Genomic DNA, 57671 nt, shown 5'->3' on the forward strand with positions numbered 1-57671 from the left:
AGGAGTCTGGACTTGACTCAATTAAAGTATCCTTTCTACAATACTACTTTTTTAGTTCTATTATAAATTTATTAATATATTTCGAATAATCTTTGCCAGTTTTCTTCATTATACTGTCTTTCACTTTATGAAGTAACTTTTCCATCTTCCCATTTTCAGCATATTTTTTTATTAGCTTTTTTATTTTATATTTCATAGTACGATCACCTTCTAACTTATATTCATTTTAAATTAAATTTGTAAATTCAATGCAAGATTCATAATAAGTTTTTGTAAATTAACCACCAACCAATGTGATGCTTGGATGATGTAGATACAATATACTATAAATATCAATGAATATATTGCGTTTAGTGAATATACTAAAATCATTTTAAAAAAACAAATAATTTATGTTAGTTAACTAAGAATCACTTGCTGTCGTCCCTATTGCCGTACTATTTACGAGACCGTAAGATATCATAAACTTTGACACTTGTTCAAATTAAATACTCACAAAAAATTTTGAAACTTAAGTTATTCGCATGTAATATTATAGCTTCCCTTTTTACTATAAAAACAGAGCAAGCACATATGCACTTGCCCTCCAATCAATAGACATAAATATAAGAAAAACTCGTTTCGAACACCTGAAACAAAAATAAGCTCTCAACCATCATAGATGAAAGCTTTTTATTGGAGTTGAAGTTAAATTTAAAAAATAACTTAAACTCGTTTACTCATAATATATTCAATTCCTTAAATACATGAATTGTTTACTTTACTGTTTCTTCAAAATTTCTCAATCATTTTTATAATTCAACTTATATTTCACACCGATAATTAATAAACTATGCTACTATATATAAATTAAACGTTGTCATTCAAAAGTTCTACGTCGATTGAAATAATTTTACTCACATTAATATATCTACCACTATCTTTTAAGTAAAAGTATTCATGCTTTTTAATCGCTTTTTCAAACCTTTTCAAAGCCACTGCTTCACTAATTTGCCAAATATTTTCTACATATTCACGAAACATATTTCCATCGTTCGTTTTTATTTTAAAAACAAAAATTTCGTCCATCTATATTCACCCTGTGTAAGTATTATAAATTAATTATCCAACTAATTACTTAGCATTGCAAATTAGATACTTTATATAATGTTCTCCGTGAATAAAATTCTAAATTTTTCCGGCCATTAATGCTCCTTATGTGTTATTTAAAAAATCGATTTTTTCTGTCGTATTTTAGTATGTATATGTTTTTAACTTCTAAATTTTTCCGTTACATTCATCCAATAATTCCAAATGATATAACGCTTAGAGTAAGCATAAGCCTTTGCCATTGAGTAATTATGTTCCTAACATTCGTCTATGTTGCATCAAAAAATGTATAAACATATAAGTTATTCGTTTGATGTACAATAATCGCATTTGATTTGCATATAACTATAAGTATTTTTACAAATAATAATCATCATTATAACTTTTTGTTATCACCTTTATTTTTTAAGTATAGTACACTTAAGTTATTAATTACTTTTAAGGGGATGTATAAATGAAAAAAGTCTTATTTTTATTATTAGCAAGTTTCTTAGTTTTAGCAGCATGCGGAAATAAAGAAGAAAGCCGATTGGATGATAATAAAAAGTCAGAAAGTAAAAGCAAGAAATCAAATGATGATAAAAAGACAGCTAAGCATAAGAAAAATGAAAATGATAAGAAAGATAATAACAAAGACTATTCTGATAGTGATAATCAAACTTCTAACAATGATAATCACTCACAAAATAATGTTGACCAAAAAGCTAACGTAGATAATCAAAATCAAACTAATAACAATACACAACAAGCCAATTCAGACCAACAGAATCAACAAGCTAATACTAACCAACAACAAACAACTGCTAACCAGCAACAACAAGCTAATGCAAATACGCAACAAAACCAACAAGTACAACAAAACAATCAACAAGCTAACGGTTATGACCCAAACAATCCATATATGAACATGCCTGATCAAGAATGGAGAAAAAATACTGGAGATGGGCTTTCATCTGGTGAAAAGCAAACCATGTATGCAATTGAAAATAATCAATATGAAGTTGAAGACGCAGAACAAAAACTTGCAGCATTTAAATATTATCAAAATAAATATAGTCAATAATATTTAAGGTCTTCCTAGGGCCATATATTCGTAAAATAAGCCCACCTATTTATTTAGGTGGGCTTATTTTATCTCCACAATATCTTTTAAATTCAACAGTTTTTTCATATAAAACTAGTATCTGTGTATATGTGTCTACCTATATATGTAACCCTTTTAGTATTAATATAGCCAATTTCAAAATAATGCAACACATTTATGGATTCGTGATATATATTTTTATATTAATATATCGTTTAAATCATTCAATTTATCATCGATTAGTGAAAGTTTATCTACTTTGTTTTGGTCTTCAACATACTGCTCAAATCTCTCATAGTGTTAAGGCGTATTTTTGAATAGCTGACTTGTGGTATGCGTGAATTAAGATATTCACGTGGTATTTTACGATAGTCAGTTTCATTTTTATATTTATCTGGCATCATAATATCACCTCATAAATATAACAGCACTCTCGTTCGCTTAAGTAAATAAAAAAATAACCACCCAGTGACTAGTGTGGGCGGATTAAATCAAAACGGTACAGTTAGCTTCTTACTACTAAACGAAAGTAAGTCCACTGCACATAATAAAATAAAACATACAACCAAATGATAGTATGCTAGTGTTAAACACTGTTTCCTCATTTATATTATACCATAAAAAATAGGGCAAGCGCATATTGCCTATCCTAAACAATATTATTAGAGAGCACTCTATTAAGGAATGGTAAAACTTATTCTAGTATACTAAAATCATTTTATTACTTATTGGTTTTAGTAAATACTATCAGTTTGGAATTATATTGTAACACTTATGAAAAACCCCATTTTATTTTACGTTATATTGTTATGTTAGTTATATAAATCAAAGGAGGTATTCATTATGAACAATTATGCGAAGTTTACTAGTACTGTATTAGCATCAATATTTACGTTATCTTTAGCAGGTTCACCTATCACACAAGCGAGTAAAGAAAACAGTAATGTCCATCAAAAACAACAATTGAGTATAAATAACATACCAAGTGATGCACAAAATGAAGGAGACCACTACGTTAAATATATTTCAGATCAAGAGTTAAAATCAGAATTAAATAAAAAAGGATATGATACTAGCGGTTTTGAATCAGCTGAAAGTAATAATAGTATCAATACTTATGCCGCTAAAAAAGGCGGAGTAACAAAAGCAGTATATGGTAAAGGCAAAAATTCGGATAAAGTAGACTTATACCTATCACATAGTGCAGCAACAGGTATAATAAAAGCTGGAGGGTCTGGTGCAGCTGGTGCGTTAGGAGCTTTAATAGGCGGTGTATCAGGTGGTTTTACGGGTTCGTTTGCAGGGTATTTAGTTAATGCATTTGGCGGTAATGCAGTTCCTAAAAATGGCATTATAATTAAAGGTAAAGTTGATGGCACTGTAGATAGTGTTGTAAATCAGTAGCAAATGAGGTGTTTTCTATTATTAAAATTTTAATTGTTTTTTTATCAGCCTTATTATCCACGTTGTACACGTTGCTAATTTTAAATTTAGTTACCAATCAGACATTAAGTTCTATCTTAATAGGAATTGGTCTATTTATAATAGTATTTACAATTACTACATTTGGACAAAAGATGAATAATAACAAAAATAAATAAAAAAGGGGGGTTTCAGCCCCCTTTTATTTACTTCATTTTATCCAATAAACTATTTAACATCTGCCTAATTCTTTGTGACTGCACACCAAATATACTCCCAGCCTCTTCAAAATTCACACCATTATTAAGTAATAAGAATAAATTATGTTCTTCTTCAGTCGCCTCATTCTCTATAACAGCATCTATTTCATTATAAAATATACTTTCTTCAATATTATTATTATCTATCTCATGAGTTTCTGCTTGATCGTTAACATTAAAGAAGTCATCAATCCCGACATCTTCATCACATGAAACTCTATTATCTTGTATCTTGTGGTAATTCAATATAAATTCTTTTACCGTTGCTTTATCATACCTCATACATAATCTACTGCCTTTGCAACACGTTTTAATATAACTTCTCTAGCATGTCTTAGTGTTAATTCACTGATCTCTATTACATCAGCTACAACTTCATCTGTGTGCTTCTTATCATCCCACCATATGAGCTTAATAATCTGCTGCACTTTTACATCACTATCGTTATATACTGCTGTAATTCCCTTTACAATCGATTCTAGGTTCATATATTGAAATTCATCCATATCATGTGATTTATTCTTATAAGTATCAACCATGCTATGATAATTACGCAGTTATCTTTCTAGAACAACTCTTAATAAACTTCAAAATTTTCATACATGAAAAAAGCACTCAACCACAATGGTTGAGTGCTCTAATATGGAGACGGCGGGAGTTGATTAAAGTGATTATGTATACATTTTAAAATAGCTATAAGTATTGTCAAATCAACATTTACATTGCATTACTGATTGAGTGTAAAATGTTAAAATTGCAAAAACAACATAAATTTGTGCACTCTAACTAGATTTAATTCTAATTAAAAATACTTTGTATACCATTTTTAAATTTACTATCTAATTAATATCAAGAGTTTTTTTCATATATACCTTAAACTTCTCGTTTTTCCAAAATCCAATACGAATTCCGTCTATTCCTCTAGTAAGCAATACATAATAGATATTTAGAACAAAAATAGTAAATTCAAATTCATTTTCAGGGCTAGAATCATCTTTTGGGAAAACACCATTTACATTATGAAAGTTTTTAGGTTCCCCATACAATTTACCTTTTGAATCCACTTGTAAATCATTACCTATTAACACACCGACTTTATTAAGATCAATTCCTTGAACTGCAAAGACTGACCCTATTTGTTCTTTAGCATCTTCATCAGAAGAATTGATCCAATTTTCTTGCCTAGAATTCCATCTTCTCTTTATATTATCTTCGTGCCAATGTGTAATACTAGGGTCATTACCGTCTGATTGTTTCCATGGTTCGACTAATCCACCTAAAACTCTATTTACATGATTATGATTATAATTCAAATCATCATCCAACCATTCAATTAAGCTTCTTAAAGGTTTTTTTTCAAAATAACCATAGTATGCATCTTCACTATTATCTCTAAATAAATCCCTATCAAAATCAGGATTAAAATTTGTCATATCTAAAAGTCCAGTATCTTTATACAATAAATATTTAATACCATTTATATAATCATCAGAGTTGTAATTTTTACCATCTGGTGCTTGAATTCTAAATTGAGTTTTTAAATATTCTTTTTGAAAATATTTTGTTTCTTCCATAAATTTAGAACGTTGAATGTTCGCAGGCCTAATCCCTTGTAACACATCATACATTAAAATAACTTGCTTTCCAATTTGTTTTATACATTCTAAATGGTTTTCAGCATCTGCAAATTGATTTTGATAAACTTTATTGAAAGTCTGTTGCTGCTTTGAATACCTTCTAGACATTTTATGTGACTCATCTACTATAACCACATCAAACATTTCTTCTTCTCTTAAATAATCATTGATTAGTGATGTTGATGTTTTAATTTTCAGGTTATTATTATTTAGATCATAGACTTTAAAGATTTTCTTAGCCGTATCTTTCCAATTGGGTTGTACTACTATAGCAATTTTCTTATTAGTTTTTTTCAATAATTCAGCAACAATATGTGTTAGTAATACTGTTTTTCCTGTCCCTGCATCTCCGTTTATCACAAAATCTTCGTGTGGTTCATTTACTATTTTTGAAATTAAGTTACCCTGTTCCAATGATAATGTTTTTATAGGACTATATTTTACTAAAACATTAGATTTTAATTTATTAATTGTTGGTGTATTCACCCATAAAGGATATAATTCATTTTCCCAAAAAGGTAATATAACTTCTGTTTCAACTTTTTCTTTCTCCATATAATCAATTACAGCATTCCCATTAGTTAAATTGATCACTTCGTCATCATCATAATTTATTTTTTGATTTTTGGATAAATCAGCTGCAAAATATGTAATTAATTGTTTTTCAACGTCATTTAAAGCAGATAAATGAAAATATTGAGATGTAAGTATTATTACTTTATTAAAATTTGCTTCATTAAATTTTACTTCATTTCCATTAAAATGTTGCTTGTGTCTTTTTAAGAAATGCTTAGTCTGTCCTACATATTTTTTTTTAGGCTTATTACTTATGTATATATAAATTATATTGCCGTTTTCTATTAATTTCTTTTTTTTATTATTCAGTTTATCTAAGTTAGTTATTTGACCATCTACTATATCTAATTCAAATGCATCATACTTTGCCACTTATAATCCCCTTTCTGTACTTTGATTATTTACTAGTTCAAAATTTCCAAATGAGTAATAATATGACCAATAAGTCCATCTCCAGCGAAAATGTCGCTATCATAGAAATTTTGATTTAAATCTATCCAAAATAATTTATTTTTCTCGGGTACTAACTCAATTTCATCTTTTAATATTCCATAATATACTTCAATAAAGACATCTTCTAACCAATAATTTAAATCAATATATCTTATTAAATTTATTTCATCCATAGATATGCCTGTTTCTTCAAACAACTCTCTATAAGCAGCATCTTCACTATTTTCATGACTTTCAATTTTACCACCGACAAAATTATATCTACCTTTATACGGCATTTTGTTTCTATAACAAAATAGCAACTTATTCATATCTTTATTAATAACCATAATCAAATTAAACTTCATAATACTACCTCTAATAAAAATCATAATTATATTTTGTTACTATTACCTTTTTATTAATTGGTTCTAATTTTATACATTGCTACTAAATGATAACATAACTCGACTTATATATAGAAAAAATAAATAACCATAATATTTTCATCTAAAAGCACTCTGACATTCGCTCTCTGCTGCATCGAAAAATGAATAATCATATAACTATACGTTTGATTGCTCATATTCACTTTTTAAAATACTCATGTGAATATCAGTTTCATACTTCCCATTAATAAAAGCTCCTTCTCTCTCTTCACCTTCAATTTTGAACCCTACATTTTCATACGATTTAATAGCTCTTTTATTATAAGCAAGCACCTTTAAATAAATTCTGTGAAGTTTTAATTCATAAAAACCAAAGTTCAATATTGTGTTTGAAACCTTTGTTCCAATTCCTTTATTCCAATATTGAGGATTGAATATACCTATCGCAAACTTCGCTTTATTATTTTCATTGTCTATTGTTAATCTAACTTGTCCAATAAACTTTCCTTCATATTCAATAGCCCATTCATAAGGGTTTGAATTGATCTCAGATACTAATAATTTCGCTTTATCTAATTTCTTTTCTGTACTTGGACTCATACTAGAACCATACATTTTCAGCAATTCTTTATTGAATGGAATTTTAAGATATTCTTTTGCATCCTTATCAAACGCATCTCTTAACTTTATACTTTCATCTACTAGTATTATCTCCTTCATTTTCATCATCCTGTTCATAAAATTTCATATCCGACTTTTCTTCTTTATAATAGTTTAATCTATCTTGTAATGTACCTGTATGTAATTCTATTTTGTGACCGTCTGGATCAGTGAAGTATATTGATTGTTTATCTCTTATATCTCTACTACGTCCTTCTAATATATTCACATTGTTATCTTTTAACCACTGATACCATTCATCAAATGTATTTTCATCAATTGTAAAAGCAATATGCGTATATGAATATTGAATTTCATTTCTAGGTATATCTTTTTCTTCATTAAGCGCTAGCCACAGACCACCTAAAGTGAAATATACTGTTTTATCACTCTCTACTAAAATTTTAGCTTTCAAAATATCTTTATAAAAAATAGTAGATTTCTTAATATCTGATACAGAATAGGTAACGTGGTTTATAGATTGAATCATAAAATAATCTCCTAAACAAATCATTTTACTGAATATTCTAACATAAATTCATATAAAATTATTACAACCTATCAAAAAGATGATTTTGCAAAATTATTATTCCAAATAAATTATAAGTAAATTATTACTAAATATTTTAAATCATAACTTTTTGTTATCAATATTGTTTTTTATGTGTAGTACACTTAAGTTAACAATTTATTTTTTAAGGAGAGTATTCAATGAAAAAAGTCTTATTTTTATTATTAGCAAGTTTACTAGTTTTAGCAGCATGCGGGAATAAGGAAGAAGAAAGTCGTTTAGATGATACGAAGGAAACTAAATCATCGAGTAAAGATAACAAGAAAGACGATAAGAAGTCTAAAGATAGTAAAAAATCAGATGACGATAAAAAAGAAGAATCAGATAAAAAAGATACGTCTAATACTGACGAATCACAACAAGATGATTCACAACAAGCAAGTACAGAACAACAAGCACAAAATGTTGAACAACCACAGACTACTCAAGAACCTGTTCAATCACAAGAACAAGTGAATAATCAAGAACAGCAAACTACACAAACACCTGTAGAATCACAAGAACAGCAAACTACACAAACACCTGTAGAATCACAAGAACAGGCAACTACGGAACAAGAAACACAAAAACAACAAATTGATTTGAATCAATTCCCAGGCGGTGATTTTTCTACCGAAGGTATGTCTGACGATGCTCAAAAACAAATCGAAGAATTAAGTAGACAAAAAGATTTTGAAGGTTTACCACAAGAAGAATACAATGATCGAGTATCTGAAATTATGAATAATGAAATGAATTAAATAGAACAGAATATACAATTCCTTTTATGTTTTATCCGTTAGCCTAATTTTTAAAAATAAACCCACCTATTAATTTAGGTGGGCTTTTGCATATTTTTATAATTTTGATATTATAGCAACAAGAAAAAAATTTAATTCCAAATTCAAAGGAAAGAACGAATTATGAATAATAAAAAAAGAAATGAAAGAATTAAAATAGAAGTTTCTGCTTATGTCACAATGATTGTATTTAGTGCAATTGTAGTAGTAACTACTATTTACTTGCTTAACCATTTAAGTAACCATGAAAATAAATTCCCAATACTTGCTGCAGTATTAACAACAAGTACTCTTATATTTATGAACTTGCCAGAGCCATTATACTACTTAATCGTAAAAATAATTAGAAAGATGGATATAAATAAATATAAAGATGAGTACACATTTGGTCTTATGTACTTAAAACTTACTGGAATAGCTATGTCAATCTTGTGTACATATATTTATTATTTAATTCTAAGTTAGTAAAGTCTTTGAGTTATTGGAATTGGGATTGAACTTATAAAACATATCAAGCTGATTAGATTTATTTTATTCCCACAATATCTTTCAAATCTAATTTAACTATCCCTTTATTTTCGTATAAATGTAGTGTTTGTGTGTGAACATCTACTTTGTGAATGCAACCCTCTTTAGTTTTGATATATCCATCCACAAAATAACGTAATTCAATTTTAGGATCATTGTACATTTTGAATATTAACTTATCGTTTAAATCATTCAATTGGTGGTCGCTTAATGATGGTCTATCAATTTTATTTTGGTCTTGTATGTACTGTTCTAATGTCTCGTATTGTTCGGGTAAGGTCTTGAAAGCTTGCCATTTAACCATGCCCCGCCCTTGTGGTATACGTGAGTTAAGATATTCTCTAGGTATTTTACGATAATCAGTTTCGTATTTATATTCATCTGGTGCGTCTGGATTTATTATTTTCATATTATTACCTCATGAATATAATAGAACACTTGTTCGTATATGTAAATAAAAAAAGAGTTAACTGCAGAAACAGCTAACCCAAAAACAATTATCACAAATACTCTTCTTCTGCTTCATCCATTCTTTCATCAAGATAATTTCCTGCAGTAGCCATCATATCTTTAGTTTTACCGCTATGTTCACCGTAAGTTGCTTCAGCGTCCATTACACCACCTGTTGATGTATCTAAAGGCTCCATTAAGTAGTTTTCTAAATCACCTGTATCATAATTATCCTTAATATAGTCGTCTTTTAAAATAGTTTCTTCATAATAAGATTGGTTATCATAAGCTAATTCTAAAGCTTTTCCATTTTTCCCTTTACTTAATAAACTTGCTAACTCTCTATTGCTGTCTATGTATTTTTCTATTTTACTTTTAGCTACTTTTTCGTCACTTTTAAAGACATTTGAAGCGTTAGTTTGCCCCATGTGAGTTGATAAACTAAATAAAAAAACTATAGCAATAATCAATAACGTAATTGCTTTCTTTCTTTTAGTTGACATTAAATGAACCCAAAAGTATTCATTTAACGTTGAATCTTGATTTTTACTTAAGAACCTTGAAAAAAACTTCATTATGAAACCTCCGAATTAATAATATCATTGAAATTATATCACATTATTTTAATTGTACAACGCTATTTAAAAATGAAAAAACACCCAATCACTAGTGTGGGTGGTTAAAATCAAAATAGATTATATAATTTTAATTTTCGCTGTTACCCAGTCTATATAATCCATAAACAACAGCAACTATAATACAAATTATTACAGCCCATTTTTTATAATCAAAAGGTTTTTCTGATTCATAAGCTTCGATTACATTTCCTTCTTCATCGTACATTTTCAATTCTTTTTTATATGTAGTCCATTTTTCTCTTGCAAAGCTTTCTTCCTTTTTATCTCCTTCATCACGTAAATCAACTGTTACAGTTGACCCATTATCATTTACCACTTCATAATTATATACATCTTTATCATCTTCGCTATACTGATATGTAATGGTATCTTTAGTTATTATGTACTTGTTATTTTTCCCTTCCCATTCTCCTCGTACATCTTTTTTGGCATTATCACACCCAGTCAAAATTGTACTTAAGAGAACAACTAACATTAATATAAAAATATTCTTTTTCATTTTAGCCTCCTTAATATTGCGCAATAGAGCATATTGTTTTTTTAATTGTACTATATATTCACACAAAAAAATAGGGCAAGCACATAAGTGCCTACCCTAGTAAGTTACATATTATAGGCGATAAATTGCTTTAAAAATCTTCAACTAATCAATTTCTAAAATTTCTTTTATATTGAATGAACCACCAAGATTTTCTATAGCTTTTTTTGCTTCAGATTCATTATTAAATATCTTCAAACCAATATCAAAATGTTCTTGACTATTTGGCAGTACTTTTTTTACCATTGCTTCATTAGATAAGTCGCTATCACTTGGAATAAAAATTCCAGTTTCTCTGAGTGATAATTCAAAAAAAGGCTCTTGATTCCCCTCTATCCTTTTATTTAAATTAGCAAAATAGATTTTATATTTAGCCTCATTTTCAATTTTTTCGGAATATAAATAATATGTTCCTATTGTTTCTATTCCATATTCACCATAAGGCTTTTTGAAAAAATTTAATATTTCATTTTTTTTACTCATCGTTTGTTATCCCCTTTTTAATATAATTAAATATATAATACACAACTTATTGAAAAAGTAATAGACAGAACATAAAAGCGAACATAAAATAACCACCCAGTGACATGTGTGGTATTATATCAGTAACATTAAAAAAGAATATGGTGATAATATTTGGAAAATGTTTTATCAATAGCAACAATAATAGCTGGATTAGCTGGTATATTTACAATAATACACCCCTTTATTAAAATTTATTTTGACCATAAACGATATAAAGAATATTTAAACCAGAAAAGTAAATTATTTCAAAAACGAATTATTAAACAAGCAAATAATACATATCAAAATGATGGTCAATATAAAAGAGCTTCAAACCATATAAATGATATAATCAGTGAATTTAATGAATTTTTATATTATGAACTAGAACAAAAAGAAAATATTGGAAAAAGAAAAAAGATTAGAAGACAAATTAAAAAACAAAGATCATTATTATATAAATTAATAAAGAAATATGAAGATGCAAAAAATGGAACAACTCAAATAGAATATATAATTATAAAAAATGAAATCACGAACTATTTCTTAAAGTTTTAAATCTAAATTGATTTTGTATACAAAAAATAAGGGTAAACACATAAGTACTTACCCTTATTATGATCACGTGGTGTACTTATATTGTATCTCCTTTATTTATATTTAATACCTTTTTGTTTACCAGTGATTCTGTCAAATGCACAGAAGAATATAAACTCTCCACTAAATATAGAAGGTAGTCACATATAATACAGTTACATATATCTACTACTTAGGATAATTTGCTCAATAATCCATCAAATATCTGACCAATTCTACCTGAACTCACTGAAAAAACATTGCCTATGTCTTTATACGAATATCCTTCACTTAACAACCAAAATATATAATGCTCTTTATCTGTACCAACTTCTTCTACAATCTCCTCTAGTTCATTATAAAGTATTACATCTTCTATACTATTATTTTCACGAAAGTCAGTTACCACTTGATTATTAAGTTCAAAGAAATCATCAAGGTTATCATTAGATTCGGTTATATCATTGCTTTTCTGTACACTATGATAGTTAAGTATAAATTTCTTTAATGTAGCTTTATCATATTTCATTTAGTTATCACATTCCTTACACTACAGTTGTACTTCTATGGTCTCTAGCACAATTGATTTGGTTACAATGTTTTATTTTATATAAATCTCTTTGCAACTTATCAATCGTCTCAAATGCTTTTATACTCCCATTAGAACGTATATAATCCATTACTTCCTTTTGTTCTTGTTTTGTATATTCACTAACAATATGTTTTAATAAATTCATTCTTTTAACACTATTCATTTTAAAACGTTCTAGATCCTCTTGCTTTTGTATAATCCATATAACTAATTTTTCTATGGGATATGATACTGATATAACACCACTGACTTCATCACACACTGTATGAGATATATTTAAATGATAGCTCTCATCTATTTGTTCTTGAAGATAGTATATCTTTTTATTGATAATAGTCGGATTATATTTTATAAGTATTTCATACTCACTTACTTTAGGTTCATCAAAGTATAATAAAACTGATTTAGCACGCTTTAAAATCATGGCATCCTCCCCATTTAAATAGAAGTCAGACGCTGACACATATGCCAGCGCCCACTGTTTTATTTTGCTCTATCATTAAAATCTGGATACTTCACAACCGACTTACCTTTACCTTTTGCAGACAATAAACCAATTGTTTTATGCCACATGAAAGCACTGTAAAAGCGTTCTGAATCGTAGTATGTTTTATCTCCGTTGATGATAGGTTTAACTAGTTCATTAATTGATTCATAATTGTTTATTTCACCTATATACGTATTATTTAATTCGATTTTTGATTGTAATTCATCGATTTTCATTTTCAGTTTATGATTTTCATCTTCAACACTTTTAACCACTTCATTAGCTTTTTTATCTTCTTTTTCTGTTACTTTTTTCAACTCTTCAATTGAATTAACGCCATTAGGTAAATTTAAAACAACTCGACCATTCACATTAGGATTAGTTGCTTTTTCTCGTCTTAAATCGTCTATTTCATTCACTACATCATCATATTCATTGACAGAAAGATTACCATTCTCTAATTGCTCAAAAAGAGCATTTATTCTATCTTGATACGAATCTTGACTTTGTATGCCTTTATTTTGTTCAAGCATATTTTGAATCACTTCAATGTATACTGGGAATATTTCATTCACGTTAGGTTTTTCGTCATTTTTTGTAGCCATATTTATCTCTCCTTATTTATATCTGTTATATAGTCTTTTTATTTTATTAACTGGATTACTATCTTTCGTTTGATCCATTAAGTCATTTACCATATTTTCAAGAACACTTAATTCACGCAAGACATTAGTTAAATACCTACTTTTATTTCTATCAATTGTATCTAATTGTTTAGTATCATCAATTTCTTGTCTGATTTCTCTAATCTTACTCTTCACTTTTTTCCATTCAAAAATATTTATATTGCTCATTACAACATCTCCTTTGTTTTATTTAATTTATCTTGTTGACCGTATTTATATGTCAGCGCAAGATTATAATGATTTTCTAACCGTAATATTTAAGTTGATTATAGATAATCCGTAGATGATTCATTTGATTCAGTTTGGGTATTTTCTTTAGGTAATAAGTCTGTTAGTTGTTTAATTGCTCGTTGATATGATTGATCACGTGTATTATATAAGCGTGCAATAGGTCTCTCACGTTCATAAGCAGGTACATTTTGAGATTGTTGAAACAAATCGTATTCGCCATTCTCTTGTATGTCCTCCCACATGTAGTTCAACATCACTCTGTTACGTGCTGCTTGCTTGATAAGACCTTGTGCTACCTTTAATTTTTCATTTGGTAAGTCTTTGTATATCTCTAGCAACCGTTTTTCTTCTATAGCAACTAACTTTTCACGTTCTTTACGTTGTTCTTCGTTTAATTTCATTAATCTACTCCTTTTTAAATATAGATGGTGGGAGTATAGGGTTATATGCGTAAATCATTCAAATTCTTTCGGAATCGAGACCACACGCCGTTCTCCCAATCGGGAAATAATCGAGAAATAATTTTAAGGGGGGGTGTTTAACCACCCTACATTCACTTATTTTTCATATCTAAATAGCTTTTGTAATTTATACCTTTTAATACCTTTGCAGATGTTTCGCAATATACTAAATAACGTGCCAACAATTTGCTATAAGTCATAACGCAACATCTCCTAATGTAGTAATGCTTCCAAAGTATTGCCTAGTTTTAATTCAACAGGTAACCAACGTATGTCTGAATAATCAAATGGATTTGACATTAAAGGTAAGTCTAAATACACACCATGCCTTGCATATGTTGTTACATCTGTTCGTTCTAGTTCAAGTTGTTCTGATGTTAATAGATCACCAACTATACTAATCACTTCATTACTCCAACCATGCCACAACACTATATTGTTATTGTCTACATGTACGAATGTAAGCTCACCTTGATATTCAATATGCAATGATTCAAACAGTTCTTCTAAATCAATAAAAGTTACATGGGTATAGTATTTAATATAGTTGATAATATATACTTTCAATTCATCTTTACACATGTCATACTCCCTTATGCTTTGACCTTGTTTACATTGTTCTTCACATGTTTAATAGGTGATACATAACCTACCTCTCTTTCGATGTACTGCATTCTGTTACCTATTCGATACTGATACCAATATGCATTACTACTGCTCATCACATTCAATTCGTTTATGAGGAACTCTATTGTCTTTATATCTGCTCGTAAGAAGATAGTCATATGCCCCACACTTGTATAGTTGAGCTTAAGGTTGTATCCCTTTAACCATGTGGTTAATAGTTCCATGTTTAGTTTAGATTGAAGATATGCCTGACCTTTACTTGATAAGCACCAGTCACATGTGATGAAGTCTATTTCTAAATATTGATACTTTCCATATGTTTGATAGATGTGACAGATAGGCTTGTTGTTAGCCTTTAATTGATTAATATCTATATGATTCAGTCTTTGTTTATTTAAAGTAAATGTTTGTGTTGGTCTCTTGTGTATCATATTCATCATCCTTTATTCCTTTTAATGTAAGTTAGATAGTTCTTCACTCTTGCCATTACCAATTCAAAATTGCCTTGCGTTAAATATAGATATAACAAATCGTTAATATCCTTAAAATAAATTTATCACTGTGAACCATTCAACTCCTACTGCCCCAAGAGTTCAAGCAATAGTTCACACAACAGTTCACGTTGTATTTAAAAAGTGTGAACCGTTTCACTCTTACTCTCCCAATGGATTGAGGGCAATGGTTCACGAAGTTCACGTTTTTTTGAAACATAAGCCCTTATATAAAGATAGATAGAATAAAGTAATAAATAAAATCTGCTTTCTTATATATATATGCATATATTCTTTTTATCGTGAACTTCGTGAACTATCTACTCTAAACCCTTGGTACTATTGACTTCATGCGGTTCACGTTTTTCGTTTTTCACCGTGAACTCATCGTGAACTCCGTGAACTCTAATCATATCCATACGGATTGTGGTATTGACTGAAATCATAATCTAACTGATCTAAAACATCTTTTTTTATCATATAGCCATTGGGCTTTGTTCCTTTATGACTAATGCGTTTGGTACGTCTGCCATCTTTATCAATAATAAGATAATTATTATCGACCCAACCACCTGTGATATTGTTTACTTCGTCACCCAAGAAGTCTTTAACGGTTTGTGTAAGGATACATAAACCTTCTTTTTTATAAATGGCTTTTATATCACCATGTGTAACTCGGTCGTATCCTTCGCCTTCAATGCTATTTCTATTTGCATCCAAGTAATCTAGTAATTCTTCCAGCATTTTTTTAGACTTATCAATATTTTTATTATTCTTCATCATGCTGTTGAAAGCACTATGCGTAATAATGTATGGATCATGTTCGAAACCTTCAATATCATTTAATATTTCACCAGCCACTTGTAATAAAGCAAAACTTCTAGCGATTCTAACCATAACTTCATTACCTTCAGCCTTACCTATAAAAACTTTTTGAGCGCCCTTGAACGATGATTTGTATTTATCCTTATCACTGTTATATTTTTCAATGAATAATTTACCAAGTAATCCATAATTGCTTTCGAATGTTTCGGCTATCTCATTGAAAATATCTTGTGACGTATTAGGAAATGGATTCTCTAACAATGTAATTACACGACCAGCTACGCCACCTTTTTCAGAAATATCTGGTGTTGAAACTTCACCGGTAGATAATAATATGGTGTTCCATTCTTCAAATACATCAATACCTCTTTCTTTAGTAGCTCGCCCTTTTGACTTTCCACCCGAAAATTGGTAAAAAATCTGTGGTAGATCTTTATAGTTTGCTTTTCGAGTATCGTCCATAATTAAAGGGAATGAATTTAAAAATGCTGCCATTCGTTCAACACTGGTTTTTGTAGTGTTCCATTCCATTACTAAATCTTCATGCCAACCCCACACGCTTGCACAAACACGTTCTGTAAAAGTTTTACCTTTTGAAGTTCTAACTGCTTGCTCTATGATAATGGAATCTGTTCCAAATTCTTTAACTAATATTGAACCAACTGAACCATAAAACATCATCATAACCATTGGATTGTCTTTGACATGTTTAAATAATCCATCTATATATTTTTCGATATTTCCTTTACTTCTAAACCCATCAATTATTTTTTGTTTACCTGGGTCAGAATTAAATAATTTAAAATCATTTTTATTATTATCTTCTACATAAGGTGAAATGAATTTTTTACCTATATGTCCTAATCGTGTAGCCACATCAAAATCTTTTATATTGTTCCAACGTCTGTATGCACTAAGGTAATATACAAGAGAAGGCGATTCGTTTTGTGTAATTTCTAGCCCTTTGTTTGCAAGTTCTACTATATTTCTAGCCTGCGTTATATCTCCAGCATTAACACGCAATTTATGTTTACCTTTTTTGTCCTCAAATTCTAATTCGAAATATATATCTCCTGTTTCGATATCTTGATAACGTTCAGTAAGAATAGGTGGCGTACTTGTGATATAAATATCCTCAATCTTATCTTCTTTTTGAACATATTTAGTAATTTTTCGATAATACAACCATTTACCTTTAATTAAATAAGGTTCTGGAATTGTTGGTTTATCTTTATTAATTTCTTGAAAATTTTTAAGTTTATTCATATTTTCAAAAACATCTTCTTGAGTTACTTCCATTTCCTCTATTGTCATATACTGTCCCCCTCTAGTTGCTCATATGCTTTTTGAGTATTGAATTAAATGTTTTGTTTATTTCCCCATCATCCATAGGTGGATTGCATGATTTCCCCCATGCTATAACTAGACCGTACACAAGATTTACATCTACATATCTACGTAATAAGTAACCACTTATTGAAGCTAGTGCTTGATTACGTTCACCTTCACCAACACCGAACGCAAGATCACGCCAATAAGATGAATCACGTTTTTTATATTGGTTTGAGTAATTAATGGTAATTGGTTTGTCTTTTTGTATGTTGTCCACAAATCTGGACAACTGATTTAAGTTTTCAATAGTAATAGCAGGTGCATCGTTATGTTTAAAGATGTATGGTATATCTTTATCGGGTCTTACTGGTAATGCCATAGCTCTTGAAGGTTGGAAACTACCTTCATCTATTTTGTAGCCTATTTGATGTGCTAATGCTTGCGTATACTTCCTATAATCATCTGCACTCACTGGTTCATTTATAGGCACTATAAGACGTATTCTAGGATTATCTGTAGTGTGGTTATAAGTTGTGTGGAACGCCCATGAATAGCCTTCTAAATGCTTAGAAATTGCTTTGTATAATCCTTTGAAATCTGTTATATCATCATAATCAAGTGCAATAACAGAACGATTAATAATATTGTCGTCCTTACGGTACTTTTCACAACCGTTGCTATCTTCAACATCACCATAAAGCACTAAACCACGCTTATACTTGTTTTCATTAATCATTGGTATTTGTAATTTATTGAGCCAATCAGACCAATTCCATGTATCAAAATCACGAAATGAGTTGGAATAAAGGCTGTCATATTGTATAATGGATATACGAAAATCGTTATCCAATTTTATTTTGTTAAACTCTTTCATTTTTCCACCTCTTTTAAAATGAGAGGCAACCATGATAAATTATCCATGCATGATTACCTCATGTGTTTGTTCTTATGCGTTATCTGTTGAGTTTGCCGACTGTACAGATGCGCTTTTTTCTTGCTCATTTTTAACAATCATTACTATTTCATCATTCATACGTTCGTTATCTTCTCTAATGCTTTTTAAAATAGATAACGCAATATAATGTGACTTCCAAGCATTATTAATTTCTTGTTGTAAGCTAAATTCATTATTTTTGATTGCCCATTCTCTAGTTTGTTCTACTGCTTCAATCTCTGTTGCAAGATAATCCATACACGCTTGAATCTTATTTCCTAAATCTGTACATTCCACTGTTTCTTCTACTTTTTCTGTGTATAACATTTTCCTAGTCCTCCAATAATTGTTTTCTATTTTTTCTATCGTTAAACCATTCTGTTATAGCCCATGACGTAACAGCTAGTGGACTATATAAAGCGAAACTATTAAATATATCTTGCGTTACTAGACCTACCACTGATGATGTCAATGAGCTTGCTGCGATAAGTGTTCCGAATAATTTCATATTTGTATTCACCTCCTATTGTCCTACTGAAATTGAATTACTGAATAAATCATCGATTGGCATGTCATATAATTCAGATAAAATTTTAGCTTCTGGTAATGTAAAATTCGCTTTACCTGATTCTTTTAACTGATAACGCTGTGGTGAAATACTAAGTTTCTTTGCAATAGCTTTTTGAGTATCACCCTTTTCACGTCTTACGATGTATAACATCGGATATGCTAAATTTGTCATTTTGTTACCTCCTTAAAGTCTCTTTCGGCGTCATTAATGAATAAAAAAATAGGTAATACTTCATTAATTCTCAACATCATTTTTCCACTGGGAAAAGTCCTTCCGTTTTCTATGTCTGAATAATAACTTCGGGAAATTTTAATTTTTTCTGAAACTTGATACTGTGTTAAATTTAGTTCTTTTCTTTTTGACTTCAACAAAAATCTATAACGCTCATTATTTTTCATACCATCACCCCTTTAGTCTCTTTCGGCGTCTAAATACATCTTACTATACTAAAATTGTGCTTGTCAATAGAAATGTGTTTATCGGCGTCATTATTTTTGTTACTATAATAACGAGGTGATGAAAATGTCTGTCGGCAAGACACTAAAAGAAATTAGAAAACAACGAAATTTAACGCAAGCAGAATTAGCGAACAAGATTAATATATCTCGTTCATATTTGAGCGATATAGAAAATGAAAGAAAACACCCTAGTGTAAAAACTACCCAAGAATTAGCAAAAAAATTAAATGTAACTGTAAATTACTTATCTTCCGGTATTAAAATGTATGGTGATTTAACCGACGAAGAAAAAAGAGAACAATTTTTAAAACTAAATAAAGAGTTGGCCCATAAAAATACAACTAGAGAGGAAACTTTGAAAAATGATTTGTTGGAATTAATAAAGACAGATTTACATTATTTAGATGTTCATTTTCTTAATAATGCATATAATTTTTATGAAACTGAAAAAGAGAATGAAGATAATTTATTGTTTATTTCTGTACTTTTACAACAATTATATAATTATAAAGGTTCCCAAAGTAAAGAGACTTACGATGATATAATGAAAGAATTTGACGATTTTCTAAAAAAATACCTTGATATTAAGTAGGTGATCTAATTGCAACATGACTTAAAGCTATCACACAATATCTATAAAGATGCTAAGCGTAGTACATATTACTTCCGCATCACATACTACGATAAGACGAATACACGTCAATTTATTACACGTAAAGGTTTTAAACAACGTAAGGAAGCAGTTAAAAAATGTAATGAAATAATGGATGAAATCGAAGGTATAGGTAAAATTAATCAATTACCTTTTGATAAGCTGGTAGCAGAATACATTGATTGGTATTCTGCTAGACGTAAGGCATCAAGTTTAAAATCACTTAAAACACATGCGAATAATCATTTGATACCCTATTTTAAATCAATGGACGTTTTCAACATGACTACACAAGATGTAATGAAGTTTCAGAATAAGAAAATGAAAGAAGGTCGTTCGGGAGAATATTTGAAAAAGATGCATGTATTCTTAGTATCTATATTGAATCATGCTATGAAGTATCATGATCTAAAGCAAAATGTTGCATCATTAGTAGGTAACTTTGAAATTGAAACGCAAAAGCGCTTAAATTATTGGACGTTAGACCAATTTAATCAATTTCACGATATGTTACCCAATATACAACAAAAAGTATTTTTTAAATTATTATTTATTGGAGGTATGCGTAAGGGAGAATGTAGAGCGCTCACATGGGACGATATTAATTTCGATGAAGAGTTTATCCATATAAACAAAACGGACTATCACGGTATCGTGACAGCCCCTAAGACGAAAGCATCCATACGTGATATATACATGCCAACTCACATGATGGACGACTTACAAGAATATTTAAATTGGTATAAAGATAATAATATTTACAAATCTAATTATGTTTTATTCGGCACATTTTTAAAAGCATTTAGTGAAGGTACAATTGATAGATGGTTTAATAACGCACTTAAAAAACTAGATGATGAATTACCAGATGGTGAAACCTTCCCACGTATTGTTATTCATGAATTAAGGCACTCGAATGTATCTATGTTAGTCAATCATGGTGCTAGTCCTATGATAATTGCACAGCGATTAGGTCATTCATCTACAGAAGAAGTTACATCTAGATATGGTCATTTGTACCCTAGTACACAGAAAGAAATAATAAAATATTTATGAGGTGAATAAATGAATAAAATTAATTACTTATTTATTGGCAAAGATCCATATTTTTTTAATACGGAAAAGATGAAAGTTGATGAAAATGCAGAATATAAAAATATACAGTTGAAAAACTATCCAACAGAAAATGTTGCATTTTTTCCATATTACACTGATGGAAAAAGAGAAAATAATAATGAATGGTTAAATATTGTAACGTTTCGCAGAATAATCGGACTACTTTCAAAAAAACAATTATCATGCATAGATGATTTTCATACTACATTTCAAAAAAAACCTGAACAAATAGCTTTTGATTATCAAAAAAAGGGTGTTTATTTTTGCAATTTAAATGAAATTAAAGCAAACATTACTAAGGAAAGTATTAATAGTTTAATAATTGAAAATGATAATAAGTTTTGGGAAATTGATACTAACACTAAAGTTCTATGTTTTGGAAGTGATGCTATTAAATATTTCAAAACAAAACAACTTTATAAAAATCACTCTTCAAACTTAGGCACTTTTCCCCACCCATCTTCAAATAACTATAATGTATTTTGGAAACATTATGATAAAGATTTTAATCCTATAATACACAACCTCGATATAGACTTATTACCACCTACACCCTAAAATAAAGGGTGTTTTTTATTTGCTGTGCATTATCTGTGCACTTTCTGTGCACCAAAAAATAAAAAGCCCTCAACCGTAATGGTTGAGAGCTATATAGTGGAGACGGCGGGATTCGAACCCGCGTCCAGAGGTCCTGATACTAATCTTTCTACGTGTGTAGTCTATCAAGGTATTTCGCATAATGTTAGGTGATAGACAGCCGACATTATGCTAGTTCGATTAATCTCTTCTAGGCAGACTTCAAACGGCAGTGCCTAGCGTATCCTATTAAGGTTGAATCGCGTTAACTGCACATAGGAAATGCAGTTAGGCGATGCAGAGTGCTATTAGGCAGCTACTGCGAAATTATTGTTTGATTTGTCAGTTAATTTTTAACTGTGTGTGTTGGTGCGGAGACAGCCCTCCGACACGCTTAACTAGCTCGGGGACCCCTGTCGAATCCAAAAACGCCCCCGTAATAATATAATGTACTTTCTGCAGATTTAATCATCTATCTTTTTCAGAAAGCACATATTATATTACCAAAGATCAATGTCTTTGGCAATATTTTCGCTTAATAACGCGCTTTAAGTGCTCTATCTACGTCACGTTTCATTGCTTTTTCTTTCAATGCTTGACGTTTGTCATGTCTTTTCTTACCTCTTGCAACACCAAGTAAAACTTTGCATTGACCGTGTTTTAAATAGAGTTTTAAAGGAATGATGGAATAACCAATTTCTCTGGTGCGTTCCCCTAATTTTTCTATTTCACGTTTGTGTAATAGTAATTTACGTGAACGACGTGGATCATGGTTAAATCGATTCCCTTCTTCATATGGGGCAATGTGCATATTATTTAAAAACATTTCGCCACGATTTACTTGCGCATAGCTATCTTTAAGATTTGCACTGCCACGACGAATGGACTTAATTTCTGTCCCTTTCAACACAATGCCCGCTTCAATCGTATCTTCTATATTAAAATCATGTCTGGCCTTACGATTTTCAGCTAATGTTCCTGGTGATTTTTTCTTTGGCATTGAGTTTCACCTCTTTGTTGAATTATTTTTTCTTCTTACGAGCTTTATTTTTCACTTTTTTATCTTTGTAAAATGGTTTGTGTTTGGTATTACCACTTGCTGGCTTGTTTTTATTGCGTTGATTTTTACCTTTACGTTGGTTTTTCTTGCCCTTTTTATCATTATTTGAATTATCTAATGACTGACCACGTGGTTTCGCTTGAATGGTCTTACCACGTGAAGGTCTTGGGCTGCGTTCTTTTTTCGGTAATGGCATACCAACAATTTGGAAATCAATCATACGCTCATCAACATCTACGTTAACAACTTTGATTGTAACTGGATCACCGATGCGAAAGACTTTAGCTTGACGTTCTCCAATCATTGCCATTTGACGTTCATCGAAGTGATAGTAATCGTCTGTCATCTCTGATACATGTACCATACCTTCGATTGTATTCGGCAATTCGATAAACATACCAAAATTAGCCACAGAACTAATGATACCTTCATATTCTTCTCCAATATGTTGAACCATATATTCTGCTTTTTTCAATTCATCTGTATCACGTTCTGCTTCGATCGCTCTTCGTTCTCTTTGTGATGTATGATCAGCAATTTCTGGTAATGCTTCTTCCCATTTATTAAGTGTTTTATCATCCATTGTTTTATCAATAAGATATTTACGAATGAGTCTATGCACGATTAAATCTGGATATCTACGAATCGGTGACGTGAAGTGTGTATAGTGCTCTGCTGACAGACCGAAGTGACCTAGATTCACATCATCATAACGTGCTTGTTGCATTGAACGTAACATCATTGTAGAAATGACCATTTGCTCAGGTTGGCCTTCTACTTCTTGTTGAATTTTTTGTAAAGTTGATGGGTGAACTTCTTCACCAGTACCTTTAATCATTAAACCAAAGTTAGTAATAAAATCAAAAAATTGACGTAAACGTTCTGATTTTGGTTGCTCATGAACACGATATATAAATGGCACATTCAAACGATCAAAGTGTTCTGCTATCGTTTCATTGGCTGCTAACATAAACGATTCGATGAGACGTTCACCTTCACCGCGTTTTCTTAATTCTACGTCTGTTGGGATACCTTCATCATTGACAAGTACTTTGGCTTCACTGATATCGAAGTCAATTTCACCGCGGCGTCTGCGCATATTGATTAAACGTTCTGATAAGTCTTTAGCTAAATCTAGCATTGGTGTAACTTCGTTATATTGTTTACGCGTGTCTTCATTTTGATCTGTAATAATTTCATTCACTTCATCATAAGTCATACGATAATTTGAATGAATCACACTATCAAAGATTTCATGATTAACTACATGCCCACGTTCATCTAATTCCATTTGACAACTTAAAGTTAGTCTATCCACTTGTGGATTTAATGAACAAATGCCATTACTTAGTCGATGAGGTATCATTGGAATCACACGGTCTACTAAATAAACACTCGTTGCACGGTCGTATGCTTCTTCATTTAACGCTGACCCCTCTGTTACATAATAACTGACATCGGCGATACTTACCGTTAATTGCGTATGTCCATTATCTAACTTTTTCACACTAATCGCGTCATCTAAGTCTTTAGCGTCTGCACCATCAATTGTAATGGTTAGCTCATTTCTTAAATCACGACGTCCTTCGATTTCAGATGGTTTAATTTCATCTGGAACAGCTTCAGCTTCCTCTAACACTTTATCTGGGAATTCAATTTCAATACCATGTTGATAGATAATCGACAAGATATCGACACCTGGATCATTTTTATGGCCTAAAATTGCAGAAACTTGGCCTTCTGGATTATCGGTACCGTCCGCATATTTTGTAATTTGTACTAAGACTTTATGTCCATCTATCGCACCTAAATTATGCCCTTTGGGAATAAAGACATCTTGCATAATACGTTTATCATCAGGTAACACGAAACCAAAATGTCGAGCTTCACTATACGTACCCACTACTTGAGTAACAGAGTGCTTTTCAATTGATTTCACTTCACCTTCTAACTTACCTTTATGTTCACCTTTAGAGTTTTGTAATTCGACAAGTACGGTATCTCCATCCATTGCACGATTAATTTTCGTAGGTGGGATAAAGACATCATCCATATCATTGTCTTCAGGACGTAAGAATGCAAAACCTTTTTTATTTTGGCTAAGTGTACCTTGTATTAATTTCGATTGCTTTGATTTTTTAGATTCCTGACGTTGGTATCTGTCTGTCTTTGTACGTTGAATTAATCCTGTTTGTTCTAATTCAACAAGTACCTTGATTAAGTCTCTAAATGAGTCGGCACTATTTAAACCTAATGCATCTTGAAAATCTGATACAGACATGGGTTCATAATCTGGTTGTTTAATAATTTCTTCAATGGATTGCTTTAAATTCATTATGCCCCTCCTTTCTTTTATTAAATACTGTAAATTTATTTGGACCAATCTAATGATTCTAAGAATTGGTATATATCTTCAAAAACTTGTTCTTTTTCTTTATCAATTGTAATGACATGTCCTGAATTCGCATACCATTTAATCTCTTTATCATCTGAGTCGCTTTCATTGTATATAATGTTAGCAGAATCTGTATTAATCATTTGATCTTGCTCACCTTGGATAACCAGTAGCGGATCCATAACCTCATCTACTTGATTACGTATACTTTGAATTTGACCTTGTAAATCTTTTAAAGTATCTGTTGGATGAAACGCATCCATTTCTCTTTCTACTGTTGTTTCATCTTTGCCTTCGTATTTTTTAAAATTACGTGCATACGTTAAGACACCATCAAACATTGCACCTTCAGTCTTAATATGCATAGGTGAACACATTGTTATAATACCCTTTACATCTCTATCTAAGCTTATTTTCAATGCATAACAACCACCAAGTGATAAGCCAGCCACCACAATTTCATCATATCCTTTATCCACAAGGAATTCATATCCATCTATCGCATCTTTATACCATGCAAATGGACTAGATTGAAGTATCTCTTCTGGTGGTGCTGCATGCCCGTCATATTGTGGCGCATAAGAAGTGTAACCCTTTTTTTGTAAGAATCGACCTAATTGTCTTACATCTGAAGAATTTCCTGTAAAACCGTGTAAAAGTAATACAGCGCGATTACCTTCTTCAAAAAAGAATGGTTCTGGTAATCTAATTTGCATCGTGATTCAATCCTTTCGTCCAAGCTATTAAAATAAATATGATATCAGTTGTACTCAAAATATATTCCCTACTTTGAAGCATTTAAAAGCCGAATACTTCTATTATAAATAAAAAAGCCCGACTTTTACATTGTCGGACCTTATAAACCAAAATAACTTATGCCTAACATTAACAAGAAGAAAATGACAGACAATACAATTGTTAATCTATGCAAGAATAAATCAACGCCACGTTGTTTTTGTTTACCAAATAACTGTTCAGCGCCACCGCTTATCGCACCTGATAGTCCATTACTTTTACCTTCTTGGAGTAATACAACAGTCACTAATGCAATACAATCTAAAATTAAAATGATCATGAAAAATGTATGCATAAAAATTGTCCTCCATTCATTATATACGAACCGCATTATATCACACGTTTAACTTATTTAGCAAACTTCTATCTATTAAAAGTGCTTTTACGTTTGATTGAAACAACCAACATATAAATCGCTAAAATAAGTGACATGACCAATACAATTGTTAACGGTAAGATATTTATCATTGATTTTGTATCTAATATCGCCTCATAAACCGAACTGATATTAACTAAATTATATAAAATTTGTGAAGTGAATACTGCAAACATAAACCACCACAAATACGTGTGCCTATTCCAAATCGCAATAATCCCTGTTAAATTAGCAATCACATACATGATACCTGTAAATTGGAAACTGTTTTTTATAACACCAATTGCGTTTTCAGAAGGCTTTTGTCTACTATTTATTAACATTTGTTTTATCACACTGTCATCTAAAATAACAAATAAATGGATGGCATATAATATTGCTATGATAAGTGAAGTGTAAGCAAGAAAATGACCTGTTCTAATTTCTTTTGTTTTAGGTTGTGCCTTCATAATCAGTCAATACTCCTTCTATAATTTACACTTTTAATTATATCAGTTTCACTGACAAAGATGAACAAATTAAATAACGTTGACGATGTATTTATTGAATCTTATCTTTGTCTGACACAATTTTGAATCATAAATGATATTAACGTGTCTTGCAATAAAAAAACACGCAAACCCATTGGGCTTACGTGTTAGCGCGTGAACTCTTTTTCAAGATAAATATTATTTATCTAAGTTGTAGAAAGATTTAATACCATCGAATTTGCCTGTTTCAAACAATTCATCTTCGATGCGTAATAATTGATTGTATTTAGCAATACGGTCAGTTCTAGATAATGAACCAGTTTTAATTTGGCCTGCATTTGTAGCAACTGCGATATCCGCAATAGTTGTATCTTCTGTTTCACCAGAACGGTGTGATACTACTGCTGTATATCCAGCTTTTTGAGCCATTTCAATAGCATCAAATGTTTCAGTTAATGTACCAATTTGGTTAACTTTAATTAAGATTGAGTTACCAATGCCTTTTTCGATACCTTCTGATAATTTAACAGTATTTGTAACGAATAAATCGTCACCAACTAATTGAACACGATCACCGATGCGGTCAGTTAATACTTTCCAACCGTCCCAGTCATTTTCATCCATACCATCTTCAATAGAAATGATTGGATATTTATTAACTAATTCTTCTAAATAGTCAACTTGTTGTTCTGCTGTAAGTTTTGAACCATTTTCACCTTCAAATTTAGCATAATTATAAACGCCATCTTCGAAGAATTCAGATGAAGCACAGTCAAAGCCTAAGAACACATCTTTACCAGGTTCTAATCCAACTGCTTTGATCGCTTCTAATATTGTTTCAACAGCATCTTCTGTACCTTCAAATTTAGGAGCGAAACCACCTTCGTCACCTACTGCTGTTTCTAAACCACGGTTTTTAAGGATTGATTTTAAGTTGTGGAAAATTTCTGCTCCCCAACGTAATGATTCTTTAAATGTTTCTGCACCAACTGGTAAGATCATGAACTCTTGGAATGCGATTGGCGCATCAGAGTGAGAACCACCATTTACAATATTCATCATTGGAACTGGTAATTGTTTACCATTGAAGCCACCTAAATATTTATAAAGTGGTTGACCTAATAAATCAGCTGCTGCACGTGCTACTGCAATAGAAACACCAAGAATAGCATTTGCACCTAATTTACCTTTATTTTCAGTTCCATCTAATTGAATCATCATTTTATCAATTGAGACTTGTTCTAATACTGAAAATTCACCTTCAATTAATTCAGGTGCAATAATTTCATTTACATTTTCAACAGCTTTCGTTACACCTTTACCTAAATAACGTGTTTTGTCTCCGTCACGTAATTCTACTGCTTCGTGTTCACCAGTAGAAGCACCTGATGGTACAAGTGTGCGTCCAAATGCACCACTTTCAGTTAATACTTCTACTTCCACTGTTGGGTTACCACGTGAGTCAAGGACTTCGCGAGCGTAAACATCTGTAATAATTGGCATGTTTGTAATCTCCTTTATAATAAGTAGTTTAGAAATATTAAATTTCATCTTCATTATAGCTATAAATGCTATAAATACAAATAATTTAATTACTTCAATTTGATTATGGGTGTCATCAGTCTTTTAAGCAAATTTTAAACTGTGACACGCTTTTATTTTGCTAATTTTAGTCCATATTTTATTTATATCAAATTAATGCTTGATGAGTGATTCGCCAGTCATGTCTTCAGGTTGTTTTACTTGTAACAAATCTAACAATGTAGGTGCTAAATCACCTAGTCGACCTGTTTCACGTAAAGTTGCACCCTCTTTAGTAACAATCACTGGTACAGGATTAGTCGTATGTGTTGTCATCGGTTGCTCATCATCAGTCAATACCATATCTGAGTTACCATGGTCAGCTGTAATAATGGCATGACCACCCATATCAACAATTTTATCTACGACTTCACCTAAGCATTCATCAACCGCTTCAATTGCTTTAATCGTAGGTTCAAGCATACCACTGTGACCTACCATATCAGGGTTGGCAAAGTTTAATAAGATTAAGTCTAAATCACCTTTATTTAACTCTTCAATGAGTGCGTCTTTAACCTCATAAGCGCTCATTTCTGGTTTAAGATCATAAGTTGCAACTTTAGGTGAGTCAATCAATCTACGACGTTCGCCTTCAAATTCATCATTGCGGCCACCACTCATAAAATAAGTGACGTGTGGGAATTTTTCAGTTTCCGCTATACGTAACTGTTTCAAGCCATTATCTTGTGCAACTTCACCAATTGTATTAGTTAAGTCAACTTTTTCAAAAACAATTTTTGCATCAACATTATCATTATATTTTGTAAATGTAGCGTAGAATAAGTCATTTACTTGATCCACTTTAAAGCCTTCAAATGCTTTATCTGTAAAGATTTCAGACAGTTGACCAGCTCTATCAGGACGGAAGTTATAGAAAATGACTGCATCTCCATCATTTACACCATTATTTTGATCTTTGATGATAAATGGTTCAACAAATTCATCAGTTAAGTCTTTAGCATAGTTTGCTTCAACACCAGCTTTAGCTGATTCAAATGTTTCTCCACCAAAGTTACGAATTGCGTTATAAGCTTTTTCTTCTCTATCCCAGCGTTTATCACGATCCATTGCGTAATAACGACCTGAAACAGATGCGAATTGGCCAATGCCTAATTCTTTAAACTTAGCTTCTGTATCTTCGATATATTTAAGTGCAGATTTTTGATCTACATCACGTCCATCTAAAAACGCATGTACATAAACTTTGTCAACGCCTTGCTTTTTGGCTAATTCTAATAAAGCAAATAGATGTTTATAATGACTGTGCACACCACCATCTGACAATAAACCAAAAATATGAAGTGCTGAGTCATTACCTTTTACGTGTTGAATGGCGTGATTCAATACATCATTTTCAAAGAAATCGCCATCTTCAATAGATTTATTGATACGCGTTAAACTTTGATAAACAATACGTCCAGCACCGATATTCATATGTCCAACTTCTGAATTACCCATTTGACCTTCAGGAAGTCCAACATCCAAGCCACTTGCTTCGATTTGGGTTGTTGGATACTGATTATAATAACGATCAAAATTAGGTTTATTAGCTAGTTTTACAGCATTACCATGCTCACTTTCTCTATTTGCAAAACCATCTAAAATAATTAATGCAGTTGGTTGTTTAGCCATATTATTTTGCACCTTCTAACAGTTGTACAAAATCATCCACTTTAAGTGATGCGCCACCTACTAATGCGCCATCAATGTCTGATTCTGCCATGTATTCTTTTATGTTGTTAGGTTTAACACTACCGCCATATTGAATACGTGTTGCATCAGCAACTGCTTGTCCAGATAAATCTGCGATTGTTTCTCTTACAAATGCACACATTTCATTGGCATCTTTTGCAGTTGATGATTTACCAGTACCGATTGCCCAAATTGGTTCATATGCGATAACAACTTGTTTCAATTGTGCTTCTGACAAGCCTTCTACAGCTTTTTTAACTTGGTTGCCAACAACTTCATTAGCTTTGCCACTTTCACGTTCTTCGTCTGTTTCACCAACACAAATAATTGGTGTCATACCGTGATTGAATACAGCATGTGCTTTTTTGTTGATATCTTCATCCGTTTCATGGAAGATTTCACGACGTTCTGAGTGTCCAATAACAACATATTTCACACCTAAATCAGCTAATGCCACTGGTGATGTTTCACCTGTAAATGCACCGTTATCTTCATAAAAGGCATTTTGTGCACCAATTTGTAAGCCTTGTGCTTTACCTTCATTAACTGATGTTACTAAAGCATCTAATTGAATTGTTGGAGCACAAATTACTGATTCTACCTCTTTAGTATCTGGTAATGCTGGTAATTCATTAATAAAATCTTTAGCCTCTTGAACCGTTTTGTTCATTTTCCAGTTACCCGCAATAATTGGTTTTCTCATTATATACACTCCTATTAGTAAATTATGATTATTGTTTAATCAAGTTTTGCTCGTAAATTAGCGATTATTTATTAGCAATCGCAACTACACCTGGCAGTTCTTTACCTTCAAGATATTCTAATGATGCACCGCCACCAGTTGAAATGTGACTAAAGTCATCTGCATATCCTAATGAAATCGCAGCTGCAGCTGAGTCGCCTCCACCGATGATTGTGTTTGCATCTTTCATCTCAGCAATTGCTTCACAAACACCAATTGTACCTTTTGCAAAATTACTGAATTCAAATACGCCCATAGGTCCATTCCATACTACCGTATGTGCACCTTGTAATTTTTCTTTGAATAATTCCACAGTTTTTGGACCAACATCCATCGCTTCTTGATCTGCAGGTATATCATCTACAGAAACTTCTGTAATCTTCGCGTCATTAGAAAACTCTTTTGCAACTTTACAATCTACAGGTAATACGATTTGATCTCCTGCTTTTTCTAACAATTCTTTTGCAAAGTCTACTTTATCTTCTTCTAATAAAGATAGGCCAATCTCTTTACCTTGAGCTTTGAAGAATGTGTATGACATACCGCCACCAATAAGCACTTTATCTGCAATTTTCAATAAGTTAGTGATTACACCAATTTTATCTGAAACTTTAGCACCACCAAGAATTGCAACAACAGGTTTATCTGGGTTTTCTACAACGCCACCGATATATCTAATTTCTTTTTCCATTAGATAACCTGCTACAGTTTCTAGGTGTGCTGCAATACCTACGTTTGACGCATGTTTACGGTGTGCCGTTCCAAATGCATCATTTACGAAGACATCACCTAATGATGCCCAGTATTCACCTAATTCAGGATCATTTTTAGACTCTTTTTTACCTTCTAAATCTTCAAAACGTGTATTTTCAACTAATAGCACATCACCTTCATTTAACGCTTTGATAGATTGCTCTAATTGTGTTCCACGTGTTTCAGGAACAAATGTCACGTCTTTATTTAATTTTTCAGCTAATGCATTAGCTACAGGTTTTAAAGTTAATTCTGCTTTATCACTTTCTTCTTTAACTTTTCCTAAGTGAGAGAATAAAACGACTTTACCACCTTGCTCTATAATATACTCTATAGTTGGTAAAGCTTGAACGATACGGTTGTCATCCGTAATTTCCCCGTCTTTCATAGGTACGTTAAAATCCGCACGTACAAGTACAGTTTTACCTTTTAACTCTATATCAGATACAATTTTTTTTGCCATGTAATCTTCCTCCTTTAGATGGATGAATAAAGTAAAATAAGCGGAGAAGCGTTGAGCTCCCCGCTTACTCCTAAGCTTATTGATTCAATTTCACAACGCTATACTTGTTAAACTAAAGTGAACATCAAATTATTTAGCATGACTTGCTAAATATTCTAATGTACGTACTAATTGTGAAGTGTATGACATTTCGTTATCATACCAAGCTGCTACTTTAACTAATTGACGATCTCCAACAGTCATAACACGTGTTTGAGTTGCATCAAATAATGAACCGTAAGTCATTCCGATTACGTCAGAAGAAACGATTTCATCTTCAGTATAACCGAATGATTCGTTAGATGCATTTTTCATTGCGTTATTTACGTCTTCGATACTTACATTTTTATCTAATACTACTGTTAATTCAGTTAATGAACCAGTTGCAACTGGTACACGTTGTGCTCCACCGTCTAATTTACCATCAATTTCAGGAATTACTAGGCCGATAGCTTTAGCAGCACCTGTTGAGTTAGGGATAATGTTTTCAGCAGCTGCACGAGCACGACGTTTGTCACCTTTTCTGTGAGGCGCATCTTGTGTGCTTTGGTCACCAGTGTATGCATGGATTGTAGTCATGAAACCTTCGATTAAACCGAATTCATCATTTAAAACTTTAGCAACTGGTGCTAATGAGTTAGTAGTACATGAAGCACCTGAAACAACATCTTCTGAACCATCTAAAGTATCGTGGTTAGTGTTGTATACGATTGTTTTCAAATCACCTTTAGCTGGTGCTGAAATTAATACTTTTTTAGCGCCTGCATTGATGTGTGCTTCTGCTTTTTCTTTATCTGTGAATAAACCAGTACATTCTAATACTACATCGATATCTAAGTCTCCCCAAGGTAATTTACTTGGATCTGGCTCAGAAAATGATTTAACTTCTAGTCCGTTAACGCGGAAACCATTCTCTTCAACTTCAACTTCTCCTGTGAAGCGACCTTGTGTAGTGTCATATTTTAATAAATGAGCTAACATTTCGTCATCTGTTAAGTCGTTTACTGCTACTACATCGATTCCTTCTACATCTTGAATTCTTCTAAATGCTAAACGACCAATTCTACCAAAACCATTAATTGCTACTTTAACTGCCATTATAATGGCCTCCTTTAAAATGATATTTAAAAAGTGGAATCACTTTTTATTACTATTATTTGCGATAATACTTGCCGCGCCTTCATCTGTGATTAACACAGTGTTTTTAGGTGCTATCGAAAGATAGGCTTTAATTGCCTCTCCTTTTGATTTACCCCCAGCAACGGCAAAGATAAACTTTTTCGATACAAGATCTTCTAATTGAAGTCCAATCGTTTTTACTTTGTGAACGATTTGTCCTTGTTCATCGAAATAATATCCAAATGCTTCTCCCGAGGCATTGTGATGTTGAAGTTTTTCAATAACTTCACTAGGTGATTGACGTCTTCGCGCCATCTTCAGCGCATCACCAATGCCGTGGATTGTAATATTCGCTTCTCTAATTTTCTCTAAGGTGTGTATCACTGACGGTTCTAACATAAGTGTGTTATAGGTTGTTTCACTGACATTATCTGGCACATAAAGCGTTGTATAATCTCCATCTGTTTGCTGTGCCATACTGGCAGCAATCGTATTGGCTTGATATACAACATTTTCACCAAGTCCACCTCGAGCGGGTACAAAAAATACGTCGTAAGGTTGGCGATGCATAGATTCGCTTACGTATGCCATCGTTGAGCCACCTGTAACTGCTACAGTTGCGTGATCATATAAAACATCTTCAACTAGCTGTCCCGCTTGTTTAGATAACTCAATTTTAACCGTTTTATCAGTGTCTGAATCACCAGGAATGACATAAACATCTTTAATGCCATATTTTTCTTTGATAATTTGAGCAAGGTGATGATCATCCGAGTAAACGTTAAAATAACTGTTTAATTGGCGTACTGTCGTTTCACCAGCTTCAGTGATTTCCATGCCTGTAGGTTTAACTTTGATAAGCGCTTGTTTCTTTAAAACATCTGTTTCAGAACGCAATACTCTTTCAGTTAAATCCATATATTCACTTAAACTACGTCTACCGACGGGTTGATACTGAGCGATAGTAGTGAGTATTGAAAAACGACGATACATCTTTTCAACAATTTCTGGAACTAACTTTTGTTGAATTTTTATCAAGTCTTTCACTACTATCCTCCTCCGTTTCTATATACAAGGGTCAAGTTCTAACCATAGATTGACTTTTTTCGTCCCTACTGGGACAAAAAAATATAACCTCTTATATTTGCAATAATACTACTATACATTTAAAAAAGCAAGAGAAATACTTTTGTCTTAAATAAAGTAAATTCTAAACTTCTATAAATCTTTTGTCTATAGAATAACTATACCCGATTCCATATTTCACTAATCATTTACCATTAATTTTTTTGATGATATGTTTTAAAATCATTTCATCAACATGCGTTTCATTGAATCAATCACTATTTATGCTTAAAATAAATATAAATTTAAATAGTATTTATCAGGAGGAATATACATGTCTAACAATAAACACCCAGAAGTGATAGACCCAGAAGATAAGAGATATAAAGATGACGATTACTTTAAAGAAACAAAAGAAAGTTCTCAAAAAAACCCATATCAACCCTTTAATTACAACAAACACATTGGCTGTCATTTAGGACCTTTTGGTTGTGGTTGTTTAGGTGGTTGCTTTTCCATCATACTGCTATTGTCATTCATTTCATATTTAGTAAGCCTGCTATTTTAAGCTTTCTTTTTCTTTGTCTTATATGATTCGTATTATAAATAATATACGATATTTCATTTCAGTGCTTAAGTTACATTAATTATTACAAAAAACACGCACTGTCATATGACAGCACGTGTTCTAAGAATGTATTTTTCTAATTCCATTTAATCTTCATCAGAGGATTGCGAACTTCCTTCTGAATTTGAATTATTGTTTTGTGTTGAACGTTGTTGGGTATTTTGTTGCGTACTTCGTTGTTGGGTAGAAGGTTCATCGGTCTTCTCTTCTGTGGAAGGCTCAGATGTGCGCTCTTCAGTTGATGGTTCGCTCGTATTTTCTTCAGTTGTTTCTTCCTCTGTGGATGGTTCATCGGTCTTCTCTTCTGTCGAGCGTTCTTCAGTAGTACGTTCTTCTTTTGTTTTTTCAGGTGAATCTTTTTCTTCCGTAGTTCTTCGTTCTTGTGTTCTAGGCTGCTGTGTTTGTTGCGTTTGTTGGGTCTGTTGTGTTTGTTGTGTTTGAGGAACTTGTTGAGTTTGCTGTGTTTGTTGTGTTTGTTGGGTTTCTTCAGTTGACTTTTCTTTTTTCTTGTCTTTTTGTTCCTTTGTTTTTTCTTTCTTTTTGTCTTTTTCTTCTTGTTTTTGGTCTGCCAAACGTTCATTGGCTTTATTTGAATGATCTACGAATGCAAAAATTGCAAAAACTAATCCACCTATAAGTAGTAGGACAATCAATCCACTGATAAGTTTTGCGAAACCACTCATTTTTTTATTATCTTTATCATCAAAATTATTATTTTGATTATGCTTAGGCATATGCTCCCCTCACTTCAATTTATATCAAATCATCATTTTCAAATGGCATTTAACTTCATGTTAGAACTATATTTTACACTATTTCATTGATTAAACAACCATATTAACCACATTTTAATGTAGTTGTTACTTTGTGGTCCAAACTATAGTAAAATAATCATATACAACACTTTTATTTTTAACTTCAACTTAAATAGTAATCTAATTTCAATTGTTGTTTCAACACTTTCACTTAAATTATTCTACTATTGTCAATAATATCATAACAGGATGTGACTAGATTTTGAAAAACTACGACTTATTTAACGAAACAGATCAATCACAACAAAAACCTAAAGGTTTACGACATATGATGACCGAAAATGACAATGATGAATTAAAAATATCAATCAAAACACGCTATAAACTTTTTATACTCGTTCTTTTTTTACTTTTACTCGCTTTTGGCATTATTGCCTTATTTATTTTATAATATGTAGTACTTCAAATTCCCTTTTTAAAACGACATCAAAATTATTTCTTATTATTCAATAATATATATTATAAGGTATAAAAATTAGACCTACACGAAAATCGTATAGGCCTCTACTAAAGGGAGTCAAAATTTTACCTTCGCTAGTATATTATGGGGTATACTCGAAATAATTAAGAGATGATTAATTAATATCGAAGGTACCTTTATTATAACGACATATGATTTTATTTTAAATACATCTTAGATGTAGTAAATGACATATTTTTGAACAAAATTCGAATAAATTTTGTCATACTAAATCATGAGATTTTTTACTTTAAAAGCCTGCACGCTTCAATACTACAATTCTATGAGGTGATACTATGAAACACTATCTAATTACGGGCGGTACTGGTCTAGTAGGTACTCAGCTAATCGAGGCAATTCAACAAAGTGATTCGAAAATCACGATATTAACAAGACAAAGACACGCTACATCACATCCTAAAATCACATATGTTAATTGGACAGAACCAAATTGGGAAAGCCAAATTCCAGATATTGATATCGTCATCAATTTGGCCGGTGCTAGCTTAAATAACCGCTGGACTTCCGCACACAAACAAAATATAATGCTAAGTCGATTACAATCTACACAGGCATTATACGACCTTTTCAAAAACAGAAAGCAAAAACCTTCTGTATTCTTTAACGCCAGCGCAGTCGGTTATTATAAACCCGATTTAACACGTACATATACTGAGTTGTATCAAACATTACCATTTGATTTTTTATCTGAAGTAGTTTATCAGTGGGAACGTCTAGCACGTCAATTTGAATCCTTTGGAACACGTGTAATTATAGGTAGATTTGGAATGGTATTATCAAATAAAGGCGGTGCATTACCATTAATGAAATTACCTTATGAGTTAAATGTCGGCGGTAAAATTGGTAGTGGTAGACAATGGTATTCTTGGATTCATATTGAAGATCTAACAAGAGCGATACTCTATACCATCAATAATGATAAAGCGCGAGGTGTATTTAATTTCACATCACCTATCGCAGAACATCAAAATATGTTTGGTTATACCATTGCAAGAGAAGTACATCGTCCACATTATACGTGGGTGCCATCATTTGCGCTCAGACTTATCTTAGGAGAAATGTCTACAGTTGTACTTGATACTCAAAAAGTTTTACCTAATAAATTGCAAGCACTAGATTTCAAATTTAAATATCCTAACCTAAAACTTGCATTAGAAAATTTAGTTCAATAAGAAAGGTACCATTAAAAATGAAACAAGATAGTTTTAGCCATATCTTATTATTCATTGCAGGCTTGCTCATCATTACCAATAGTATTTTAGCATTTGAAAAACCTGCAATAATGATCTTCATTTCTATAACTTTGTTAATCATTGGTTTGTTAACTTTAATCGTTTCCATCTTATTATTTTATAAAAAAACAAAATCTATTAAATAAACACAACTCATAATTTCAATATATTCAAAAAAACAAGTCACGCATGCCAACCATTTCCTTATGCATCATACATTTGGAAATAGTCATACATTGTCGTGACTTGTTTTATAATCTGTTTATCCTAATTTACTTATGCGAAATATTATGATTCTGGCACCATAACTTCGTCGATTAATCCGTATTCTTTAGCTTCTTCTGCTGATAAGAAGTTATCACGGTCAGTATCTTTTTCAATTTGTTCAATTGATTGACCAGTACGTTCAGCTAAAATTTTGTTTAATTTAGCACGTGTTTTTAGAATATGGTTAGCGGCAATTTCAATTTCAGTTGCTTGACCTTGTGCACCGCCTAATGGTTGGTGAATCATTACTTCAGCATTAGGTAATGCAAAACGTTTACCTTTTGCACCTGCTGAAAGTAAGAATGACCCCATTGATGCTGCCATACCGATACAAATTGTTTGTACATCTGGTTTAATGTGTTGGATTGTATCATAAATAGCAAATCCAGCAGTTACACTACCACCTGGTGAGTTAATGTAAAGATAGATATCTTTTTCAGCATCTTGTGCTTGTAAGAATAATAATTGTGATACGATAGAGTTTGCTACGTTATCATCAATTTGTGAACCTAACATAATAATACGGTCTTTTAATAAACGTGAGTAAATATCATAAGCACGTTCCCCACGGTTTGTAGTTTCAATTACTGTAGGTATTAAATTCATTAATATTGCCTCCTTATTTCTAACTGATAAATTTATTTTAACCTAAAAGTCAAATATGGTCAAAAAATAACGCTTAGAATTTCCTTAAACTGTATAAATTATTGTTGACCAACACTTATAAGATTTGTACACTAATATTATTGTTATTTACCCCTCGTAGTGTAATGGATAACACATAAGATTCCGGTTCTTAGGATAGGGGTTCGATTCCCTTCGAGGGGATTAATAAGTTATTTTCTCATTTTCACCCGATATCACTAGTCGTCAAAACACTTGTGGTGTCGGTATTTTTATATTTTATAGTGTCATTCGTTTTGATACGTTTTGAATTTCGCGCCCCCATTTAGTCCCCATTTTTATTTTAAGTCCAATATCTATTTCCAAAACCGGTAGATTATCCAACTATATCTCTGGTCTTACTTTTTTTAGGTAAGGACCCGGGTCCTTACCTTGTTTTTTACTGCCATTCTTTCTTTAGATTTTTTGGCTTCTATTCTTTCTAACTGTTGTGCATAATCCATTCGTTCAGAATACGTAAATTCTTTGCGCTCTTCGTTTTCACTTATATACAATCAGACTTTTTTGTCCGTTTGCTGTCGTCTTTTTTTTGGATAACAGTACGTGGTCATTTTTGACCGTGTACATTGCTTGCTCTTTTTTTGAGAAACCAAACCTCATACTCATTTTTGAGTAATAGCACATAAACTTTTTTGTGTGCGTACTTTTTACACAATCATTTTTGAGTACATACTTTTGGTTAAACATTTTTGTACGACCAATGTTACTGATTTTTTTACTTTCTTAGCTCTTTTTAATGTTGTTTCAGAAACGCCTGCTAATTTAGCCAATTCAGCGTTTTCTTTTACTGGTGTCTTGACTTTTTTACCGATAGGTTCAACTGGGCTTTTCGGTTTGTTTTGTTTCAAATTTGCTAATCTATTTTCTTTTGATTTCTCTTGCAATTCTTCTATTAAATCTTTGGTATTAAGAACAACATTTAACTTTTGATTTTTATTTAAAGTTCTTCTTTTAACAGCAGTGTCTCTTACGAATTTAAGTGCTTCGCTCTTTGTCATATCTTCCTTTATAGCTGATATTTCGTTTTGATTTAATTCCTGTAACGCCCTAACTCTGTAACGCTTTTTTATTACTTTTATCAAACCGTTTTAAAGCTAAACTTTCATCAATTTTCCAAACGTTTTCTACATACTCACGAAAAATGTACCGTCATTTAATTCTATTATAAAAAACAAATCTCATTCATTTACAATTCATCCTATATAAGTATTGTATATATAATTATCCATCTTATAACTTCTTAATACAACACAAATCTTCTCTCAGAACGCAAAATACATCCCTACCTTTTATAAGATAGAGAAGTATGGGATTTACAAACTTATTATTACATTTATTACCATTTTTATATTGCTAAACATATATTCATATATATAGAAACATAAACAATATTAAAACTAGAGTTTTCATTAGTACATGCACTTTTTTGAGCTGTTACTCAATTTTAAGTAATAGTGTAATAAAGAACAGGTAAAAAAATCACCGAGTCTACAAATCTGGGGGGGCAAATTGGCTTTTGGTCTGCCCTAATGATTCATTCACTCCTTATGGATTAGCATTTTACGTCCTCTCTATTTTACAAGTGTTGTTATAGTTATTACCAGTTGGATAATCTAAATCACTCAGATATGAGTAATTTGTTTTACAGACTCTTCAATTTAGGGTTCTCTAATATATTCAAATCCAAATGTATAACATCACGCTTAAAATTTGCTCAAAGTTATCAAATAACCTTAATGTATAGTTTTAACATTTGGTCTGCGTTGCATCAACTAATTAAAATACATATATTAGGGGATATTTAATGCGTCAATTTTGTCTAACTTGAAAATTATTTTTGTTAATAGAATCCCTAAGTAAAATGACAATCAACGAACATGTAATGATAAATTTAGTTACTAACGCTCACCAACAGGTGAGTGTTTTTATTTTGCTTGACCAAACTATGAGGAAATGATAATTTGTAAATAGACATACAATTCACATTCCTTTATTATTATTATTAAAACACACAAGTAAGAAAAGACAGGCTTTGTGCTTGTCTTTTCTTATTAAATTGCATAATTTAAAATAATGTGTCAAATTGTAAAAATGGCCATTAAACATATAATTATAATTAACATACTATAGATTATAAGGTCTTTCTGATCTGGATTTTTTCTTGTAATAATATAATCAAATCAGTCAACACACTTAACAAATTTATATGAAATAAGCCTATAGGTTTTTTATTTATTTAAAAATTCATTTAGTGTAGAGTTATCACTTTCTTTTTCAATAAGATTCTCTATATTTTCATTGTCATTTTCTTTTGAACTTATAAATCCATCATCTATTAAACTTTCGTTTCTATTTTCTACTTCTTTTGAGTTCCAACCTATTTTGTTGATTTCTTTTTTGTAATCCATATATAATCTCCTTGGTTATTTATTTGTAATATAATCAAATGTATAACATAAATAGCAATAAAGATATTAAATTAATTTAAATATTAAAAAGTAGATCAAAGTTATAATAACTACCTATAAATTATACTCACCTATTTAGATTTGGATCACTTATAATAGAGGACTGTTTTAAATAAGAAACTTCATATAAATCTGCTAACCTCTTAATAAAATCAATTAAATTTCTTTCATTTATTAATTGATTTTCAAAATCTGTTTTTAATTGTATAAATTTCTGTTTTTCTTGTTCGGTGCTTATCTTTTTGAAATACCCCCACATATGACAAAAGGTATTAATTATTGAACCTTTAGATGGTTTCTTACTTAATGCGTATTGAATTTTTTGCTGAACTAATTCGATTTCAGCATCGTTATTCATCAAATATCTAATGTCATTATAAGTATTGTGATCATGCCACAAAACTTCATATTTATATCTACTCCATAGTTTTTCTTTTTGAAGTCGTTTATTGATTTTAAATACCTACTTTCAATATTTAATTTAATAAAAAGGAATTCTTTTACTGGCTTCAATAATATCTTTAGTAAAGAAAAATTGTTTCCCTTGTCCAGTATATGCTGGATTAAGTATCAAATTTGCTTTAGCATTATATAACCATTCGGGATTTATTCCTGAATTCAAAATATCTTGAAACTCTTGAAACTCTTTATTCCAGTCTAAATTGGGTTTCATTTATAATCACCTCGTAAATATAATAGAACTCTAGTTCGTATATGTAAATAAAAAAAGACAGACTAGACCGTCTGCCTTATAAATTAAGAGTTATAATGCTAAAAACTGATAAATACATTTTAACATGACATTGAACTATCAAGCAAATAACCATCCCATAACATACTTGGGCAATTGTTATATGTAAAAATTAATAATTATAAAATAATATATATAGCTGTATGTAAGTTTACTATAGCATTAAATATCAGAATAAGCCTATTTTATACTCACTCTAATGTGATTAAAAGAAAAAATTTAGTTGTATAATAACCAAATAAAAAAGACGACTTTAAAAGTCGTCTAGTGTGTATTCGTTAGAAAGTGATAAGTGAGTCCGTTACCTATTATATACAATTTTAGTTATATTGCAAATATTTAATCATTTTAACTATTAACTTGTCTAACATCTGCTTAACTCTCTGCTCGCCTACTTCGAATATACGAGCCATATCTTTGTAAGTTTTCCCCTCTACCAACAGTAAAAACAAATTAAACTCTTTGAATGTTCCTACTGTTTCGGCGGCCAATTCTAGCTCGTTTAAAAATATCACATCTTCTGTATTCATTTGATCTATACGCTTATGGCCAACTTCAGCACCTAACTCAAAGAAATCATCTGTTTCAATGGGTTTATCTTCATAATCATCGTTAATATGCTCGTGACAACTCAATATAAACTGTTTAATCGTTTTTTTATCATACATAGCCAATTTCACTCGACAATCGGTCTAATATAGACGTTCTAGCACGCAACAATGCCCTTTGTTTAATACCGATGATGTCGCAAATAACGTCATCTGATAAGTTTTCCTTGTCCCACCACGTCAACTTGATAACTTGTTGCTTTAATAAAGAAGAATCATTATATACAGCAGTAATCCCTTTAGCTATATCGCATATATTTCGATATTGAAGGTCATTAACGCTATGAGGTCGGTTAATATACCAGTCACACAATCTGTGATAGTTCAGCATGTACTTAGATAACATTTTATAATTTACATCTTGATACTCAATAATCATATAGCAAGCACCTCACGTTCATTTTGTAGGCTTTTACGTTTAGATTCGATATAATCGTTGTAAATAACTTTATTGGCTTGTGTGCGCTTCTCATTGCGTTCTGAACGCGCTTTATGATGTATTTGGTATAAATCTCTTTGAAGTTTCTCTATGGCTTTGTGTGGCTTATATGAGCCGTTTGATTGCATGTATTGAATAACGGCCTTTTGTTCATGCGGTGGGTAGCGTTTAATCAACTTTTTAACTAGGTTCAGTCGCTTATTGGATTGCTTTTTATATCTATCCAGTTCTTCTTTTTTATCCACGATCCAACATACCAACTTTTCTAGTGGATACGAAGTGGTGATAACGCCCATTACATCATCACAGGTCATATGCGATGTATTAAGGCTATACATACATTCGATTTGTTCCTCTATTGCTTGTATTTTACGATTAATAAACATAGGATTATAAGCAGTTAGCAGTTCGTATTCAGTAATCTTTTCAACGGGATAATATCTTAATACTTGCTTACAGGGTTTTAGATGCATGTTATAACCTCATTTCTTTATATAGTTATATAAACGCTTATAAGTTTCTGCAACAGTTACAGAAACCCATTTCTTTCCAAAATTTGGAAGGCATTATTATATATTTAAGTTTGTACAACGAGATTTGCTATTTATTAGTTTATACTTTCCAATTAATTGTTGTTATGACTCTTGCTAAAATTACGCATCATATTTTTTGAGATTAAAGGATATACCAAAAACGTCACAACCTAAGTAGATAACAAAAATAGTTATGTAGTAACGGACATTTTTGTCTATAGCTAGATAAGTATTTAAAAATGTTGATTATGTAGCTATTACTCAAAAAAGAGTAACAGCTCAATTCGCCAAAGTTTTTCTAACCTATCAATCATCTTTGCCTATGCCAAACTCTTCATATACTGATTTAGGCTTCTTACCTGTCACAAAATCACCTACGGGATCATACTCATTTTTTGTCTTAGGTTCCATAATCTTGAGACGTGCCTCAACAGTTAAGCCTAATTTGGGACAAATGGCGTTCATTGTATTCACGCTATCCCTTTGTATTGTGTAATGAGGTGAGAGTTTACTTCCACGTTCAGTCACAACCACCATTCCTTTTTCTTGAATTTTGAGTGTGGCATTTTTGTAGTTACTATATGTTTGGCAATAAGTAGCAAGCAGACCTTTGTCTAAATCTTTTATAGGTAATTCATTAATAAGTGGAAGTACTCTATACCATTCTTGAATAGCATCATCGTCTAAAAAATCGGGTGGTTCTTTTGATAAAGGTGTAAGCTCATTCATAGCTTTCTCAGTCGCATTTCTTTGTTCTTGTACATCTTTGGTACGATAAGCTTTTTGTTGTGATAATAGTTTTCTCTGTGACATTTATATCATCTCCTATAAATATTATGTATTTTTTAAGCGAGCGCTCGCTCGTATTCTTTAGTAATAAAGTCAGCGCTGTCTTATTGTCGGAAAATCTCGACGCTAATTCTAAAGAATTCATACACAAATGCGACCACGTGGTCGTTTTTTAGTTGGTCGCCGTCCAACTGTTGGACTTCGTTGTAATTTTGAACGGAATTATAAATATTCTTTTTCATAACTTCTTTTTGTAATGACTTTGGTGCATTTAAGAAATTGTCTTTTTGAGCGTTGTCTAGATTTGTAGACAACTCATTTAAATTAATATAGTAATAAATTTTAAACTTATTTAAGTTATTGTTTACGTGCAATTGATTCAGAACGTTGTGCTTGTTCAAGTTGGGATTCGAGTTGAGTTTTTTCTTCGTCGCGTTGTTTGAGTTGTTTTTTGTATTCTTCTAATTCTCTAGTTGTTGCTTCATCGATTGACTTGTTACCGTTGTTTGTTTCAATACCATTTTCAATAACGTGATTGCGTTGTTCTTCAGGCATAGTCGCTAATTGATGCGTTTTATGCTGTCCATATGAACGGAGCGCTCCGTTATAATTTTCTCCAAATTCATTTGCAGAGCTTTTACTCAAACCAATTTTTTAACCCAATTTCTGAATTCTCCATGAACAAGGTCATTTTCTTTCACATGTTTCAATCTACGTCCAATCTCGAATATCGATTGACCTGCAATGTTTTGGTAACTAACACTCACAATTATTTGCTTGTGTTGTATATTGCGCCTATCCACGAAAAGATGAAAGAGAATAATACAAAGCTTAATATTGTAAGCATTAATAGAGACGTAGTTATTTCATCAAAAACTAGGCTCTGTGAGAAGCTCTATATTGCATTGAATGAATAGTTACATGGATTACAGGTCATTACGTGCCGTAAATCGCTTAAATTAGACTATTTCGTTAGTAATCATTGTGAAAAATTACACAATTTTAACTTTTCATTTCAAGATGCGGTTACGGATAAGGCGGGCTCGTTTTCGCTCGAACACTAGAGCCACGGGGTTTTTATTCGCCACCCCAAAAAATATTTTTGAAATTTATTTTTCGAATCTCAATCCGAAAATTTTTACACTGCCGATAAAATTAATCTATCCGTTAAAATTTCCACCACTACTTTAATTATCTACTGGGCAAAATTAATTTACTTTCAATCTAAGTTTAGTTACTTTTTACTCTTTTCATACAACGTATTCTAAGACCATTTAAGCCACATGTAAGATTATTGAGCACCTAAATATCTAAATAATAAATGTATGCTCTGTATAGCTCTCTAAATGGCTACAAATGGCATTGTATAATGCAAAGTATTCATGCTTAGTTATAACGTTTTGTATCTCCTAATTGCTTCTAACATTGTTCTTGCTTATCACTTTACGAACAACAATTATTATTTATATTTTTAAATCTCATTTTGATTTTTGAATTTAATTTTTATTTTGAAATTAGAAATATTATTTTGAAAATAATTCTTTAAAACTTTTTTGTAATTCAAATCTGAAATTACTTTTTACATTTACTTTCTTCTCTTAATGAACTTCTTAACTGAATTGATTCAACAAATGAAATCATTTATCTTCTGAACTCAATCAACAATTGAATTTCAACAAATGAATTAACTTAAACAATTTATCTTAATTGGATTAATCATTCTTAATTAGAAATCAAATATCAATTACAATTCATTTCTTCTCTTTGAATGTTGATGAACAATCACAATGAAACTTCTGTGTGAACTATCTCATTAGTTGGATCTAATACTCATACTAAAAGTAGTGACCTTATAAACTGTATGCTTAATAACCCGACCTTTAATGTAGGTAGCTTAATCACTGCGTACTTTATTGTGCAGTCCTCTAAACTATCCACCTTAATAAGCAGTGTGCTTTAATACACAGTGTCTTTAATGCTTGGGCACTTTATAACTGATGGCGCTTTATTATCTATGCTCATTGTTTGCCTGCACCTTTAATACTTGGGTCTTATAACTGCATGTGCTTTTATATACTATGTTGAAGTATCTGCTACACATTGAATGCGTTCCACATATATCATTGTGATTACTTTCACATATATACTTTAAGAAAAGACCACCACCAATTAATAGTGATGGCCTAAACCAACGTACAGAAGAACTAGGAACAAATGAAAATAACAAGAGTTAAATGCCCAATGGCTAATTTAGACTTTAATACTGAGCGCTCAACATTAAAGATTTAGTATATCTTTAATATCTATATTATACCATGAACGCTGTCATAATACCACTTTACATTACCTAGTATTAATAGAAATTGCTTTTATTTTACCAATCTTTTCAATGAGCTTATTCATCGATGTCACTTCATCTGTATAGATTTGTACACTCTTAACTTTGTTCTGCTGCACTAACTTTATAAATTCTTGCATAATTGGTTTGTCATCCACTTCTATAGACAGTCCATACAGTCCTTTATTGACTACGACAGTTAAATTGCCACGATGTATCGATGCTAGGATATTACTATCCTTATTGTTGTCTAACATCACACATAGCTTGTCATTGTCTTTTAATGCTTGAAATACATTATTATCTAACTCATATGGTTTAAATGTCTGATAGTTAGGATCTACTGTTTGGGTCGTTCCCATTTCTACAGGTTTATCTGTCGTAAGTGCTTGTACTGTAATTCGATTCTTTTGCTTATTATATTTAACGTTATTATCTGATTGTTTGATTGTTGTTAGCATATACTCACATCCTTACCATTGTTTCTTGCCATAATGATATTTTTGGAACTCATCACGAGAAACGGTATCTAATGCTTTCTCCAGTTGCCATGCATAGCCTCTAGGAGTCGTTTGTTCGTCGTACTTGTTGCCATCACCTAAATTAATTTCGTGGGCTAACATTTGGCCTTTATACTGGTTGTGAATGTTACCAGGATTATTTTTCTCTTGCTTAACATAACGTTCACGAGATATACGACGACCAGCCTCATTTTTATTCTCAATCATTTTACGATACACTTTCACAACATCTTGCAGTTTATCCTGCATCTCTTTCGCTAGTTTTTGATGTTCATCCTTAAACCCTGTCATTTCTTTGTTGTATGCCTTGTAGAACTGGTCAAATTCTTCTTCAGTTACTTTATAATCTGATGAGTTAAGTTGTTCGTCGACTTCGATTAATTCTTGTTCTAAATCACCCTGAAGTCGTTTTAATTTTGTTGCTTCAGCAAATTCATCGTTATTTTGATAGTATGATATTTTAGCGTTGAGTTGTTTAATGCGATCCGTTAAATTATTGTATTTTTGCTTCACTTCTTTTGCTTTAATACCTTTGTCATAAATTCCGTTATCGAAGATAGTGATTGTATTGTCTTGTACTGTTTTTACCATAATTCATTTCCTTCTTTCGCTTTATATTGATAATATGCTTTATCTCGTTAAAATCTTTCTGCTTTCTCGCCGATTTTCTTATGAGTGAACTAATATACCTATCTGATACATTACTCACATGAGTGGGTAAACGGGCTAGAATCTGATGTGCTACTTTTTTATGATTGATATTGAATCCCCCTTAATTGAGGTTCTATTTCATAAAATGTGTCTTTTAACTCGTAATTCAAATTATTCTCAATATCATTTATACTTTTGTCCCAATACGCCAGAATGCATTCGGGTAAATTGTTAATAATTGCATGTATATTTTGCTTATTAATAAGATAGTAAATGTTAGACTGTATACTAACTAGTTGATTATATGCAGATACATCTCTACTTATTTCATCTTTATGAGCTTTAAGATAGTAACCAAATGCAGCAGTTATGATTAGTCCTAAAACTTGTGACTTCCTTTTGATTGTTGGTTTGTTGTTCATAAAAACACCACCTAAAAATAAATTATATTTATTATCTTTCGTCCAAAGATTTAATACTTTTCTCACTTACATTAAAACACCAATTGAGTTGTGCTTTATCTTTAACTTCAAAACCCGCTTTAAGCATCGCACCTTTGAATTGTCCGTTGGTTATATAGCTACCTTCAAAAGTACCTGACAATGCTTCACGGTACCTTCTTTCAAATACATGTTTTAATCCATATGAAGAATGTCTTGTGTTAAAGGATTTTATTTTATTCATTGCGTAACAAAATTCGAGTAATGCATTTTGTTTAACTTGGCTTAAAGTTTCAAAATGTTCAGGTTGGTTAATGTTATTCATAATATATGCTCCTTTCTTATTTATATTTTTCATCATTATCATAAGGTACGATACCTTATAGCACCTCACTTCGTTTATGACATTATTTGAATCACTATAATTTATAAGTAATCTAGTTTAAAAGTTACTAACGGTTACTACTTTATTTTAATAGTTACTACTTCTGGCAACACCACAAAACCTTTCATATCAATGCTTTAAAGCTATCAGTTACCAAAGTTACCAAAGTTACTACTTTTTTTAAGGGGGTACACTTATAAGAAAGAGTAAATCATTGTATTAATTTATATATGACCTCCTATATTTAACCTAGTAACTTTAGTAACCTTTTATTAAATAACCTCTATAAACCTTGTTATATCAATGTTTCTAGCGGTTACTACTTTTGTGTTTTATCTAGTAACTCATTAGTAACTTTAGTAACCTTTTATTCCTTTTTAAAGCCAAAACCTAATTCATTTATAATTTCAGTTTTAATCGCATAACCTTTGAAAGGTTCGCCACTAAATTTTATATTTTTTTGCATACCTACATTATTTTTAACAAGATATCCTCTTTCGTCCCATTGCTTAACGGTAGAATTAAATTCAGTTCCTAGCATTTCTTTTATAGTTGGTGTCATAACCAATAAAAAATCGTCTTTGTAAATGGCCATTAGTTCAGTATTATCATGATAGAATTTCTTGTAAGCGATTCGTCCACGGTTTGCATTCAACTTTTCAAGTAGTTCCTCTAACATTTGAAGTGGTTTATCTATATTTTTATTATTTTTCATCATACTTGTGTGGGCTTTATTAACATTGATATATGGGTCATGCTCAAATCCTTCAATATCATTTAATATCTCACCTGTAATTTGTAGTAGTGCAAAACTACGTGCGATACGATCCATTACTTCATTACCATTAGCTTGTTTCATAAAATATTTAACAGCACTATCAAAAGACGCTTTGTATTTATCTTTGTCAGCTCTATATTGTTTGATGAATAGTTTACCTAATAAACCATGATTATTTTCCATTGCTTTTGCTATATCACCAAATTCAGTTTTTTCTGTATTAGGAAACGGGTCATCTTGTAAAGTAATTACACGACCTGCAACACCTGCTTTATCGGGCGCTATATCTGGTATAGCAACTTCTCCACTTGAAAGCATGATATTGTTCCACGGCTCTAAATAATCGATAGAACGATCTGAATTACCATGTCCCTTAGATTGACCACCAGAAAATTGGTATACAATGCTTGGTATTCTAAATGGATTATCTGCCTTGCGTGTATCATCTTTTATTAAGGGGAATGAATTTAAAAATGAAGCCATACGTTCAACACTTACATTAGTGGCATTCCATTCAGTAACTAATTTTCGATTTCCCCATATACTTGCACATATCTTTAAAGTAAATGTTTTACCACTTGATGTACGGCCTGATATCTCACTAACAAATGGGTCTACATCGAAATCTTTGAGCAATACAGAGCCTAGTGAGCTATAGAACATCATCATAACCATTGGATTATCCTTAATTGGATTGAATACACCTTTGATATAATCATCAATATTACCTTTTGTTTCAAACGCATCAATCAATGCTTGATACCCCTTATCAGCATTAAATATTTTGTACTGATTATCTTGTTGATCTTCTGCATATGGTGAAATGAAATGACCATTAATATTGCCTAACCGTGTAGCCACATCATAATCTGGTATTTTATTAAAGCGTCTGTAAAAACTTAGATATTGAACAAGATTACCTGCTTCATTTTGAGTAACTTCTAGTCCTTTACTAGCAAGTTCTACTAGATATTTACTTTGCGTAATATCTCGCGCTAACACTGGTAATTTATATTTACGTTTTGCATCTTCAAATTCGAGTTCGTAATAAAATTCACCAGATTCAATATTTTTATATCTTTCTGTAACATAAGGTGGTGTACTGGTAAGATAAATGTGAACTATATCTATAACTTCACCTTTTGTATTCTTTTTCTCTTTTTCCAAATACAACCATTTACCTTTAATTAAATAGGGTTCTGGAATGGTTGGTTTATCTTTATTAAATTCTTGGAATTTTTTTAGACTGTTCATCGTTTCAAATACATCTTCTTGTGTTACTTCCATTTCCTCTACTGTCATATCCCGTCCCCCTCTAGTTGCTCATATGCTTTTTGAGTATAGAATTAAATGTTTTGTTTATTTCACTATCTTCCATAGGTGGATTGCATGATTTGCCCTATGCTGTCACAAGTCCATATGCAAGGTGTGCATCTACATATCTGCGTAATAAGTATCCACTTATAGAAGCTAACGATTGATTGCGTTCACCTTCACCAACCCCAAATGCTAGATCAGCCCAGTATGATGAATCACGTTTTTTATATTGGCTTGAGTAATTAATAGTAATTGGTTTATTTTTTTGGTTATCGATATTTCTCGACAACTCATTTAAATCACCTATAGTGATTGCAGGTGCATCATTATATTTAAATATATATGGTATATTCTTATCTGGCTTTACAGGTAGCGCCATAGCTCTTGAAGGTTGGAGACTGCCTTCATCAATTTTGTAGCCAATTTTCTGCGCTAATGCTTGCGTATACTTCCTATAATCATCTGCACTCACAGGCTCACTTATAGGCGTCATAAGGCGAATACGTGGTTTTTCTGAAGTATGGTTATAGGTTGTATGGAATGCCCAAGAATAGCCCTCTAATTGCTTACAAATAGCACTGTATAACCCTTTGAAATCAGTAATATCATCATAATCAAGTGCTAGTGTATTTCTGTTTATAATGTTTTCATCATTACGGTACTTTTGAATGAGTTTGCCGTCTTTTTCCATGTCTTTTACATCTCCATAAACGACTAAACCACGTTTATATTTATCATCGTTATTCATTGGTGTTTGTATTCTATTAAGCCATTCCGACCACATTACATCGTTATTTTGAGCAAATGAATCGGAATATAAATTTTTGTACTCGATAATTTTTAATTTAAAATCATGCTGCAATTTTATTTGTTCAAAGCCCATTTATTTTGCCCCTCCTACTGTAAAAACAAGGCATGAAATGGTATAATTAATATATAAATAAGCCGTTCCATGCTTGTTTTTAATAAAAATTTCAAATTGCGTTTAGGCGTTATCTTTGCTTTGGTCGGCAGATAATGCCTTTTTTTCTTGCTTAATATTAGCTTGAATATCATCGTGCATATTCTCGATATCTGTTCTGATAGCTTGTAAAGTCGATGAGATAATGTAATTTTGTTTAATGTTATTATTAACAGCTTGATGATAAACAGGTTGATTCGTTTTTATTGCATGTTCTCTTTCATCTTCTAATTCTGATGATTCCATACCGATGTAGTCGAGAACGCTCTGAATCTTATTTCTCAAATCTGCAAATTCCACGCTTTCTTGTACTTTTTCTGAATAATTCATTTTATTTACTCTCCTTTAATAATTGTTTTTTTATTTTTCTATCTTCCAAACTATCTTTTATCACAATTGATATAAGTGATAGTGGTGTGTATAGACTTAATGCATGGAAGATGTCTTGTGTGACAATTCCAATAATTGATGACACTGTAGCATTTGCGATAATTAATGCAATAAATGTTTTCATTCTATCCTCCTAGGAATTATATATTTCGTTAAAATTTTTCTTAATATACTCTTTCATTGGTTCTGCTAAAAACTTGTAATGATCTGCTTGTGATTTAGGTTCATGTACATACTTTTCAATGTCCTTTTTAAATCTCGGATTAAGCAAAAGTTTTTTCATAATTGAATTCCTTGATAATTGCATGTGTGACTGTAAATCTTTGAATGACCACACAAGTTTAGGTTCATTGATAATTACAATACCTTCACTTTCTTGTAGTTGTTCTTGCATTATTTTCACCTCCTTATTAAGCAGTAGCTTGTGTATTTAAGTATTTATTGTAGATAGTTTTACTGACTGAAATATCTAAACCAAATTTGTTAATAGAAGTCATTAAATCGACTGTGTCATCTAAAATTTGTTGCCGAATAATTAACATATCTTCACTCATTTGATCTTTTTTTAAAGCTTTATCATAACCAAACAATGTTGAAACACATTTATTAACTACAGTCGCACATTTTATATAGCTAATTTTTTGGGGATTAGATAAACCTTGTTGCAAAACGTCCATAGCTTTTCGTTGATGTTGCTTATCCATTAAGTGGAATACTTCATGTTGCTTTAATCCGATTGATTGTCTTAACTCTCTAATAACTTGCTTAACCCATTTTTTAAATTCTTTTGCTTCATCACGTCTGCTATTCCAAATAGCTTCGTAAATACCAAATTCTGAAAGTATCGTTGTTTTTTGTTGTCCTCCAAGGGTACTCACAATGTGAACCCCCTTTTCATCTTCATCAATCATACGATTCATATTAGTTGTGACACTGTATCCTAATACATTTGCAACATCACCTGCTATTGCCCAATACTCCCCGTCTTTTTCAATAAAACGAATTTCTTTACCGTCAAAAAATTGTTTAATCATCGAACTTCCTCCTTAATATTGAATATTTCTGATACTTCAACATCCAAAGCATTAGCAATTTTAATAGCCATGAGTTCTGATGGTTTAGATTTGTCGTTTAAAATTTTAGTCAAATAAATATAATCTATTGGAACTTTTTGTGATAATTGCTTTGCATTTACACCTTTTTTTACCATAGCTATTCGGGCGTTCATTTTTCGAATTTCTACTGCCATAGTCAACCTCCTTTTCATTTTATCGTATTTAACGTTATTAACGTTAAAACTTAAACTAAGTATAAGCAATTTTTGTTAACGCGTCAAGGGAAACTTGTGTTAAAATATAATTAATCAATGTTTATAAAAAAAGAGGTGTGATGATGAAATTAAAAGAAATGCTCAAAAATTTAAGAGAATCAAAAGGGTTTAACAAGAAAGAACTTGCAGACCAAATAGGAATATCAAGAACCTATGTATCCAGAATAGAAAATGGCTCAGTTGAAAAACCAACCAAAAATATATTACTTAAGTTGTCTTATATATTTGATCCAACTGGCGAAAACAAATTATATTTTAAAATGTTAAAAAGTGTTAATCACTCCACAAATGGTTGGGAAGAAGAATTTGAACAATACGCAAAAAAAATTGAAGGTAACTATTTGTCTGATAATAGGTTTAACCCCAAAGAATTATCTTCAATGTTATACAGAGTAAATAAAAACGATAATTCTATCGTCTTTTTAGATTTTCCATATATGAACATTGAGTGGTTAGTTAATCAAAACGATTTTAAACTATTCTGTGGCCATATTCCGAATGTGTTCAACTTAAACAAGAATAGTGAAAAACATGGAGTGCCTTTAGAATTAACCGAAAGTGAACAATTAAAATTAAGAAATTATATAAAGGATTATAAAGAGGAAATAATTGCAGATAGGGAAGCTGAAGAAAACAAAGAATTTGGTCAAAAAATTGAAGTAGACTATCATGAATATCATTTAATATTTGATTTATTGAACGAAAAAATTAATGATAGTGCTCAATTTGTTAGTAGGCTAGCGTTTATCAATAAAGACAGAGAAATATTTAATGCTAAGGAATTTCACGAAGAAATAGAGAAGGCAGTAGAACAACAAGATGCTTTAAAATTACAACGTCTAGTAAGAATGACTACAATAAATGAATTGAAACAATACTTGTCAGAACAAAATTGAGGTGATTAAGTGGCATACATTGAAAAGCGAGGAAAAACATGGAGATATTCTATCTCATATGTAGACGATGAAGGTAACCGTAAAAAAGTTCAAAAAGGTGGTTATCGTACTAAACAAGAAGCTAAACGAATTGCAGAAGATTTAGAGTATAAAATGAGAAATGGTTATGCTGTAAGTAATGATATAACATTTGCAGATTATTTTTATCAATGGTATGAAGTTAATAAACTACCACACGTATCAGAATCAACTAAAAGACATTATGAATCTGCATACAAGCATATTAAAGACCATTTTAGACACAAGTTATTAAAAGATATTAAACGTACTGAATACCAAAAGTTTCTCAATGAGTACGGTTTAACGCATAGTTATGAAACGATTAGAAAGTTAAATAGTTATATACGTAATGCATTCGATGATGCTATACATGAAGGTTATGTTATTAAAAACCCTACATACAAAGCAGAATTACACGCATCTATTCCAGCCAAAACAGAAGAAATGAAGTTTATTAATGAATCAGAATTCAAAAAACTTAAACATTATTTTGAACAAAAAAATACCACCTCATCACTTGTGCTATTAGTAGCACTTGCAACAGGTGGTAGATTTTCAGAAATTGCTAAATTGAAACGTGAAGATCTGGATATTAAAAATAATAAAATTCATTTAAGAGGTACTAAGACCGAAACATCAGACAGAATAATAAGTATTGACGCAGTAACTATGAAACGTATTCAATCATTTATTGATTCACGACCTACTAATATCAGTGGTTACATCTTTACTGTTGATGGTAAAACAATAACAAATGCTGCTGTAAACAAAGTACTGAGAAAAGCATGTGATAATCTAAATATAAAAGAGATAACTATTCACTCGCTAAGACACAGCTTCTGTTCTATACTCATACATCATGGCTTTTCAATACTATATATATCAAAACATTTAGGACATTCCAACCCAGCCACAACACAATCCATTTACTCCCACTTACTTCAAGAAACTTATGAGCGTGAAGATGAAAAAGCAATGAAATTACTAGAAACTATTTAAGCCACTTAATTATAAATATTAGGTGGTTTTTTACTATAATTTATTTTCCAGTCCCCAAATAGTCCCCACAACGAAAAACAAAAGCTTATATAACAGCGTTTAATTACTTTATAATATGCCCTTCGAGGGGATAATTTGAATGTTCTTCGTTATAAGACATTGCATTAAATAGTGATTTATCGGGCTTTCATTGACTTTTGTTTTCAGTCGTTGAAAGTCCTTTTTATATTTCTATACCTAGCAAAATATAAAAACAACTATCCAGAGGATTTAAAAACAAAGCTCTGTCATTTATAACGTTTAAATGGCTTAACTATTGCGATTTAAGCGTTTAAAGTTTCTTGAAAATTATTTTATAGTTCTTTTAAAACATTTAACCGCTTAAATATATCTCCATTATTTCACATTGATAAACGTGCTGCCTAAAACATTTAACCGCTTAAATATATCTCCATTATTTCACATTGATAAACGTGCTGCCTAAAACATCTCTCACATCGTGAATAACTAAAAAGGCATTTTCATCTACTTCATTGACTAATTTTTTAACTCTTGTCACCTGAGACTGAGGTACAACAACATATAACATTGTCGTTTCAGTTTTAGCATACCCGCCTTTTCCGTTTAATAATGTCGAGCCCCGACCGGTAAAGGAATTAATTTTGTCACTGATAATTTCATTCTTAGTAGAAATGACCGTAACACCTTTTTTAGGATTAAAGCCTTCAATGATAAATGAAGTCGCTCTTTCTGTAATGAATAACATGATAATCGTAAATAACACATTTTTTAATGGTAACACCATTAAGAAAGATAAGACGACAATACCATCTAAAATAAAAATACCTTGTGATGTTTTCATTTCTGAATACTTACTTATGATTTTAGCAATTACAGATGTACCTCCAAGTGTACTCCCTGTAGAGATTACTAGTCCAGCACCGATGCCTATAATTGCACCACCAAATACAGAATTAATAACAAAATCATCTATGCCTAAATTAATATTTTCAGTTACTCTTAAAAAGAATGAGAGTGCCGTGTTTGAGATGACAGTATAAACAGCGATTGTTTTGCTTAAATACTTCCAACCGATAAAAACAACGATTGTATTAATAATTAAAGAAGACCAAGCTGGAGAAAATCCTAAAGTATACTTCAAGGCTAGTGCGATACCCACTGTACCACCATCACCTAAATTCGATCCTAGTAAAAAGCAATTTACACCTATAGCGTTGATAAACGTTCCAATTAAACACAAGATGATACTTTTATAATGATTTTTTATTAATGCTGACATTTATTCACTCCCATTCTGTTCGATTTAATCTAAATTATCATCACGTCATATGTTATATGCATTCAATCCATGCCTAAATAATTGACTTAGCTATTTTTGAACTTAAATTTCAATAACAACACATTTAAGTGACAAAACTTAATTTAGAATTAATAAGGCATCGTAAGATCCTCAGAAAATACAATCTTATTAAAAAAGACACCTCTAATGAGGCGTCATCTATAAATCTAATTAGAATATTATAATATCAAAACGTAGTTTTTTTCAATAACATTTTAATATATTTTTAAATTTAGTCTTATCATTTGTAATAAATGCCATATTCTTTTAAGAAAAACTAATTAAAGTTCGATTGTTTCACCGCTTCGGATTTTGTCAGCCATTTGGTTTAATTTTCTTAAACGATGATTGACACCAGATTTTGAAATTGTACCTGAAGACATCATTTCGCCTAATTCTTTTAAGGAAATATCTTGATGTTCTATTCGTAATTTCGCTATTTCACGTAAGCGATCAGGTAAGTTATCTAACCCAATTTCTTGGTCTATTAATTGAATGCTTTCAACCTGCTTCATCGCTGCACTAACGGTTTTGTTTAAATTAGCTGTTTCACAATTAACTAATCTATTTACAGAATTTCTCATGTCTCTGACAATACGCACATCTTCAAATTTAAGCAACGCTTGATAACCACCGATTAAACTCAAGAAATCAGAAATTTTTTCAGCTTCTTTTAAATAAGCGATGCTTCCTTTTTTACGTTCTAGATGTTTCGCATTGAGTTCATATTCATTCATTAAATTCGTAATGCCTTCTGAATGATCTTCATACAATGAAAATATTTCTAAATGATAGGAAGATGTTTCAGGATTATTCACTGATCCACCT

72 protein-coding genes, 1 tRNA gene, 1 other RNA gene and 1 pseudogene (1 of these 75 running past the window's edge) are annotated in these 57671 nt (G+C 31.2%); 15 read left to right on the forward strand and 60 right to left on the reverse strand.

Annotated elements, in window-relative coordinates:
* Positions 1–849: 849 nt before the first annotated feature.
* Positions 850–1068 carry a hypothetical protein gene (locus tag KA824_RS11410; protein ID WP_107385064.1) on the reverse strand — a complete coding sequence of 73 codons (219 nt, stop codon included), beginning with the start codon at positions 1066–1068 and terminating at the stop codon, positions 850–852.
* 475 nt (positions 1069–1543) lie between these two features.
* Between KA824_RS11410 and KA824_RS11415 the strand changes: the two genes are divergently transcribed.
* Entirely contained in the window at positions 1544–2152 is a 609-nt protein-coding gene (locus KA824_RS11415) for a hypothetical protein (RefSeq protein WP_107385065.1), read from the forward strand.
* Positions 2153–3016: 864 nt separating this feature from the next.
* Entirely contained in the window at positions 3017–3577 is a 561-nt protein-coding gene (locus KA824_RS11420) for a hypothetical protein (protein ID WP_107385066.1), read from the forward strand.
* 224 nt (positions 3578–3801) lie between these two features.
* Here the strand turns inward: KA824_RS11420 and KA824_RS11425 are convergent, their stop codons facing one another.
* The 6 genes from KA824_RS11425 to fosB form a co-directional block, all read right to left on the reverse strand.
* The gene (locus tag KA824_RS11425) at positions 3802–4137 is read right to left on the reverse strand and encodes a hypothetical protein (protein WP_107385067.1); all 336 of its coding nucleotides are present in this window, start codon (positions 4135–4137) and stop codon (positions 3802–3804) included.
* Positions 4134–4343 (reverse strand): hypothetical protein, encoded by a 210-nt coding sequence (locus KA824_RS11430; protein ID WP_226952068.1) that lies wholly within the window; start codon positions 4341–4343, stop codon positions 4134–4136. Before KA824_RS11430 ends, KA824_RS11425 begins: the two co-directional genes overlap by 4 nt.
* Before the next feature lie 351 nt (positions 4344–4694).
* Positions 4695–6440 (reverse strand): DUF2075 domain-containing protein, encoded by a 1746-nt coding sequence (locus tag KA824_RS11435; protein ID WP_181187777.1) that lies wholly within the window; start codon positions 6438–6440, stop codon positions 4695–4697.
* Between the two features lie 32 nt (positions 6441–6472).
* Positions 6473–6868 carry an NUDIX hydrolase gene (locus KA824_RS11440; RefSeq protein WP_200670066.1) on the reverse strand — a complete coding sequence of 132 codons (396 nt, stop codon included), beginning with the start codon at positions 6866–6868 and terminating at the stop codon, positions 6473–6475.
* Between the two features lie 198 nt (positions 6869–7066).
* Positions 7067–7609 carry a GNAT family N-acetyltransferase gene (locus tag KA824_RS11445; RefSeq protein ID WP_181187778.1) on the reverse strand — a complete coding sequence of 181 codons (543 nt, stop codon included), beginning with the start codon at positions 7607–7609 and terminating at the stop codon, positions 7067–7069.
* On the reverse strand, positions 7584–8039 hold the full coding sequence (gene fosB, locus KA824_RS11450; protein WP_181187779.1) for a FosB/FosD family fosfomycin resistance bacillithiol transferase: 456 nt from the start codon (positions 8037–8039) through the stop codon (positions 7584–7586). Before fosB ends, KA824_RS11445 begins: the two co-directional genes overlap by 26 nt.
* Before the next feature lie 221 nt (positions 8040–8260).
* Between fosB and KA824_RS11455 the strand changes: the two genes are divergently transcribed.
* Both KA824_RS11455 and KA824_RS11460 read left to right on the forward strand, forming a co-directional pair.
* The gene (locus KA824_RS11455) at positions 8261–8860 is read left to right on the forward strand and encodes a hypothetical protein (RefSeq protein ID WP_181187780.1); all 600 of its coding nucleotides are present in this window, start codon (positions 8261–8263) and stop codon (positions 8858–8860) included.
* A gap of 162 nt (positions 8861–9022) precedes the next feature.
* On the forward strand, positions 9023–9364 hold the full coding sequence (locus KA824_RS11460) for a hypothetical protein (RefSeq protein ID WP_181187781.1): 342 nt from the start codon (positions 9023–9025) through the stop codon (positions 9362–9364).
* A gap of 61 nt (positions 9365–9425) precedes the next feature.
* On the opposite strand, the gene KA824_RS11465 is transcribed toward KA824_RS11460, so the two are convergent.
* From KA824_RS11465 to KA824_RS11480, 4 genes are all read right to left on the reverse strand, one after another.
* A complete protein-coding gene (locus KA824_RS11465) occupies positions 9426–9836 on the reverse strand; it encodes a YolD-like family protein (protein ID WP_181187782.1) in 411 nt (136 codons plus the stop codon).
* Between the two features lie 91 nt (positions 9837–9927).
* Positions 9928–10452, reverse strand: coding sequence for a hypothetical protein (locus tag KA824_RS11470; RefSeq protein WP_181187783.1), 525 nt, complete (start codon positions 10450–10452; stop codon positions 9928–9930).
* Between the two features lie 130 nt (positions 10453–10582).
* Positions 10583–11014, reverse strand: a complete 432-nt coding sequence (locus tag KA824_RS11475) for a hypothetical protein (protein WP_181187784.1) — start codon at positions 11012–11014, stop codon at positions 10583–10585.
* Positions 11015–11158: 144 nt separating this feature from the next.
* Positions 11159–11536 (reverse strand): hypothetical protein, encoded by a 378-nt coding sequence (locus tag KA824_RS11480; RefSeq protein ID WP_181187785.1) that lies wholly within the window; start codon positions 11534–11536, stop codon positions 11159–11161.
* 153 nt (positions 11537–11689) lie between these two features.
* On the opposite strand from KA824_RS11480, the gene KA824_RS11485 reads away from it, so the two are divergent.
* Positions 11690–12115, forward strand: coding sequence for a hypothetical protein (locus KA824_RS11485; RefSeq protein WP_181187786.1), 426 nt, complete (start codon positions 11690–11692; stop codon positions 12113–12115).
* 211 nt (positions 12116–12326) lie between these two features.
* Here KA824_RS11485 and KA824_RS11490 read toward each other — a convergent pair whose 3' ends face one another.
* From KA824_RS11490 to KA824_RS11550, 13 genes are all read right to left on the reverse strand, one after another.
* Complete coding sequence (locus tag KA824_RS11490; RefSeq protein ID WP_181187787.1) at positions 12327–12662, reverse strand: sigma-70 family RNA polymerase sigma factor; 336 nt, start codon at positions 12660–12662, stop codon at positions 12327–12329.
* Between the two features lie 16 nt (positions 12663–12678).
* Positions 12679–13149 (reverse strand): spore coat protein, encoded by a 471-nt coding sequence (locus KA824_RS11495; RefSeq protein WP_181187788.1) that lies wholly within the window; start codon positions 13147–13149, stop codon positions 12679–12681.
* Between the two features lie 59 nt (positions 13150–13208).
* Positions 13209–13817: an intermediate filament family protein gene (locus tag KA824_RS11500; RefSeq protein WP_181187789.1), complete on the reverse strand. Its 609-nt coding sequence runs from the start codon at positions 13815–13817 to the stop codon at positions 13209–13211.
* 12 nt (positions 13818–13829) lie between these two features.
* Positions 13830–14066, reverse strand: a complete 237-nt coding sequence (locus KA824_RS11505; protein WP_181187790.1) for a hypothetical protein — start codon at positions 14064–14066, stop codon at positions 13830–13832.
* 98 nt (positions 14067–14164) lie between these two features.
* Positions 14165–14530 (reverse strand): hypothetical protein, encoded by a 366-nt coding sequence (locus tag KA824_RS11510; RefSeq protein ID WP_181187791.1) that lies wholly within the window; start codon positions 14528–14530, stop codon positions 14165–14167.
* A gap of 273 nt (positions 14531–14803) precedes the next feature.
* On the reverse strand, positions 14804–15172 hold the full coding sequence (locus KA824_RS11515; RefSeq protein ID WP_181187792.1) for a hypothetical protein: 369 nt from the start codon (positions 15170–15172) through the stop codon (positions 14804–14806).
* Between the two features lie 11 nt (positions 15173–15183).
* Positions 15184–15648 carry a hypothetical protein gene (locus KA824_RS11520; RefSeq protein ID WP_245335994.1) on the reverse strand — a complete coding sequence of 155 codons (465 nt, stop codon included), beginning with the start codon at positions 15646–15648 and terminating at the stop codon, positions 15184–15186.
* A 465-nt stretch (positions 15649–16113) separates the two neighbouring features.
* Positions 16114–17847 (reverse strand): DUF927 domain-containing protein, encoded by a 1734-nt coding sequence (locus KA824_RS11525; protein WP_181187794.1) that lies wholly within the window; start codon positions 17845–17847, stop codon positions 16114–16116.
* A 13-nt stretch (positions 17848–17860) separates the two neighbouring features.
* Positions 17861–18739: a primase alpha helix C-terminal domain-containing protein gene (locus KA824_RS11530; protein WP_181187795.1), complete on the reverse strand. Its 879-nt coding sequence runs from the start codon at positions 18737–18739 to the stop codon at positions 17861–17863.
* Between the two features lie 72 nt (positions 18740–18811).
* Complete coding sequence (locus KA824_RS11535) at positions 18812–19126, reverse strand: hypothetical protein (protein ID WP_181187796.1); 315 nt, start codon at positions 19124–19126, stop codon at positions 18812–18814.
* A 4-nt stretch (positions 19127–19130) separates the two neighbouring features.
* Positions 19131–19307 (reverse strand): hypothetical protein, encoded by a 177-nt coding sequence (locus KA824_RS11540; RefSeq protein ID WP_181187797.1) that lies wholly within the window; start codon positions 19305–19307, stop codon positions 19131–19133.
* 15 nt (positions 19308–19322) lie between these two features.
* Positions 19323–19541, reverse strand: a complete 219-nt coding sequence (locus tag KA824_RS11545) for a helix-turn-helix transcriptional regulator (RefSeq protein ID WP_181187798.1) — start codon at positions 19539–19541, stop codon at positions 19323–19325.
* Positions 19538–19768, reverse strand: a complete 231-nt coding sequence (locus KA824_RS11550; RefSeq protein WP_181187799.1) for a helix-turn-helix domain-containing protein — start codon at positions 19766–19768, stop codon at positions 19538–19540. Before KA824_RS11550 ends, KA824_RS11545 begins: the two co-directional genes overlap by 4 nt.
* Before the next feature lie 124 nt (positions 19769–19892).
* On the opposite strand from KA824_RS11550, the gene KA824_RS11555 reads away from it, so the two are divergent.
* The 3 genes from KA824_RS11555 to KA824_RS11565 are packed head-to-tail and all read left to right on the forward strand — an operon-like array spanning position 19893 to position 22154.
* Positions 19893–20420 (forward strand): helix-turn-helix domain-containing protein, encoded by a 528-nt coding sequence (locus KA824_RS11555; protein ID WP_181187800.1) that lies wholly within the window; start codon positions 19893–19895, stop codon positions 20418–20420.
* A 9-nt stretch (positions 20421–20429) separates the two neighbouring features.
* On the forward strand, positions 20430–21536 hold the full coding sequence (locus KA824_RS11560) for a tyrosine-type recombinase/integrase (RefSeq protein WP_181187801.1): 1107 nt from the start codon (positions 20430–20432) through the stop codon (positions 21534–21536).
* Between the two features lie 9 nt (positions 21537–21545).
* On the forward strand, positions 21546–22154 hold the full coding sequence (locus KA824_RS11565) for a hypothetical protein (RefSeq protein WP_099090636.1): 609 nt from the start codon (positions 21546–21548) through the stop codon (positions 22152–22154).
* A gap of 94 nt (positions 22155–22248) precedes the next feature.
* Here KA824_RS11565 and ssrA read toward each other — a convergent pair.
* The 12 genes from ssrA to KA824_RS11625 form a co-directional block, all read right to left on the reverse strand.
* Positions 22249–22608, reverse strand: a transfer-messenger RNA (tmRNA) gene (gene ssrA / locus KA824_RS11570).
* A gap of 99 nt (positions 22609–22707) precedes the next feature.
* Positions 22708–23172: an SsrA-binding protein SmpB gene (gene smpB / locus KA824_RS11575; RefSeq protein WP_107383697.1), complete on the reverse strand. Its 465-nt coding sequence runs from the start codon at positions 23170–23172 to the stop codon at positions 22708–22710.
* 22 nt (positions 23173–23194) lie between these two features.
* Positions 23195–25567: a ribonuclease R gene (gene rnr / locus KA824_RS11580; RefSeq protein WP_119517708.1), complete on the reverse strand. Its 2373-nt coding sequence runs from the start codon at positions 25565–25567 to the stop codon at positions 23195–23197.
* Positions 25568–25602: 35 nt separating this feature from the next.
* Positions 25603–26343: an alpha/beta hydrolase gene (locus tag KA824_RS11585; RefSeq protein ID WP_107383695.1), complete on the reverse strand. Its 741-nt coding sequence runs from the start codon at positions 26341–26343 to the stop codon at positions 25603–25605.
* A gap of 140 nt (positions 26344–26483) precedes the next feature.
* Positions 26484–26717, reverse strand: a complete 234-nt coding sequence (gene secG, locus KA824_RS11590) for a preprotein translocase subunit SecG (RefSeq protein ID WP_019469442.1) — start codon at positions 26715–26717, stop codon at positions 26484–26486.
* A gap of 68 nt (positions 26718–26785) precedes the next feature.
* Positions 26786–27247 (reverse strand): hypothetical protein, encoded by a 462-nt coding sequence (locus tag KA824_RS11595; protein WP_107383694.1) that lies wholly within the window; start codon positions 27245–27247, stop codon positions 26786–26788.
* 219 nt (positions 27248–27466) lie between these two features.
* A complete protein-coding gene (eno, locus tag KA824_RS11600; protein ID WP_019469444.1) occupies positions 27467–28771 on the reverse strand; it encodes a surface-displayed alpha-enolase in 1305 nt (434 codons plus the stop codon).
* A 192-nt stretch (positions 28772–28963) separates the two neighbouring features.
* Positions 28964–30481 carry a 2,3-bisphosphoglycerate-independent phosphoglycerate mutase gene (gpmI, locus tag KA824_RS11605; RefSeq protein WP_107383693.1) on the reverse strand — a complete coding sequence of 506 codons (1518 nt, stop codon included), beginning with the start codon at positions 30479–30481 and terminating at the stop codon, positions 28964–28966.
* 1 nt (position 30482) lies between these two features.
* On the reverse strand, positions 30483–31244 hold the full coding sequence (tpiA, locus tag KA824_RS11610) for a triose-phosphate isomerase (RefSeq protein WP_107383692.1): 762 nt from the start codon (positions 31242–31244) through the stop codon (positions 30483–30485).
* A gap of 64 nt (positions 31245–31308) precedes the next feature.
* The gene (locus KA824_RS11615) at positions 31309–32499 is read right to left on the reverse strand and encodes a phosphoglycerate kinase (RefSeq protein ID WP_107383691.1); all 1191 of its coding nucleotides are present in this window, start codon (positions 32497–32499) and stop codon (positions 31309–31311) included.
* Between the two features lie 129 nt (positions 32500–32628).
* The gene (gene gap, locus KA824_RS11620; protein WP_019469448.1) at positions 32629–33636 is read right to left on the reverse strand and encodes a type I glyceraldehyde-3-phosphate dehydrogenase; all 1008 of its coding nucleotides are present in this window, start codon (positions 33634–33636) and stop codon (positions 32629–32631) included.
* A gap of 39 nt (positions 33637–33675) precedes the next feature.
* Positions 33676–34704, reverse strand: coding sequence for a sugar-binding transcriptional regulator (locus KA824_RS11625; RefSeq protein ID WP_107383690.1), 1029 nt, complete (start codon positions 34702–34704; stop codon positions 33676–33678).
* A 352-nt stretch (positions 34705–35056) separates the two neighbouring features.
* On the opposite strand from KA824_RS11625, the gene KA824_RS11630 reads away from it, so the two are divergent.
* On the forward strand, positions 35057–35290 hold the full coding sequence (locus KA824_RS11630; protein ID WP_181187457.1) for a hypothetical protein: 234 nt from the start codon (positions 35057–35059) through the stop codon (positions 35288–35290).
* 146 nt (positions 35291–35436) lie between these two features.
* Here KA824_RS11630 and KA824_RS11635 read toward each other — a convergent pair whose 3' ends face one another.
* Positions 35437–36084: a DUF4887 domain-containing protein gene (locus KA824_RS11635; protein ID WP_107383688.1), complete on the reverse strand. Its 648-nt coding sequence runs from the start codon at positions 36082–36084 to the stop codon at positions 35437–35439.
* A gap of 283 nt (positions 36085–36367) precedes the next feature.
* On the opposite strand from KA824_RS11635, the gene KA824_RS11640 reads away from it, so the two are divergent.
* From KA824_RS11640 to KA824_RS11650, 3 genes are all read left to right on the forward strand, one after another.
* Positions 36368–36556, forward strand: coding sequence for a hypothetical protein (locus KA824_RS11640; protein WP_107504635.1), 189 nt, complete (start codon positions 36368–36370; stop codon positions 36554–36556).
* A 365-nt stretch (positions 36557–36921) separates the two neighbouring features.
* Positions 36922–37818, forward strand: a complete 897-nt coding sequence (locus KA824_RS11645; RefSeq protein WP_107383686.1) for a TIGR01777 family oxidoreductase — start codon at positions 36922–36924, stop codon at positions 37816–37818.
* Between the two features lie 17 nt (positions 37819–37835).
* Positions 37836–38024 carry a hypothetical protein gene (locus KA824_RS11650; RefSeq protein ID WP_107383685.1) on the forward strand — a complete coding sequence of 63 codons (189 nt, stop codon included), beginning with the start codon at positions 37836–37838 and terminating at the stop codon, positions 38022–38024.
* Positions 38025–38166: 142 nt separating this feature from the next.
* Here the strand turns inward: KA824_RS11650 and clpP are convergent, their stop codons facing one another.
* On the reverse strand, positions 38167–38751 hold the full coding sequence (gene clpP / locus KA824_RS11655; RefSeq protein ID WP_107383684.1) for an ATP-dependent Clp endopeptidase proteolytic subunit ClpP: 585 nt from the start codon (positions 38749–38751) through the stop codon (positions 38167–38169).
* A gap of 150 nt (positions 38752–38901) precedes the next feature.
* On the opposite strand from clpP, the gene KA824_RS11660 reads away from it, so the two are divergent.
* A tRNA-Arg gene (locus tag KA824_RS11660) sits at positions 38902–38973 on the forward strand.
* Positions 38974–39476: 503 nt separating this feature from the next.
* Here KA824_RS11660 and KA824_RS11665 read toward each other — a convergent pair.
* The 20 genes and pseudogenes from KA824_RS11665 to KA824_RS11760 all read right to left on the reverse strand — a co-directional run bounded on the left by KA824_RS11665 (position 39477) and on the right by KA824_RS11760 (position 53447).
* On the reverse strand, positions 39477–39827 hold the full coding sequence (locus KA824_RS11665) for a hypothetical protein (RefSeq protein WP_181187456.1): 351 nt from the start codon (positions 39825–39827) through the stop codon (positions 39477–39479).
* A gap of 1230 nt (positions 39828–41057) precedes the next feature.
* Positions 41058–41237: a hypothetical protein gene (locus tag KA824_RS11670; RefSeq protein WP_107523575.1), complete on the reverse strand. Its 180-nt coding sequence runs from the start codon at positions 41235–41237 to the stop codon at positions 41058–41060.
* A 127-nt stretch (positions 41238–41364) separates the two neighbouring features.
* On the reverse strand, positions 41365–41697 hold the full coding sequence (locus KA824_RS13045; RefSeq protein ID WP_181187455.1) for a DUF1722 domain-containing protein: 333 nt from the start codon (positions 41695–41697) through the stop codon (positions 41365–41367).
* Positions 41698–41778: 81 nt separating this feature from the next.
* A complete protein-coding gene (locus KA824_RS11680; protein ID WP_107523577.1) occupies positions 41779–41970 on the reverse strand; it encodes a hypothetical protein in 192 nt (63 codons plus the stop codon).
* Between the two features lie 398 nt (positions 41971–42368).
* On the reverse strand, positions 42369–42716 hold the full coding sequence (locus KA824_RS11685) for a hypothetical protein (RefSeq protein WP_107386160.1): 348 nt from the start codon (positions 42714–42716) through the stop codon (positions 42369–42371).
* Complete coding sequence (locus KA824_RS11690) at positions 42709–43035, reverse strand: hypothetical protein (RefSeq protein WP_181187454.1); 327 nt, start codon at positions 43033–43035, stop codon at positions 42709–42711. The genes KA824_RS11685 and KA824_RS11690 overlap by 8 nt, the downstream gene beginning before the upstream one ends.
* Positions 43032–43568 (reverse strand): hypothetical protein, encoded by a 537-nt coding sequence (locus KA824_RS11695; protein ID WP_064209743.1) that lies wholly within the window; start codon positions 43566–43568, stop codon positions 43032–43034. Before KA824_RS11695 ends, KA824_RS11690 begins: the two co-directional genes overlap by 4 nt.
* Before the next feature lie 366 nt (positions 43569–43934).
* Positions 43935–44441 (reverse strand): phage terminase small subunit P27 family, encoded by a 507-nt coding sequence (locus KA824_RS11700; protein ID WP_181187453.1) that lies wholly within the window; start codon positions 44439–44441, stop codon positions 43935–43937.
* Between the two features lie 333 nt (positions 44442–44774).
* Entirely contained in the window at positions 44775–45062 is a 288-nt protein-coding gene (locus tag KA824_RS11705) for a hypothetical protein (RefSeq protein WP_245335674.1), read from the reverse strand.
* A gap of 1698 nt (positions 45063–46760) precedes the next feature.
* The gene (locus tag KA824_RS11710; RefSeq protein WP_181187452.1) at positions 46761–47216 is read right to left on the reverse strand and encodes a hypothetical protein; all 456 of its coding nucleotides are present in this window, start codon (positions 47214–47216) and stop codon (positions 46761–46763) included.
* Positions 47217–47228: 12 nt separating this feature from the next.
* Positions 47229–47867, reverse strand: a complete 639-nt coding sequence (locus KA824_RS11715) for an HAD family hydrolase (RefSeq protein ID WP_181187451.1) — start codon at positions 47865–47867, stop codon at positions 47229–47231.
* 158 nt (positions 47868–48025) lie between these two features.
* Entirely contained in the window at positions 48026–48349 is a 324-nt protein-coding gene (locus KA824_RS11720) for a hypothetical protein (RefSeq protein ID WP_181187450.1), read from the reverse strand.
* A 31-nt stretch (positions 48350–48380) separates the two neighbouring features.
* A complete protein-coding gene (locus tag KA824_RS11725; protein ID WP_181187449.1) occupies positions 48381–48692 on the reverse strand; it encodes a hypothetical protein in 312 nt (103 codons plus the stop codon).
* A 427-nt stretch (positions 48693–49119) separates the two neighbouring features.
* Entirely contained in the window at positions 49120–50832 is a 1713-nt protein-coding gene (locus tag KA824_RS11730; protein WP_181187448.1) for a DUF927 domain-containing protein, read from the reverse strand.
* Between the two features lie 13 nt (positions 50833–50845).
* A pseudogene (locus KA824_RS11735) lies at positions 50846–51730 on the reverse strand (primase alpha helix C-terminal domain-containing protein).
* Positions 51731–51832: 102 nt separating this feature from the next.
* Positions 51833–52138, reverse strand: coding sequence for a hypothetical protein (locus KA824_RS11740; RefSeq protein ID WP_181187447.1), 306 nt, complete (start codon positions 52136–52138; stop codon positions 51833–51835).
* A 1-nt stretch (position 52139) separates the two neighbouring features.
* Positions 52140–52322 (reverse strand): hypothetical protein, encoded by a 183-nt coding sequence (locus KA824_RS11745; RefSeq protein WP_181187446.1) that lies wholly within the window; start codon positions 52320–52322, stop codon positions 52140–52142.
* A 9-nt stretch (positions 52323–52331) separates the two neighbouring features.
* Positions 52332–52592, reverse strand: a complete 261-nt coding sequence (locus KA824_RS11750) for a DUF771 domain-containing protein (protein ID WP_181187445.1) — start codon at positions 52590–52592, stop codon at positions 52332–52334.
* 16 nt (positions 52593–52608) lie between these two features.
* The gene (locus tag KA824_RS11755) at positions 52609–53232 is read right to left on the reverse strand and encodes a BRO-N domain-containing protein (protein WP_181187444.1); all 624 of its coding nucleotides are present in this window, start codon (positions 53230–53232) and stop codon (positions 52609–52611) included.
* Positions 53229–53447 carry a helix-turn-helix domain-containing protein gene (locus KA824_RS11760; protein ID WP_181187443.1) on the reverse strand — a complete coding sequence of 73 codons (219 nt, stop codon included), beginning with the start codon at positions 53445–53447 and terminating at the stop codon, positions 53229–53231. The genes KA824_RS11755 and KA824_RS11760 overlap by 4 nt, the downstream gene beginning before the upstream one ends.
* A gap of 143 nt (positions 53448–53590) precedes the next feature.
* On the opposite strand from KA824_RS11760, the gene KA824_RS11765 reads away from it, so the two are divergent.
* Entirely contained in the window at positions 53591–54424 is an 834-nt protein-coding gene (locus tag KA824_RS11765; protein ID WP_181187442.1) for a helix-turn-helix domain-containing protein, read from the forward strand.
* A 9-nt stretch (positions 54425–54433) separates the two neighbouring features.
* Entirely contained in the window at positions 54434–55483 is a 1050-nt protein-coding gene (locus KA824_RS12980) for a tyrosine-type recombinase/integrase (RefSeq protein WP_181187441.1), read from the forward strand.
* Positions 55484–55937: 454 nt separating this feature from the next.
* On the opposite strand, the gene KA824_RS11775 is transcribed toward KA824_RS12980, so the two are convergent.
* The gene (locus KA824_RS11775; RefSeq protein ID WP_107383683.1) at positions 55938–56783 is read right to left on the reverse strand and encodes a YitT family protein; all 846 of its coding nucleotides are present in this window, start codon (positions 56781–56783) and stop codon (positions 55938–55940) included.
* A 341-nt stretch (positions 56784–57124) separates the two neighbouring features.
* Positions 57125–57671 carry the 3' portion of a DNA-binding protein WhiA gene (gene whiA, locus KA824_RS11780; protein ID WP_107383682.1) on the reverse strand. The gene runs 398 nt beyond the window's last position, so 547 of the gene's 945 nt are visible here — the last part of the coding sequence; the start codon falls outside the window, past its right edge — the gene reads right to left on this strand; its stop codon occupies positions 57125–57127.

Origin of the sequence: Staphylococcus sp. GDY8P198P (assembly GCF_017891615.1) — a bacterium.
GTDB lineage: Bacteria > Bacillota > Bacilli > Staphylococcales > Staphylococcaceae > Staphylococcus > Staphylococcus cohnii.

Bases quoted from the DNA above. Each gene is read 5' to 3' on its own strand.
- KA824_RS11555 (WP_181187800.1), top strand. From the start codon at position 19,893: ATGTCTGTCGGCAAGACACTAAAAGAAATTAGAAAACAACGAAATTTA.
- KA824_RS11765 (WP_181187442.1), top strand. From the start codon at position 53,591: ATGAAATTAAAAGAAATGCTCAAAAATTTAAGAGAATCAAAAGGGTTT.
- KA824_RS11680 (WP_107523577.1), bottom strand. From the start codon at position 41,970: ATGAAACCCAATTTAGACTGGAATAAAGAGTTTCAAGAGTTTCAAGAT.
- eno (WP_019469444.1), bottom strand. From the start codon at position 28,771: ATGCCAATTATTACAGATGTTTACGCTCGCGAAGTCCTTGACTCACGT.
- KA824_RS11515 (WP_181187792.1), bottom strand. From the start codon at position 15,172: ATGTGTAAAGATGAATTGAAAGTATATATTATCAACTATATTAAATAC.
- fosB (WP_181187779.1), bottom strand. From the start codon at position 8,039: ATGATTCAATCTATAAACCACGTTACCTATTCTGTATCAGATATTAAG.
- KA824_RS11495 (WP_181187788.1), bottom strand. From the start codon at position 13,149: ATGATTTTAAAGCGTGCTAAATCAGTTTTATTATACTTTGATGAACCT.
- KA824_RS11500 (WP_181187789.1), bottom strand. From the start codon at position 13,817: ATGGCTACAAAAAATGACGAAAAACCTAACGTGAATGAAATATTCCCA.
- KA824_RS11665 (WP_181187456.1), bottom strand. From the start codon at position 39,827: ATGACAAAGAGCGAAGCACTTAAATTCGTAAGAGACACTGCTGTTAAA.
- KA824_RS11510 (WP_181187791.1), bottom strand. From the start codon at position 14,530: ATGAAATTAAACGAAGAACAACGTAAAGAACGTGAAAAGTTAGTTGCT.
- gap (WP_019469448.1), bottom strand. From the start codon at position 33,636: ATGGCAGTTAAAGTAGCAATTAATGGTTTTGGTAGAATTGGTCGTTTA.
- KA824_RS11440 (WP_200670066.1), bottom strand. From the start codon at position 6,868: ATGAAGTTTAATTTGATTATGGTTATTAATAAAGATATGAATAAGTTG.
- smpB (WP_107383697.1), bottom strand. From the start codon at position 23,172: ATGCCAAAGAAAAAATCACCAGGAACATTAGCTGAAAATCGTAAGGCC.
- KA824_RS11445 (WP_181187778.1), bottom strand. From the start codon at position 7,609: ATGAAGGAGATAATACTAGTAGATGAAAGTATAAAGTTAAGAGATGCG.
- rnr (WP_119517708.1), bottom strand. From the start codon at position 25,567: ATGAATTTAAAGCAATCCATTGAAGAAATTATTAAACAACCAGATTAT.
- KA824_RS11700 (WP_181187453.1), bottom strand. From the start codon at position 44,441: ATGTCACAGAGAAAACTATTATCACAACAAAAAGCTTATCGTACCAAA.
- KA824_RS11585 (WP_107383695.1), bottom strand. From the start codon at position 26,343: ATGCAAATTAGATTACCAGAACCATTCTTTTTTGAAGAAGGTAATCGC.
- KA824_RS11525 (WP_181187794.1), bottom strand. From the start codon at position 17,847: ATGACAATAGAGGAAATGGAAGTAACTCAAGAAGATGTTTTTGAAAAT.
- KA824_RS11725 (WP_181187449.1), bottom strand. From the start codon at position 48,692: ATGAATAACATTAACCAACCTGAACATTTTGAAACTTTAAGCCAAGTT.
- KA824_RS11650 (WP_107383685.1), top strand. From the start codon at position 37,836: ATGAAACAAGATAGTTTTAGCCATATCTTATTATTCATTGCAGGCTTG.
- KA824_RS11430 (WP_226952068.1), bottom strand. From the start codon at position 4,343: ATGAACCTAGAATCGATTGTAAAGGGAATTACAGCAGTATATAACGAT.
- KA824_RS11535 (WP_181187796.1), bottom strand. From the start codon at position 19,126: ATGTTATACACAGAAAAAGTAGAAGAAACAGTGGAATGTACAGATTTA.
- KA824_RS11635 (WP_107383688.1), bottom strand. From the start codon at position 36,084: ATGCCTAAGCATAATCAAAATAATAATTTTGATGATAAAGATAATAAA.
- KA824_RS11415 (WP_107385065.1), top strand. From the start codon at position 1,544: ATGAAAAAAGTCTTATTTTTATTATTAGCAAGTTTCTTAGTTTTAGCA.
- KA824_RS11420 (WP_107385066.1), top strand. From the start codon at position 3,017: ATGAACAATTATGCGAAGTTTACTAGTACTGTATTAGCATCAATATTT.
- KA824_RS11745 (WP_181187446.1), bottom strand. From the start codon at position 52,322: ATGAAAACATTTATTGCATTAATTATCGCAAATGCTACAGTGTCATCA.
- KA824_RS11470 (WP_181187783.1), bottom strand. From the start codon at position 10,452: ATGAAGTTTTTTTCAAGGTTCTTAAGTAAAAATCAAGATTCAACGTTA.
- KA824_RS11565 (WP_099090636.1), top strand. From the start codon at position 21,546: ATGAATAAAATTAATTACTTATTTATTGGCAAAGATCCATATTTTTTT.
- KA824_RS11760 (WP_181187443.1), bottom strand. From the start codon at position 53,447: ATGGCAGTAGAAATTCGAAAAATGAACGCCCGAATAGCTATGGTAAAA.
- KA824_RS11690 (WP_181187454.1), bottom strand. From the start codon at position 43,035: ATGATTATTGAGTATCAAGATGTAAATTATAAAATGTTATCTAAGTAC.
- KA824_RS11550 (WP_181187799.1), bottom strand. From the start codon at position 19,768: ATGAAAAATAATGAGCGTTATAGATTTTTGTTGAAGTCAAAAAGAAAA.
- KA824_RS11730 (WP_181187448.1), bottom strand. From the start codon at position 50,832: ATGACAGTAGAGGAAATGGAAGTAACACAAGAAGATGTATTTGAAACG.
- KA824_RS11715 (WP_181187451.1), bottom strand. From the start codon at position 47,867: ATGGTAAAAACAGTACAAGACAATACAATCACTATCTTCGATAACGGA.
- KA824_RS11615 (WP_107383691.1), bottom strand. From the start codon at position 32,499: ATGGCAAAAAAAATTGTATCTGATATAGAGTTAAAAGGTAAAACTGTA.
- KA824_RS11775 (WP_107383683.1), bottom strand. From the start codon at position 56,783: ATGTCAGCATTAATAAAAAATCATTATAAAAGTATCATCTTGTGTTTA.
- KA824_RS11750 (WP_181187445.1), bottom strand. From the start codon at position 52,592: ATGCAAGAACAACTACAAGAAAGTGAAGGTATTGTAATTATCAATGAA.
- gpmI (WP_107383693.1), bottom strand. From the start codon at position 30,481: ATGGCTAAACAACCAACTGCATTAATTATTTTAGATGGTTTTGCAAAT.
- KA824_RS11540 (WP_181187797.1), bottom strand. From the start codon at position 19,307: ATGAAATTATTCGGAACACTTATCGCAGCAAGCTCATTGACATCATCA.
- KA824_RS11755 (WP_181187444.1), bottom strand. From the start codon at position 53,232: ATGATTAAACAATTTTTTGACGGTAAAGAAATTCGTTTTATTGAAAAA.
- KA824_RS11475 (WP_181187784.1), bottom strand. From the start codon at position 11,014: ATGAAAAAGAATATTTTTATATTAATGTTAGTTGTTCTCTTAAGTACA.
- KA824_RS11530 (WP_181187795.1), bottom strand. From the start codon at position 18,739: ATGAAAGAGTTTAACAAAATAAAATTGGATAACGATTTTCGTATATCC.
- KA824_RS11710 (WP_181187452.1), bottom strand. From the start codon at position 47,216: ATGCTAACAACAATCAAACAATCAGATAATAACGTTAAATATAATAAG.
- KA824_RS11740 (WP_181187447.1), bottom strand. From the start codon at position 52,138: ATGAATTATTCAGAAAAAGTACAAGAAAGCGTGGAATTTGCAGATTTG.
- KA824_RS11465 (WP_181187782.1), bottom strand. From the start codon at position 9,836: ATGAAAATAATAAATCCAGACGCACCAGATGAATATAAATACGAAACT.
- secG (WP_019469442.1), bottom strand. From the start codon at position 26,717: ATGCATACATTTTTCATGATCATTTTAATTTTAGATTGTATTGCATTA.
- KA824_RS11460 (WP_181187781.1), top strand. From the start codon at position 9,023: ATGAATAATAAAAAAAGAAATGAAAGAATTAAAATAGAAGTTTCTGCT.
- KA824_RS11480 (WP_181187785.1), bottom strand. From the start codon at position 11,536: ATGAGTAAAAAAAATGAAATATTAAATTTTTTCAAAAAGCCTTATGGT.
- KA824_RS11425 (WP_107385067.1), bottom strand. From the start codon at position 4,137: ATGAGGTATGATAAAGCAACGGTAAAAGAATTTATATTGAATTACCAC.
- KA824_RS11505 (WP_181187790.1), bottom strand. From the start codon at position 14,066: ATGAGCAATATAAATATTTTTGAATGGAAAAAAGTGAAGAGTAAGATT.
- KA824_RS11670 (WP_107523575.1), bottom strand. From the start codon at position 41,237: ATGGATTACAAAAAAGAAATCAACAAAATAGGTTGGAACTCAAAAGAA.
- KA824_RS11520 (WP_245335994.1), bottom strand. From the start codon at position 15,648: ATGATACACAAGAGACCAACACAAACATTTACTTTAAATAAACAAAGA.
- KA824_RS11490 (WP_181187787.1), bottom strand. From the start codon at position 12,662: ATGAAATATGATAAAGCTACATTAAAGAAATTTATACTTAACTATCAT.
- KA824_RS11410 (WP_107385064.1), bottom strand. From the start codon at position 1,068: ATGGACGAAATTTTTGTTTTTAAAATAAAAACGAACGATGGAAATATG.
- tpiA (WP_107383692.1), bottom strand. From the start codon at position 31,244: ATGAGAAAACCAATTATTGCGGGTAACTGGAAAATGAACAAAACGGTT.
- KA824_RS11685 (WP_107386160.1), bottom strand. From the start codon at position 42,716: ATGTATGATAAAAAAACGATTAAACAGTTTATATTGAGTTGTCACGAG.
- KA824_RS11720 (WP_181187450.1), bottom strand. From the start codon at position 48,349: ATGAACAACAAACCAACAATCAAAAGGAAGTCACAAGTTTTAGGACTA.
- clpP (WP_107383684.1), bottom strand. From the start codon at position 38,751: ATGAATTTAATACCTACAGTAATTGAAACTACAAACCGTGGGGAACGT.
- KA824_RS11595 (WP_107383694.1), bottom strand. From the start codon at position 27,247: ATGAAGGCACAACCTAAAACAAAAGAAATTAGAACAGGTCATTTTCTT.
- KA824_RS11455 (WP_181187780.1), top strand. From the start codon at position 8,261: ATGAAAAAAGTCTTATTTTTATTATTAGCAAGTTTACTAGTTTTAGCA.
- KA824_RS11545 (WP_181187798.1), bottom strand. From the start codon at position 19,541: ATGACAAATTTAGCATATCCGATGTTATACATCGTAAGACGTGAAAAG.
- KA824_RS11645 (WP_107383686.1), top strand. From the start codon at position 36,922: ATGAAACACTATCTAATTACGGGCGGTACTGGTCTAGTAGGTACTCAG.
- KA824_RS11630 (WP_181187457.1), top strand. From the start codon at position 35,057: ATGTCTAACAATAAACACCCAGAAGTGATAGACCCAGAAGATAAGAGA.
- KA824_RS11695 (WP_064209743.1), bottom strand. From the start codon at position 43,568: ATGCATCTAAAACCCTGTAAGCAAGTATTAAGATATTATCCCGTTGAA.